The following is a 57,671-nucleotide window of genomic DNA, read 5'->3' on the forward strand; positions in this document are numbered from 1 at the left end:
ACTTGGTATCAGAATCTTGGGCGTGAAGCCGTTGAAGCACACTTACACCAACTGCAACAGCAGGCTTACCAAGCGATCTCGCAAATCGATGAAATTCGCGTGCTCGGTTATCAACCCAAGGCCAGTGTACTGAGCTTAGTGATGGATGGTGTCCATCATCAAGATCTCGCCACCTTGCTTGATCAACAAGGAATTGCCGTTCGTGCCGGTCACCACTGTGCTCATCCTTTGATGGATGCGTTTGGCGTAAAAGGGACGGTGCGAATTTCTTTCGGAGTGTACAACACCGCAGAAGAGGTGGAACGCTTGATCGCCGCCATCCATAAAGCGGTCGATTTGCTGTAAACATCGGCAGCCCATATAGCAAAAGAGCCTCATGACTATGAGGCTCTTTTGATTGGAAAAAGTATGTCGTTAGTTATGTGCCTTGCCCTGAATCGTCGCGACAATCGCTTGCAAGCCATTACCGCGTGATGGGCTTAAATGCGCCAGCAAACCAAGCTGGGCAAAATAGTCATCCATAGAAAACGCGCTAATTTCTGCAGAAGTTTTGCCATTCAGCGCAGCCAGCACAATCGCAATCAAACCGCGTACAATCCGTGCATCGGAATCCGCGCAGAAAAACCACTGCTCACCTTGCTGCTCTGCCACTAGCCACACTTCGCTTTCACAGCCTGAGACAAGAACTTGCTCACTTTTCAGCACTTCTGGCATCACAGGCAGCAGCTTACCCCATTGAATGATTTGGCGATAACGGTCTTCCCAACCGTGCAGAGTTTGCATGGTCTCTAAGATGGTTTGTGCATTAATTTCATCACCAAAGGGATGAGCTGGAAATTGACTCATCATGCCCTTACGCCTTCACTTTATGCTTTTGAATCAGTTTATCGACTATACGCGCCACCGCGACAAAACCAAAAGTAGCGGTCACTACCGTAGCTGCACCAAATCCGCTGGCGCAATCCATACGTTTTGGCCCTTCCGCGGTTGATTTGGTGGCGCATACCGAGCCATCCGCTTGTGGGTATTTGAGTTGCTCGGTCGAGAACACACAATCAATACCAAATTTACGCGCTGGATTGGTTGGGAAGTTGTGGTGCTGACGCAGACGATCTTTGAGCTTTTTCGCCAGTGGGTCTTGAATCGTCTTGGTTAAATCCGCAACAGTAATTTGAGTGGGATCGGTTTGTCCACCCGCACCACCTACAGTGATCACTTTGATTTTATTGCTGCGACAATACGCGAGCAGAGAAGCTTTGGCTTTCAAGCTATCAATCGCATCTAACACGTAATCAAACGATTTGCTGAGATAAAGATGCTGATTATCCGGCGTGATGAAATCATCCACCAAATTGACTTTGCACTCTGGATTGATGAGCTTAACCCGCTCCGCCATCACTTCGATTTTGCTTTTGCCAATCGTGCCAGCCATGGCATGGATTTGACGGTTGATGTTAGTGACACACACATCATCCATATCGATAAGGGTCAACTCGCCAATGCCAGTTCGAGCCAGAGCTTCAACGGCCCATGAACCCACACCACCAATCCCAATCACACACACGTGCGCGGCACGTAAAATGTCGACTTCGTTATAACCATACAGACGGCGCGTACCACCAAAACGTTGGTTGTAACTGTCGGAGGCAGGAGTATCGAGTTCACGCATAACCACATTTCCACTCTAGCTGAAAAATAAAGAGTGCGATTTATACGCACTCTTCACAAGAATGTCCAGTTTGCCACCCACTCAATAGCGGCAAAACTATTTTTGTTTTTCCGGCGGCAATGCCCACGGTGCTTGGGTGGGCGAATTTTCTAACCCGAGCTTCCACACACGACCAAAGTGCTTATAGTGCCCCGCCTCTAACCCAGCACGTGGTCCTATGCCGTGGTACAAGTCGAGATGGTTTTGTTTTACCGCACCACCCGTATCGAGCACGATCAACAAACGCAGTTGATGTGCACCAGACCAAGAACCGTCCGCATTCAGTAGTGGCACTTCAGCCAAAATAGGCGTACCCATTGGGAAAATCGAACGATCACCCGCAACCGATGCCATCGGCAATAACTGAATCCCTGCACTTCCGGTGACGGGAGCGGCTGCACGTGGTTTGAAGAATACAAAAGAAGGGTTCTGCTCAAGCAGTTCACGTACCGTTTCTTCATCGTTAGCAAGCACCCAATCTTTGATCGCTTTGAGCGACATTTTCTCACGCTCAACCAAACCGCGCTCAATCAGCACTTTACCAATGCTGACGTAAGCCTTGTTATTTTTACCGGCGTAAGCGAAGTATTCCAAAGTATCGTCATCACCAAAATGCACAAAACCACTGCCCTGCACTTCCATGATAAACGGATCAATCAAGTTGGCTGCATAACCCAATTCCAAGCCTTTACCTTCCAGCGCGCCTTGATAAATCTCACTGCGGGTTGGGCAGTCTTTATTGCACTTTGGCAATCCATAAACAGGGTATTTGAATTCACTATCTGGCTGATGTCTCAGTTCCATAACAGGCGAAAAATAGCCAGTGAACAGCACATTGCCTTGCTTATCACCGCCACCCAACTGAGCGGCTTGAATACCAAATTGAGCCAGTGTTGCAGGGTCGCCACTTTGTAGTACCCACTCATTCAACTGCTCATACAGAGGCTGATAAAGTTTAGCCAACGAAGCTGAGCCTTGTACCACCAAGTCACTTTGTTTGCTGAATTCGGTATAGTCACGTGGCTTATTCGATTCAACCACATCGGCACGGTTGAGAATTTGCGGGAAAGTTTGCTGTTGATATTGCTGAGCGCGATCCGTGGGTTGAGCACAACCAAATAACAGCGCCAAGCTGACAAGAGAAAGAAGACGTTTACTCACAAAAGAGATCCATGGTTTGAGTTTGCCAAGAGGATGACAAACTCAACGTAACAGTGCAATTGAGGTTTTGTTAATAACGGTTATTTTTTACGTTTTCTGACAATTGGTAGACAGCTTGATAATTTGATGATGAATGTTGCTTCATGATTTTCTTCTCTAACTGGATGTCGAATTCATACTTCTGGTCATTAACCATAAATTCCAGCAGATTCCCATTGTACTCAAAGTGAGTAGTTACCAACCTTCCATTCATTACCACGCCTTGTGAGCTGATCGTTATCTTCTGTGCGGTGTATGGGGCAACATTTTGTTCTATCCACAAACCATACAGCTCCGATTTCGGAAACCACTGATCCTGCAATCGTCCAAAAATATTGCTGTACAGCATAAAAACGTAAACCGTACCCAATAGAGCAATTAACAGCAGTAAGCGCTCTTTACTTAAGCCGACATTTTTTCGGCTCGCTTGATGTTTTGCTTTCACCATGTTGGCTCATCTCGACAACTCAGCCATTACGACTCATCACAGTTCACGGTTTTGTCATGCCGCTGTTTTGCATCCGTTCTAATCTGCATGAACAGGATTTGAAATGGGTTGATTTCTCATCCGGTCATATAAAAAACCGCTTGCTCAAAAAAGAATAAAAAGTCATTATTTGCGCATATTTAAACACCAAGGATGTTCAGCCGTGAAAATTCGCAGTACTGCTCTCGTCAAAGGATTTCGCCAGTCAGCGCCCTACGTTAACGCCCACCGTGGAAAAACCATGGTCGTCATGCTGGGAGGAGAAGCAATTGCCGATAAAAACTTCCCCAACATCATTAGCGATATCGCTTTGCTGCACAGCCTTGGCGTAAAAATCGTACTGGTGCACGGCGCTCGTCCACAAATCAATCAAATCCTTGAGAGAAATCAGCGAGATACGCCTTACCATAAAGGGGTTCGGATTACTGACGAATCTTCACTCGGTTTAGTAATGCAAGCCGCAGGACAACTGCAACACGCGATCACCGCGCGTCTTTCTATGAGTCTGAACAATACGCCGATGGCCGGCACTCAGCTCAACGTGGTCAGTGGCAATTTCATCATCTCTCAACCACTAGGTATAGATGATGGTGTCGATTACTGCCACAGCGGACGCATTCGCCGGATTGATGTAGAAGGCATCAACCGCATGTTGGATTTAGGTTCGATTGTTCTGCTTGGCCCGATTGCCAGCTCTGTCACAGGTGAGTGTTTCAATCTACTTTCCGAAGAAGTGGCTACGCAGGTTGCGATTAAACTTAAAGCCGACAAGCTGATAGGGTTTTGCCCGCAACAAGGGATCATCGATGCCAAAGGCAACGCGATTGCCGAACTCTTCCCGAGCGATGTTGAACGCCTCGTCAAAAGCATGGAGCAAGAGTGCGCACCAGATGATGAAGAATGCTTCAGCACCATGCGTTTTTTACGTGCCGCTTTGAAAGCATGCCGTGCGGGGGTACCGCGCAGCCACTTGGTCAGTTACAAAGAAGATGGTGCGTTGATCCAAGAACTCTTTTCATTTGATGGTATTGGCACCCAGATCGTGATGGCCAGTGCAGAGCAGATCCGCGAAGCTACGATTGATGATATCGGCGGTATTTTTGATTTGATTCGCCCACTGGAAGAGCAAGGCATTCTGGTACGTCGCTCTCGTGAGCAACTGGAGCAAGAGATCCACAAGTTCACCATTATCGACAAAGATGGTTTAGTGATTGGTTGCTCGGCACTCTACCCTTACCCAGAGGAACGGATGGCAGAGATGGCTTGTGTGGCCATTCATCCTGAATATCGTGACGGTCACCGCGGTCTGCATTTATTGGTACACACTAAGCATCAAGCGAAGCAGATGGGCATTCGTCACCTATTTGTGCTTACTACTCACAGCACGCACTGGTTCCGCGAACAAGGCTTTATTGAAGCGGATGTGGAAGCGCTGCCAATGGCCAAAAAGAGCCTATATAACTACCAACGCCGCTCAAAAATTTTGATGTTGCAGCTTTAAATTCAAAGGCTTGATACACATGTGAAAAGAAGTGAAAAAAAGATGCAAGTTGTTGCATCTTTTTTGTGCGATTTTCGCTTTTATTTTGTGATAGAGATCGGTAGAATGCGCGCGTTTTGATTAAATGTTGTTCAATAATATTGTCAGGATTTGACGCTTGAGACCTTTCTCAATTTACGCATGGATTGCTTTTACTACTAAGTTCATCAGTATCTAAGAGCAAATCGTCTATGAAAACCGTTATATGTAACTCTCTACAAAGCTTCTGGGATATGGCTGATGCTGATTTTCTCTCCGGAGTCGATGTGCACTGTGTATTCCCTGCCAGTGACAATCTAAAAACGTTCCTACTTCAATCTTGTGAACGTTACCGGATCCGCAGCATCACTTTTACTAAAGCTTTTGCGAACGCCTAATGCCGTACCGCCATGGATTGGCGGAGCATTTACTGCTCCAACCTTGCCACTAAACCACTTGCCCTTTGCGTTTTCACTTTAATTGCCCGCTGCAATACCTTGTTATCGCAATACAATTTGAGCTGTTTTTTCGCCCTAGTAATGCCGGTGTAAACTAGCTCACGAGTCAAAATCGGGCTGTAATCCGGCGGTAAAATCAGCAAAGTTAAATCAAATTCACTGCCTTGCGATTTATGTATGGTCATGGCATACGCCGTTTCATGTTGCGGCACTCGGCTCGGTAACACGGCTTTGATGCTGCCATCCGGCAACTCAAAATAGACTTTCAGTCTCCCCTGTTCATCTTCGCGATCGCGCATACACAAGCCAATATCGCCATTGTATAACCCTAGACCATGATCGTTGCGCGTGACCATGATCGGCCGTCCGTGATACCAGATCTCTTCTTGGGTTTTAATCAGCTTATGAGCATTCAACGCCCGTTCAATACGAGTGTTCAGCCCCATTACCCCAAAATCGCCTTCACGCAGCGCACAGAGCAATCGGCAGCGACTGAACGCATCAAGTGCTGATTTGGCAAGTGTGAGCATGGTTTGCTTTGTCGACTCAAATTGCTCAGTCGATTGATTGAGCAAATTCAGATAAGGACGATAAGCCTGCACTAAGGTTTGCAGCAGTTGCTGATAATGCTCGCCACTAAGGGCAAAATGTTCAATATCGCTGAACGATTGCTGCCACACAGTTTCAACGCGCGCCGGAGATCCACTGTTGATCGCTTTTGCCAGTTGACCAATGCCAGAGCGCGCATCAAAACGGTAGCTTTTTTGCAGCATACATAAGCAATCCGCCACCGGATTCACCGCTTTACTGGCAGTTTGGCGCAAAGAGGCAAACCCCGTCAGTTCAGCCAACTGCGTGCCCTGCTCATTGCCGTAACCTTGGTTCAGGAAGGTACAAATATCACCGAGCACCGCCCCCGCTTCCACCGAAGCCAATTGATCTTTATCGCCAAGCAAAATCAACCGAGCGTGCTTGGGCAGCGCTTCGACCAGTTTCACCATCAAAGGCAAATCAACCATGGACGCTTCATCGACCACCAACAGATCAAGATGGAGTGGATTACGTGCGTGATGACGAAACTCAGCGCTGCCCGGAATCGCGCCAAGCAAACGGTGAATCGTGCTGGAAGTGCTCGGGATCGCCGCAGCGATCTCAGGCTCTATCGCCAGCTGACTCACCGCTTTACCCATCGATTCGGTTAACCGTGCCGCGGCTTTGCCGGTTGGGGCAATCAATTTGATCTCTGGCACTTTACCTTGCGCCATACTTTGACTAATCAGTGCCGCCAAAAGCTTGGTGACTGTGGTGGTTTTGCCGGTTCCCGGCCCACCGGAAATCACCGCAAAACGGCGGGTGAGCGCGACGGCTGCCGCCACTTTTTGCCAGTTTAAGCAGTGAGTAAGCGGAATAAGCTGCTCTAAAGGTTGCAAATCCGCGGCGCGCTGCGCTTTTTCGACCACGGCTTCAATCGCAGGCCAATCCAGCGCATCCGACTCCACCACATCCAATCGATCATTCAGCAGTTGAATCCGCTCGACCGAACTTAGCGGCTTTTGCTGTAGTGCCTGCCACAAGCCTAAATAGTCGCGGGCAAATAAGGTATTCAGGCGTTCACGCAAGTTAGCCAGTTCAACAGGGCTTAAACGTTGGGGTGCAGCTAATTCAGTCAATCGTGCCGCCAGTTGCTTTTCATAATGCCAGTAGCGATGCAGATAGAGCCTTGCGCCATCAAACATTAACGGCACCGCTTCACCTTGTTGCCCCACCAACGGCGAAGCTTGCAGTAAGGCTTGCCAGTCTACCGCTAACCAACGCTCACAGTGCTGCAAACTCGCTTCGCCATAAAGGCCAATCAGCGCCGCCAGATCGCAGCGATTACCGTGTGCATCCCACAGTGGCAAACAGATGTGTCCACGCCCAAGTTCTGCACTGAGCGCCGCGCTCAGTACACTCAACAGCTCACTTTCTGCAGCGTTGTGCCCTGCCAATGCGGCTTGTTTACCAATAAAGCGGGCAAACTGCACATCCAAAGGACGCAGCGCGCCTTGTGCCGGCAGACGTTTCGCTACTTCACTATCCCAAAACATCATAAATCAAGCTCCATCTGCCCAGCTTTACCCGCTCTTTGTGCCAGCTCGCGCCCTGCAATCAATCCATCCAACTCATCTAACAAGGCCAAGCTTGGCTTGGTGTGGAACACGCCTTGATCGGTGCGCCCATCCATCCCGCGTAAAAAGAGATAAAACACGCCGCCGAAATGCTGCTCGTAGTCGTAATGGGCTAAACGGCTGCGCAAAAAGCGATGCAGCGCTAACGCGTAAATTTGGTATTGCAGATCGTAGCGGTGATCGGCCATCGCACTGCCCAAACGCTGTGGATGATACGCCGCTGGATCGTCACCTAAATGGTTGGATTTCCAGTCCAGCACGTAATAGCGCCCCTGATATTGAAACACCAGATCGATAAAACCTTTGAGCATGCCTTGCACCGAGTGAAAACCGAGATCACCCGCGTGTGCCGAGAGCGGATCATGGCGCTGGGTAATGCGATTCAGGGTTGGCGCATCCAACACTTCGATTGGCAGTAAAAACTCCAACTCGGTCAGACGCTGGGCGGCCATAATCTGTTGTAAGCGCAGCGCTTTACCATCCAGTGGCGTGCTCAATACGGTGTCGACCAAGTGTTGCAACACCGGCAGCCACTCAGTTTCAATCTGCTCACTTTCCATCAAATCAAGGATGATTTTAGTATTGGGTTCACTGTGTGCCGATTGCTGGAAATCCACCTCTTCAAACAGCGAATGCAAGAAAGTGCCGGGGCGTGCACCACGCGGGAAATTGAAAATCGAGCGCTCGACAGATTCCAGCGCCGCTCCATCACGCTCTTGCGCACTATCAAGATCAAAACCGCCCACTTCAAGCAAGGGGATGTCTTGCAAAGGATCATGGCGAGCATGACTCGATTGCATCACCAAGCCTGAGTAACTGGTCACTCGCCAGCGGCGATCAATCGCTTGGCTTAACTCACGGGCAGTCAGCTCTCGCTCGTCCAATTGGGGTGGCTGATACGCTTGCTCAAAACGCTTCGGTGGTGGGCATTGCGCGACATCTGGCAAGTTTTCACACTGTTTGAGCAGAGCTTGCTGCAGATCCGCAATACCGCCCTCTTGACCATCTTGCAGCAGGAAACCGATCGCACTGCGATGCGCCGAGGTCGGCTCTTGGCTCGAATTGCCGTTACGCAGCGGTGCAATGCCGATAAAACAGCCATACACAGCGCGAGTGAGCGCCACATACAGCAAGCGTAAATCTTCTGCCAAACGTTCTTGATCGGCTTTGGCTAACGCCTCTTCATTGCCGGTTAAATCGACCCAAGTAGTGGCCGATTCAGCATCGTAATATTTGCCTTCGCTGCTCTCGCGATAGCTCATCACAAACGGCAAAAATACCAGCGGGTACTCAAGCCCTTTTGATTTGTGAATGGTGACGATCTGCACCAAACGCCGCTCAGATTCGAGGCGCTGGATCTGCTCATCACTGCCACCGAGCCCTTGCGCAGCATCCGCCATCGCCTGAGTCAGAAAACGCAGTAAGCCCTGATCGCTATCGATCTCACGTGTCGCTTGCTGCAAGAGTTCGCTGATGTGCAGATAGTCGGTGAGCCAGCGCTCGCCTTCACTTTCCGCCAGCCAACGCTCGGCAATGTGGCGCTGAGTTAACACCGCGCGCAGCATCGGTAGTACGCCGCGCTCACTCCACAAGCGGCGATATTGACGAAATTCGGCAATCAACTGTTCCCATTCGTTTTCATCGTTATTCAGCGCATCCAGCTCGCTGGCGGTTAACGCAAACAGATTCGAGGCGATGGCCGCACGGAGCAAGCGTTCATCTTCTGGCTGCCACACGGCGAGCAGCAAGCGTTCAATATCTTGTGCCACATCGCTGGCAAACACGCTGTCACGGTTGGAAAGATACACACTGGCTATGCCCTGCTGACTGAGCGCATCACGCACCATGCGCGCTTCATTACCGGTGCGCACCAGCACCGCCAGATCGCCCGCTTCAATCGCCTCGCCGCGATGAAAGAATGCCGCGCCAGAGGCCGAAGCAGTCAAAACATGCTGAATTTGCGCCGCACACGCCTCGGCCATTTGCGCGTAGTAATCGGTTTTGCTTTGTGGTTTATCAAGATCTTCCGGCCACCAATAGGTCAAGGCTGGTTGTACTTGCCCCTCCAGTGACCAATGGCGTTTATCAGCACCAGGGCTTGCTGCAACAGGCTGAAAGGGAATGTCATTACTGTAAATAAACGGATGAGTCGCAGAGCTGAACACTTGGTTCACGGCCGCCACCATCGCCGCGCTGGAGCGCCAGTTCGTGCCCAAGGTGTAGTGAGCGCTCACCTGATTGCGCGCTTTGATGTAAGTGAAAATATCGGCGCCACGGAAGGCGTAAATCGCCTGTTTCGGGTCGCCGATCATGAGCAATCCACACTGCGGATGATCAAGATACAGCCGACTAAAAATGCTGTACTGCAGCGGATCGGTATCTTGGAATTCGTCAATCATCGCCACCGGATACAGCGTGCGAATCCGCTCGCCCAATAGCCCTTGCTCATCATTATCCAGCGCAGCGCTGAGTTGAGTGAGTAAGTCATCAAACGAGAGCCAATGATGGGTGGATTTGGCTTTCGCCAACCAGTGACGACAGTGATGAATCGCATGCACCAAAAGCGGTGTTTTGAGTGACACAGTCTCAGCAAGAAATGCTTCTATTCGTTCAAACAGCGCTAATTGTGGCGGATTGCCTTTCTTTGATTTGGCAAGCAACCCGCTTTGGGTGAACTCTTCAAGCTCTGACGGCACGTGCAGATCGTGCGTTTCACTTTGCGCCCAAGTATCCAGAATCGGTAAGCGGCGCAGCAGCGCATTTTGGCTATTTTTGTGCAGGTCAGAGCCAGTTACGGCAGGCTCAATCTCCTCTCGCTCCGCTAACCAGTGCTGCTTAATCTCGGAAATGCGCGCTATCTGTGCTTGTTGCAGCGCGGCCAAATCCCCTTCCATTAAAGGTGTGGTCAGTTTGACTGGCGGCCCAGAAAGATAACCGGCAATCTCAGCCAACAGCGCAGAGGGCGCCGGCCATAAGCGGCGCACTTCGCTCGCGAGGGCAATGGGCAAAGGATAGAACTGTCTGCGCCAATAATCGGCCACCACTTGGGCTTTGAGGCGACTTTCATCAGTGACGAATTCATTTTCAAAGCGACTGCCCGATTCAAACGCATTTTGCGTCAGCATGCGTTGGCAAAAACCGTGGATGGTGAAAATGGCCGCTTCATCCATCTGTCGCTCGGCACTCAGCAACAAAGAGACGGCTAAGTTGTGATCGGTAAATTCAGCCAGCAGCGAGCGAAGCAGTGGATCGTCACTTGCACCGCGGGCAAAGGCGAGGCGCGCATCGTGCAAGCGGCGACGAATACGGTCACGCAGCTCAGCGGTGGCCGCTTCGGTAAAAGTCACCACCAGAATTTGATCAACGCTTAGCGGATGCGCGTGGCGAGTTTCCACGCAGCCATGCCCAAGCACCAGACGCAAATAGAGTCCGGCAATGGTGTAGGTTTTTCCGGTGCCTGCCGAAGCTTCAATCAGCCGCGCTCCATGCAAGGGAAAGCGCAACGTATCGAGCGTAACAGCGAGCTTATTTGAATCGGCACTCATCAGCCTTAATCCTTCTATCTACAGAGATGTGATACAAGACGAATATTTCTCTGCATTAAACTAAAAACCGTGATTGAGTATGGGCTTATGGGATCCACTTCACGGCACAAGCCAAGGCAGCGCTTTACACTGCGCGCACGTTAACAAATTCATTTGTTACACAAGAATTTAGGTCCCTCTGACCTGTGGCCGTACAGCGAACGCCCTACACCAATAATGATTTTCTGGCGGCCACCTACTTCCCACGCTTCTCTCATTTCCAATCCATTCATGGTTAGGCCTGTTCGGCATCTTGCACTTGTAAACGCGGTGTTTGCAGCACTGTGATGGCCAATTGGCGCAGCGTTTTTGCCAGTTCATCACTCCACTGCGGCCAAATACGCGCGATGTAGCGATTACCGCCTTCACCCTTGATGTAAAAGCTATCGTTGAAGGTGTCCGCCATTTTCTTGTAGGACTTCTCTTCATCTTCCTGCCATTTGCCACGGGAAAATCCGGCCTCAACGCAAACCAACGCCGTTTTCGGGAAATAAGCCAAAGGCTGGTTCATGCCTTGGCAAAACAGCGCCACCAGTTCACTCAGTAGCGCCTTGGCTTGCTGCGCGTCATTAAGTGGCGGCAGCATTTGGTGCTGCACTCCTTCTTTGCGTTCATAACCAATCAAATGGGTCGTGACGGCTTTGCCGCTCGCCGCCAAGCAGAGATGATCAATCCATGCGGCTAATAAATCTTCCGAGCGAATCGCGCCACTGCGCGCACGCACCAAGCCAGATTGATAACGCTTCACGAGCCAACCACGTAGTAAAACCTCTCGGCCATCGTCAAAGGGCTGTAAGCGTAGATCAATCTCTTCATCGTCCAGTGGTTGGTGACACAAAAAGCCAATTTTTTCCGCCAGCGCCAAAGCTTGTTGCGCACTTTGCGCCAATTCAAGATCGCCAAACGCCGCCACCGGCAACTTGCCTTGCGCTCGTTGCTGCTTAGCAAACTGCGCCACCACTTGGTCACGCTCTGCGCCATCGCGGCAAGCGAGCAGATTTTCCACCAACTCATCACGCAGCTGATACGCGCTCAATCCATCCAAAGCAAACGGCTCATCATCTTCCAGCACGGCAAGCGGCGGCTCAAAGCTCACTTTCAAACGGCGTTTGAAGAAATACTCCACTGGCAGACGCCAAAAACGTTGCAACTCGACCAGATCCAACTCCATCGGCCAACTCACTTCGAGCAGATAATCACTGAGTGGCGTGAGAAAATCGGCACTGCTCTGCCCTTGGCGACGAGCGGCAGGTAGCCATTCACGGGCAAAACTGCCAGCGATAAACGCCTGCGGGCTGAACGGCACCATAGGATACTGGGTGGTTAAGTGCTCAACCAAGCGACGTCCGGAGTCATCACTTTCTAGATTTTCATCGCCTGCCAAGCAGTAGTTCTGCTCGCAATATTCCAAAAGCTCGCTGACCAGCACTGAAGGCACGCGCTCGCTGTTATCTTGAATCGAGCGGCCTACATAGCTGATATACAGCTGTTCTTTGGCTGACAACAAGGCTTCGAGGAACAGGTAGCGCGACTCTTCACGCCGTGAACGGTCGCCAACTCGGCGCTGCACATTACGCAGGTCAAACCCTTCCACCATTTCATTGGGTGGATAAACCCCATCATTCATGCCGAGCAGACACACTCTGCGAAACGGGATCGAACGCATCGGCATCAGGGTACAGAAGTTCACTTGTCCCGCTAAAAAGCGTTGGCTAATCCGAGTTCCGGAGAGTTTATTGGTTAGCACTTGGCGAATGATGGCCGGCGAAATCGCTTGTTGGTAGCCCGCGTCGGCCAACTGCTGTTTTAGGTTCACCAAGCTATCGCGGATGGTTTTCAGCGCCAGCTCACCTTGTAAATCGACACTAAAACAGCGCTCCAACAGTTCGTTGAGCCAATAACGCCACTGTTCCATGCTTTGGGTTTGTGCAAGCTGGCTACGCAGCTCGCTGAGCGTTTGTACAAAGTGTGCGAGCTTACCCGCCAACTCAGCGCTCATACCTTGCACTTGGTTATAGGGTGCAAGCCACTGGCCGCCACCAAGCTCATACAACCCCGCTTCAGCCGGCATAGCGTAACCCAGTAACATACGTTCAATGCCAAACTGCCACGTATTTTGTTCACTGGCGGGCAGTTCAAACTCCGCACCCGTGTCGCTATTCAGCCCCCAACGAATGCCGGCTTCTTCGACCCAACATTTGGCAGTGGCAAACTCTTCTTCATCAATCGCAAACCTTGCCATAATCGCCGGGGTTTCAAGTAGCTCAAGCAGTTCTGACGCCAGACAACGCGATTGCGGCAGTGCTAACAACTGCAAGAAGGCGGTTAAAATCGGGCTTTCCTGATCAGCGCTGCGATCAGAAATCGAAAACGGAATAAAACGCTCACCGGGCGCGTTGCCAAACACCGCCTGAATGTAAGGTGCATAGGCGTTAATGTCCGGCACCATCACAATCACATCGCGCGGTTTTAGGCTGGGATCGCGCTCAAACTCAGCCAGCAGTCGGTCGTGCAGCACTTCCACTTCACGAATCGGGCTGTGACACAAGGCAATCTGCAGGGAATCATCCTGCTCGGCAATGCTGGGTTTATGGCCGCTGCTGGCAAACTTGGCATCGTCTTGATGCTCTTGCAGATGCAAAATATCCGCTTGGATGTGATGCAGCAGCGAGTCGCGTTGAATGTCAATAAACAGCTCTAATTCGGACTGATCGTTTTGTGCCAGAAGATAGAGATTATCGCGCCCCATTTTGCCCATCGAGGCCAGTAAGCTATTGCCCACCGCGTGACTCAGGTGCATCGACTCTTGCAGATAGTTTTCCACATCGCCTTTGAGCGGCGAGACTTCACTGCCGACGGTGACTTGCTCACCGTTAATGTGCAGCAGTTTGCGTTTTTGCGCTGCCACTCGCGCCAGATATTTACGGTCACGAATGTCGCCCCAATAGTGCTGACAAGGGTTGGTCAGCATCAGGTGCACGTCGATATGCTCACCCATCGCGCGCAGCGCATCAATATAACGGGGCGGCAGCGCGGAAATACCGAAGATGAACAACCGCTTAGGCCATGTGCTGCGATCAAAGTTGCCACTGGCCAACTGCTCAATAAAACGCTGATATAGGTTGGCACGGTGATAAATCGAATGTCCTTGCTCACGAGTGTAAGCATAGAGTTCACGCCACAAAATCGGCTGCCACGGGTGTTGGTCAGCGATTTCCGCCACTTCTTCACCCGCTTCCCAACTTAAAATCCAGTCGGGGCGATACACCAAGTAACCATCAAAAATATCAGCAATTTTTTCCGCTAATTGGAAGCGCTTAGAATCATCTTCATCGTCTTGTAAATAGCGTTGTAGCGGTTGGAATTCTTCACGGTCAAGCAGCTTTGGCAGTAGCTCCATCAAACGCCAGCTCATTGCTTCTTTATTGAATGCACTGCGCTGCGGCACATCAGGCAACACTTGAGTAAACATCTGCCAGATAAACGTTGCCGGTAGAGGAAACTCAAGGTTCGCCGCCACCCCTAATTCACTGGCCAGTGCCATTTTAAGCCACTGCGACATACCGGGGCTTTGCACTAAAATGCTCTCAGGAATAAAGGGATCGTCCAACGGTTCATTTTTGATTAAATGAACCAACAGGATCTTCAGCGTTTCAACTTGGTTGGAGTGGTAGACAGTAAACACAATGCACTCATGCTGCTCGACTCATCATGAGCTGAGAGTAGCATAAGTGCATGTCGGGAAGGATAAAAAAGCTCTGGGCAGGATCTCAATTGGTTAACGAGAACGCACCAAGACTTTATGTGGTTGATAAAACGCCAGATAGCGAATCGCAACGTAGCTCACCACTATGGTGGCCACAATCAGCTCAAGGCTCGCTAACCAGTGCACTTGCGCTACATAACGCTCAGCCACGCCGATGTTTTCCATCCAGTGCGCCATTTTAAACAGTGCCGTCGCACCAATCACCATCGGGAAAGTGAATGCCGCATAGCCCGGACTAAATGGCAGACGCAATAAGCGCGTGAACGCCAAGTAGATGATAGCTGTCATCAGTACTGCAATACCAAACAACAGCGCCACAATCACAGGTGAAGGATCTGCCACGACTGTCAGATAACCCGCCAGAGAGAGGCTGGCAGGCGCGGCCATGATCGCCAACGTTGGCTTCGCAGCATCTGGGATCTCTTGAGTGAAGATAAAACGATAGATCATCATTGGCAGCATCACGGCGTAAGCCAACATACCAAACACCAAACAAGCATAAGCAATCGTCGTCAGTTCAGGGTTTCCTGAGAAAGACACATCCGCCACAATGATACCCACAGGTGGCACAAACCAGCTTGGCACCATGTGGTGCAGTTCAAATGCTTGGGCGCGGTGATACAAAAAACTCACCAAAAATAGGATGTGTAAGCCCACGGCAAACAGCCACAAGGCATCACCCGCCATAGGATAAAAATGGCCAAGCGAAGCCGACACCACCATGGTCGCCATCGCAAACGTCGGGACCACACTGCCCACCACAGGGTGAGCCAAATCTTGACGCAACAAATGACCGTGCCACAAGAATTTAAACGCCAATACAATCAACAAAATGCTGGCAATCGCTGCGCCAGTCCACTGCGCGATACCCTGTGCAGGTACCATGTTTTCCCAACTCCATCCCAAGCTCGCAATCCCTAGCGCGAGGCCGGCCATTGGGGTCGGCGCTCCCATCACTTTCGCTTTTGCTGCTCGAATCATACTGTCTCTCTATTGATGGTTATCGGTTAATACGCGCATCTTACGCTTGCACTTTGTTATCAACTATCTAATTATTCCTAACACATGTTCAATAAAACTAAACGTTCGCCATGGCTAGCCATATTTCGCTCAAACAATTACGTGTTTTCACCACCATCATTCAACACAAAAGTTTGACTGTCGCCGCAGAAGTGCTGTGCCTCTCCAAAGCCGCGGTCAGTGTCGCGCTGTCAGAGTTAGAAAAACAGCTCGGCCATGCGCTGTTTGATCGGGTCAATAACCGCTTGGTGCTTAACCAAGAAGGGCAAAAACTGCTGCCGCTGGCGGATGAACTATTGCAACGCGCAAAAGATATCGACCGTTTGTTTGATGAACAGCAAGTCCTCACCGGCAAACTGCGGATTGGGGCCAGTGATACCGTGGGCAACCAAGTCGCGCCCTATTTGATTAGCGCCTTTCGCCAGTTGCATCCGCATCCTTCGCAAAGCCTATTTATTTCCAACTCGGCACAGGTGTGCCAAAAATTGGTCGATTACGAACTCGACATCGGTTTGATCGAAGGCAAGACGCTACATCCAGAACTCATTTCTACTCAGTTTAGCCAAGATGAAATGTGCATTATCTGTGCGCCCGACCATCCACTGACTCAGCGTGAACGTTTGGTGATGAGTGACTTTGAACACAGCGATTGGGTGCTGCGAGAAGCGGGATCAGGCTCACGCGAGTTTTTCTTACGTGTGATTGCACCGCGCATTGAACACTGGATTGAAGCGTTTGAACTGAATACCACCGAAGCGCTGATTAATAGTGTCTCTTCCGGTTTAGGGCTAGGCTGCTTATCCCGATTAGCGGCCAAAACCCCGCTGCTGGATGGGCGCGTGGTGATGCTTAATGTTCCACTGGACATGAGACGTCGTTACTGGATGCTGGTACACAAAGAGAAATACCAAAACCCTCTGCTGCGTCAGTTCATTGAATTTTGCCCACAATGGGCAAGCCAAAGTCCCCTGCTACAACTTGATTAATCATCAAATAAAGGGATATGACTCAGCGCGCATTTTAGTGGTCGCAACTGGACTTTACTGACTAAAAACTGTATAAACAGCCAGTTATTTTTAGCGACAAACTAGAGGATTAACCATGGCTGTTATCGTGAAGTACGTGGTGGAGCGCAACGGAGAAGAGAAAATGACTTTTACCTCGAAAGCCGAAGCTGACGCTTATGACAAAATGCTGGATATGGCAGACGAGCTTTTCGAGCTGCTGGGTAAAAGTGCTCTGATCGAAGATGAAGCCAAGCAAGAAGAACTGGCAATGTTCTTGGCTCAAAACAAAGAAGACGTACTGTGTGCACTGGGAGCCAAGCGTAAACCTGCTCCAGCAACAGGCAAAAAGCCTAAAGCAGTTGCAGACAGTGATGAAGATGAGTCTGTCGACGACGCTGCATAATCAAGAAAACCGCTGCTCAACCCAGCGGTTTTTTTATTTGCTCAGGATATACCGTAAGCAACAAACTGCGTCCGACGAACGGAATTCTTTTTAACGCAATATCTCTTTAAAAAGACAAAAGGTATTCTTCTACAGACGGATTGCCTCTGCGGTCTTTTATCCTGCTCATCCACTCTTTATGATGATGGACAACCTATCGGTTGAGTTGTGGATGCTCAACTCAATGCCTTTGCTGCTGCAAAGCACAATATCCCCAAACTACTTGGAGTTGCAGGTAGGCGGCAAGTGAGAGAATCCCCATGAGCATAGACAAACTATGTGATTGGGGTGAACGAACGTAGCCAACACCGCTGCGGCTTCAAGTAGGAAGGGGATGGCAAACAGCTCAACCCACATTTGATGATGGAGAATAAACATGGCGTACTTTGCTTTAGGTCTAGCAACCGCGACCAAAAACCGTGATGGAAAAATTATTGAAGCTTTCTTCCCAACCCCAATTCTGGCACCAAGCGAAGCTTTGGTTGCGGCATTGGCACCGATCGCAGGTTACCAAGAAGGCAATCAAGCGCTAGAAATCACCGCAGCACAAAGCGCTGAATTAGCCGCGGTTTTCGCAGCTCATCAACAAGCCGCAAGCGCAGCATTTGCCGATAAAGCAGCGAATGCCAATCAGCCTCTCGTGCTAGTTATTCTGGCAAGTGATGACAAGCCGCAAAGCGTGGCTGAAGGCTATCTCAAGCTACAACTGATTTCTCACCGTCTGGTTAAACCACACGGTACTGTGCTGGATGGCATTTTCGGTCTGCTGCACAACATCGCATGGACTAACGAAGGCCCAATTGATCTGCCAGAACTGGCGGATCGCCAAATCGAAGCGCGTTTGGCTGGCCGTGTGCTGACTGTCGATTGCGTCGACAAATTCCCGAAAATGGTGGATTACGTGGTACCTGCAGGCATTCGTATCGCAGATACTTCTCGCGTACGTCTTGGCGCTCATGTGGGTGAAGGCACCACGGTAATGCACGAAGGCTTCATCAACTTCAATGCGGGAACCACTGGCGTGAGCATGGTTGAAGGCCGTATCTCTGCTGGTGTTGTCGTGGGCAATGGCTCAGACATCGGTGGTGGTGCATCTATCATGGGTACGCTGTCTGGCGGCGGCAAAGTGGTGGTATCGATTGGTGAAAACTCTCTGCTTGGTGCAAACGCTGGTTTGGGCTTCCCACTAGGCGATCGCTGTACTGTGGAATCAGGCTTGTACGTGACTGCAGGCACCAAAGTGCGCACACTGGATAAAGATGGCAACCAAGTCGATATCGTTAAAGCGCGCGATCTGGCTGGCGTTTCTGATCTGCTGTTCCGTCGTAACTCACTGACTGGACAAATTGAGTGTCTGGCCAACAAATCTGCCGTGGAACTCAACAGCGAACTGCACAAGAACAACTGATCTTGATAAGTAAGGCGTTATGAAAGAAAAATGGCTTGGATTTCCAAGCCATTTTTTATCTCAATTTTTGCATTTCAATACGCTTAACCGGGATGACCATCCACTCTTGGCTTGAGCAACATAGCGCCAAAGCGCAGCACAAACAGCGCAAACGCAATAACCCATAACGCAGCACTCAGGTTCACCCAAATCAGCAACTGCTGTGGCAGTAGACCCACACCCAAACCACGCACGACTGCGGCAAGCAACAAAGCGATAAATGCCCATTGCATGTTAGGGCCTTGATAAATCGCTCGCCCCGTGTGCCCCATAGTTACGCGAGCAATCATGCTTAAAATCAAGCCAGAGAGCGCACCAATCGCAAATAAGTGCAACAAGCTGTGATTCAGCCAAGCGTTATTCACTAGCCCACGCAGCAGCAAACTCAGCGGGATACACAGATAGGCAGCATGCAGTGACCACACCAAAGGCTCACTCAAAGTACGCCAAGGCTGCCAACGTAAAAACCGAATCAGTTGCGCGACGCCTGCCACCAACATCAAAGGCTGGCCGAGTTGTGCCATGGTCAGTGGGAAGAAACTGAGAATAAACAGAGCCAGTAAGCTACCGTTAGCGATCACATCCAAAGCCAAAATCGGCTCAGCTTTCGTAAACTGGAAACGTCTTGCGGTGAAAAACGGAATCACTCGCCCGCCCATCACCGAAAGCAGCAACATAAACCACCACAGCATGGCTTGCCACACCGCATTGCTCGGGAATGGAGGCATACCTTTAATGGTGGCGTAGCTGGCAAAGTTAGCCGCAATCGCCAAGAAAAACAGAGGGATAAAAAATAGGTTGCGCCAGCCTTTAGCTTTCACCACACGTAAACCCACTTCATACGCCACCGCCAATAGAAATAACGCTTCAATGCTTGAGGTTAACCAAAGTGGTATAGGCATCCAAAACAATACACGCACCATTAACCACAAGGCCACAATGAAAGCTAAACGGTGGCTTTTCGTGCCGTTAATGCCAGTCCAGTTTTGTACGGCAGTCAGCAGGAATCCAGCCACAATTGCCATCGCAAAACCAAACAGCATCTCATGTACATGCCACCACAGCGCGGGAACTTGCAATAGTTGCGGCTGCCCTGCTTGAAACATCCAAACCCAAGCGAGGATGGCAATCACGGCATAAACACTGCCTAACAAAAAGAAAGGACGAAAACCCAACCGCAGAATGGCAGGGATACGCTCTTCGACGCGTTTATCGATAATGTTGATCACTTTGGCTCCTTAGCCCAACCCATCACTGACCAAACCATCAACTAAGCATAAAGCACGCCAAATAAGTAACACTTGTAAAATCAATAGGCTAGAAATAAGAAAAGTCATAATGACACTCATAAAGAGAGTCACTATGACTTAAAGGAGTAAGTTTAACTTAATGCTAATTTACGAGGTGTGATTACCACACAAGCGATCTGTTTCTGCTTACCAAACCCAATGATTTGCGATAACGCTGCTTTCCCCACCGGAATATAACCGGAACCAACCACATGCTCTTCCGACTCTGCATGCGGATCATGGAAAAAGAAGAACTTATCACTCAAGCCACTGAGCACAATCCAGTGTGGCTCTTTCTTGCCATCAAAACGATAAGTGCTGATCAGCAGCAGCACACAAGCCCCCTGCTTTACCCACGCTTCTAACTGTGCTTGCGACGGTGGCGCGTCAATCATAGTCACATCTTGGTTGGTCAGTTGCTGGCAAAAATCTTGATGTACCAATTCGATGATCTGTTTTTTATTCGGGTCACGCACACTATCAATAAAAGGCGTCGACTTAGACTGGTTCCACAGCTCAACATGATAACCACGCCTTGCCGCAGCCAGCGCCAAACCTTGGCCACTGCACCCACCGTGCCCTGCGGCCATAAAAATAGTGGTCGCTTCGCGCCACAGTTGCATCTCTTGCATGCGGCTTGGCTCAAAATTCTCATCCAAACAGGAAAAACTCATCAATAAGCAAGCTGCGCCACAAGTAAAAGGTGTGGTTTGCACGTACAGAGGCATCGGCAGCAAGACTTTGGATTCTTTCGGAGTTAACCGTTTTTGCATTCTGCGACCATCGCACAGGTCATCATAGTAATGGATGAGCAACTTCAAGGTTTTATAGCCCATCTTTTCATATAATTTTAACGCGGCGGTATTGTCTTCACGCACTTCCAGCCGTAATGTAGTTGAGCCTTGATCAAGAGCAGCACGCTCGCATTGTTCAACTAAACTCTGAGCAATCCTCCGTCCTCTGAATTCAGGTTTTACGGCAATCGAATACAACCTTGATAGCTGTGTACCTTGATGAAATAGAAGCAATGCATATCCCGCCAACTGGTCGTCGGCTTCCGCCACAAACAAAGCAGCATGGTCGGAGTGTATAAAACGCTTCATTTGGCGAGGAGAGATTCTATCCCCGTCAAAAAGCTGTTGTTCTAACGCATTGAGCGCATTGAGATCAGCGCTGTTGGCACGACGAATGTCCATTCAACATCCTTAATAATGAGTGGATTGACGAGATTGCGACTCAAATAATAGACCTATTGCAATAGGAAGAATATACCGATGGCTAACCTTTTAATCGTGACCGACCAAGCCAGTGACTGGCAACAATATTTCCCTTCAGAACAAGTCGTTAGTGTCGATCAATATCTTGATACTGACTGGAAATTCAATCACCGCAGTGTGCAGGTGGTCAACCTGTGTCGCGATTACGGCTACATGAGTAGTGGTTACTATGTTTCACTGATGGCCGAAGCCCGCGGCCACCGAGTGATTCCACGCGTGATGGCGATTAATGACATCAATCAGCCGTTTTTCCTTTCTTCCGGCCTGATCAAGATGCACAAACTGAGCAGTGGCACTGACGTGCTCAGCACTAAGATTTACTTTGGCCGCACTCCGCAAAAAGGCTTAGATAAACTGGCACGTCGCCTGTTTGAACAGTTCATGGTGCCGGTGATTGAACTGGAAATGCACAAATACCAAGGGCAGTGGCAAATCATCAAAATCGCGCCATTCCCATTCCAAGACTTGGAAGATCAAGAGCAAGATTTCTTTATTGAATCACTGGAAATGTTCTCGACCAAAGTGTGGCGTCGTCCAAAACAAGAGAAGAAATACCGTTACGACATCGCGATGTTGGTTGATCCAGAAGAGAAGATGCCGCCTTCTGATGCTTCAGCGCTCAAACGTTTCCACCGCGCTGCCAACCGCTTAGGTATGAACTTGGAGACCATTTCACCGGATGATCTGTCTCGTTTGGGTGAATTTGATGGCCTGTTCATTCGTGCGACCACCAACATCAGTAACTACACCTATCGCTTTGCCAAAACGGCAGAAAAGATGGGCTTGGTGGTGATGGATGACTCCGAATCGATCATGAAATGCACCAACAAGGTGTTTTTGACTGAGCTTTTGGAAACCAACAAAGTTCCTGCACCGAAGAGCGTGATCATCCGCAGTTTTGACCCAGAGTGGAAAACGGGCCTGATGGAGCAGTTGGATTTCCCAATGGTGCTGAAGATTCCTGATGGTGCTTTCTCGCGCGGTGTGGTGAAAGTGCGCAATGAGCAAGAGCTTGAAAAAGAAGCCGGCACGCTATTTGAAAAAAGCGCGCTGATTCTCGCCCAAGCCTTTATGCCAACCGACTTTGACTGGCGTATCGGTGTCATGAACCGTCAAGCGATCTTTGCCTGTAAATACATGATGAGTCGTGGCCACTGGCAGATTTATCAGCACCACAATAGCGGCCGTGTGACTGCAGGTGGCTTTGAAACGCTCGATCTAAAACAAGTGCCGAAGAATGTCGTCGATGTAGCGGTGAAAGCAGCCAACCTCATTGGTGGTGGCCTCTACGGGGTGGATCTCAAAGAGATTGATGGCCAAGTGTACGTGATTGAAGTGAACGATAACCCAAGTATCGACCACCATGTGGAAGACGCGTTCTTGGGCGATTTACTCTACGATCGCATCATGACCGAGTTCTTACGCCGTATTCAGATGCGTGGTTTCTAAAGCGTTTTTACCCTTCTAAACTAAGCCCGGAGATATTCCGGGCTTTGACTCTTTATCGCTCCATTGTTACCTTCTTGCCATCATTGGCTAACAAAAGAGATTAACCATGGAGTTTCTCATCGATCACTGGCGTTTTGGCGATTCCGCCCCACAACGCCACGCCGCTCAATTACAAAAGCTACAAGCGGGTGATTGGTATCACTGCCAACGCGATGCCAAAGGCCTTCGCGAGTGGTTACTCGACCAGAATGTTCCCTCTTCGGTGATCGACAGTTTGTTGGCCGAAGACACTCGTCCTCTATTTGAACAATACGATGAGCGTAATTTTTTGCTGATCCTGCGTGGAGTGAATCTTAATGACAACGCCGACCCAGCAGACATGCTCAGTGTACGTATTCTCTATTATCACGGCGCGTTGATCTCAACTCGTAAAACACCTTCGAAAGCGATCAGTACCGTACGTGCAGCACTCGAAGAAGGCCAAGGCCCATCGAGTTTGGCAGAGCTTATCGTCCGTGTTGTCGATGAGCTTAATAAAAACATCGACGTCTATCTCGACCAGATCGAAGAGAAAATCGCTCAGTTTGATGAAGAGTTAGAACTGAGCAGCGAGCTGATGGAAACCCATAAATCCCTGCTCAAACTCAAACGCTTTATTAAGCCACAGCAATACGCCTTAGATGATTACCTCAATTCGGAAGTTGCCCTCGCACAGAGCCAACATTTGCGTTTACGCCACAGCGTCAACACTGTGACTCGTATTAATGAAACGCTGGACTTTTTCTTGAGTGAACTGGAAATCATCAAAGGTGAGTTGCGCCAATATCATGCCGAGAAGATGAACCAAAACACTTACTTGTTTTCGGTGATCGCGGCAATTTTCCTGCCGACCAGCTTCTTAACTGGCTTGCTAGGCGTGAACGTCGGTGGCATTCCGGGGACTGAATCCCCCATTGCGTTTGGGCTGTTTTGCGCAGGACTCGGACTGATTTTCGGCTTAGAGTTTTGGATTTTGCGCCGCCTGCGCTTTTTTGATAATCAATCGTAAATCGGTACAGGAACTCATCATGTATATCTTTGGCTATGGAAGCCTGATTAATTCTGCCTCACGTCGTTTAACTGGCCAGACAGGGCGCGCCATTCCGGCGAGCGCAACGGGATTGGTACGTTACTTTGGCAAAATCGATGACAGTTATATTCTCTCACCTTTGGTCGTGCACCAGGGTGACGGGAAGATTAATGGAGTGTTGTTAGAAATTGATGATGTGGCTTTAGCGGAATTTGATCGCCGTGAGCGCGGTTATCAGCGCATCGCTTTAACTGCCGATCGTATTCACGCAGAAGACCATTTTGATGCTGAAAGGCCGATTTGGATTTACGTCACTGAGCAGCACCTTGTGCCATGCTCGCAAAGCCCGATTGTGCAAACCTATGTGGATACGGTACTCAGTGGCTGCCTTGAGTTTTCTGAAGCATTCGCACGGCAATTTGTTGAACAAACCTTAGGTTGGCAGCATCCGTTAGACAATGACCGCCATTCTCCCAAATATGGCAACTTGGCGGGTGTGAATCCCGACCATCATTCGCTGATTGATCAATTGGTTGCCGCCGTACGTTAAACAATTCTCACCCCACTGGCTATTGCTCGCTGTGGGGTGAGTAACACACTTTCATCCCCATCTTGGGTTTCTGCACACAGCAACATGCATTGTGATAATACCCCCGCAACTAAGCTCGGTTTGAGATTACACAACACAACAACCTGCTGGTTCAGCAATGCTTCCGTGGAATAATAGGGTGCTAACGCTGTCACGGCCTGCAGAGTTTGTTCGCCCACTTCAATCTGCACAATGTAATTGCGTGTTGAGCGTGTATGAGGCTTCACCTCAACAATCGTTCCAATGCGCAAATCCAGCCGCGCAAAATCATCGTACCCTACCGTTAAGAACGCTGAGTCCATAGCTTCACCCTCTTATCATTAAAAACGTTTACACTTTACGCCAATGCCTGTTGAACAAGCGTGATAGCTCACAATTCACTCTTATGTACTCAGTTACAATTGCGCTGTTTTCACAGAGAGCGCTACTATTGCGCCTGTGATAGAAAAGGAATCTTATGGCAACCATAAAAGACGTAGCTCGTGAAGCAGGTGTATCTGTGGCAACGGTTTCACGCGTCATCAACAAATCTCCCAAAGCCAGCCAAGCATCGATTGATGCGGTCAGCCTTGCCATGCACAAGCTCGGTTATCGCCCCAACGCAGCAGCGCGTGCTTTAGTCAATCAAAGTACCAACACAATTGGGGTATTGGTCAGTGATGTTTCCGATCCCTTCTTTGGAACTTTAGTCAAAGCCGTCGATACTGTCGCCCATCGCGAAGGAAAACATTTGCTGATCGGCAACGGTTATCACCGTGCAGAAGAAGAACGCCGCGCATTGGAACTATTGATCAACAGTCGCTGTGACGCCTTAGTCATCCATTCCAAAGCCTTGTCCGATGAAGAGCTGATTGAATACGCCAATGAAGTGAAAACGCTGGTGTTGATCAATCGCCATATTCCACAGTTGGCGGATCGCTGTATTTCACTCGACAACCAGAAAGGGGCTTACTTAGCGACCGACTTCCTCATCCGTCAAGGACACAGGAACATTGCTTGTATCAGCTCATCCCACCAGATTGAGGATGCCGATCAGCGCATTGCGGGCTATCAACAAGCGTTGGATGAACATGGAATCTCACTAAGTAGCAGCTACATTGAAAAAGCCAGCCCAGACAGTGAGGGCGGTGAACAAGCCATGACTAACCTTCTAGTCAAATCGCTACCCTTTACCGCGGTTGTCGCTTACAACGACAATATGGCGGCCGGTGCTCTGTTGGTGCTTGAAGAAAATGGTCATTCCGTGCCTGAGCAAGTGTCGGTGATCGGTTTTGACGATGCGCTGATTTCGCGCTACTTGTGCCCACGCTTAACCACAGTGCGTTACCCAATTCAATTGATGGCAGAAAAAGCCACTCAATTGGCACTCGCCTTGGCAACGGATGCGCCGCGCGAAAATGATCCGATGATCTTTTCGCCTACCATAGTCCGCCGCGACAGCGTGGCACAAAAAAGAGAGCCTTAAGGCTCTCTTTTGCTTATGCTTTGACACGTAACGTGAGCTGATATTGATAGCGCTGCTGGGTGAGCAAAAACTCGGGGTGAACGCTTTGGCTCCATGAGTCATCGCCTCCCACGCCCATATGCTGCGCATCCAGATTGAGATACAACTTATCGCCCGCCACCAACTCATTGGTGTGTTTCGCTTTATCCAACATCGCTTGTGAATAACGACTGAGCGCAAAATGAAAATGGCCTTCCACCTCCAGAGCACCGACTTGTAGCTGACGAGTATCACAACGCAAGCCATTTTCGGTAGGGAAAATGTAAGGCGTATGCAGCTCATCAATACTGGCGGTGTAATGGCCAACATAAGCGGATTGCAGACGATCGGGATAGTTCTCATGCGGACCACGGCCAAACCAGTGCACATCCTTTTCTGCACTTGGCAACACCAAGGTTAAGCCTACTCTTGGTAGCGGCGGTAAATCAGAACACAGCATAACCTCAACATTCAGATCTACTCGCGCATCACCGAATATTTGGTAACACCAAAAGCTGCGCAGTACCAAATCGTGTTGATGATAATGAGCAAAATCGACCTTCACTTCGACACACTCGCTCAGCGTTGTAACTCGGAGATCTTCACATTCCACTCGCAGCTTATCTAAGCCCGCCGAGTGCCAGCGCGCAATCCAACTGTTCGGGTCAAGATGCTGCGCTTCACTGGTGCCAATATCGTTATCCAACACCGCGCGGTAAAAGTTATCGCGCAGCGGTTCGCTTAAAACAGGCTGGCTGTTCTGCCACCACTGCTCTAATCCCCCTGTTTGGAGGTTAAACTGCCATTCATGATTGTCCGCCTCGACGCAGATCTTATCTCCATCTTGCTGCCATTGAGGCACTGGAGCGTGTGTGATTTTAGGCAACGTGATTCTTCGTGGCTGCAAACACCACTGCTCACTAGCGATGCAGTGCCCCGCCTTAGACCAAGGCTGATCTTCACTGCACAATAAAGCCACATTGAGGTGATATTCGTACTCTGGCTGCATGTGCTGTGGCTCTAAATCGAGTGTGATTGTGCCTTGCGGCGCAATATCGAACGGTTGACGATGCTGATACACCTCTTGCCCATCTCGGCACACACTCATCACCAACTCGAGTGACAGCGCGGCAAACAAGCGTTCATTGTGGATGGTGAGCTTGGGATAGCTCAGCGAGAACTGATACGGCTGTTGGACTTTCTTCACTTCATGCAATGTTGGATGCGGCGTGCGATCTGGAAACAGCAAACCGTTAATGCAGAATTGGCGATCGTTTATCACATCACCAAAATCACCGCCATAACCCCAATAGTGGCGTCCCTCGGCATCCCATTTAGATATGCCTTGATCAACCCAATCCCAAATAAACCCACCTTGCAAACGAGGAAACTCACGAAACGCCTGCCAGTATTTATAAAACGCACCCAGGCTGTTACCCATCGCATGAGCATATTCACACAAGATCAGCGGACGCGTTTCCTCCGGCAAACTGATCCAATTTTTCAACGCATACTTAGGAACGGCTGGATGCGGCTGGTGCTGATCGACCCTCGCGTACATTGGGCAAATAATATCAGTCGCCGCCGTATTGGCACCACCACCTTCATACTGCACAGGGCGAGAAGGATCGCGCTGTTTAGTCCATTGATACATGGCGTGATGATTGGTACCAATCCCCGATTCATTCCCCAATGACCAAATGATCACGCAAGGGTGGTTTTTATCGCGTTCCACCATGCCAATCATGCGTTGCAAATAGGCATTGACCCATTGTGGATCATTGGAAAGTCGGCTCATTGGGAATTGGCCGTGGGTTTCGAGATTCGCCTCATCCACCACATACAAACCGTATTCATCACACAGTTCATACCAACGCGGATGATTGGGGTAATGGGCGGTGCGCACCGCATTGAAATTGTTCTGTTTCATCAATTCAATGTCGCGACGCATGTTCGCTTCATCCATTACATGCCCGAGTTCTGGGTGATGTTCATGACGATTCACCCCGCGGATCAACAAAGGCTGACCATTCAACTTTAGCAGCCCTTGGTCAATTTCTACTTTGCGAAAACCCACTGCCGCACTTTCAAACTCAATCGGCGCGCCATGCTCGTCAAGCAAACTGATCACGCAGCGGTAAAGGTAAGGCGCTTCATCACTCCACAATGTCGGAGAACAAACCGTTAAGCTGTGCTCGGTTTTATCGTGCCATGCCCCTTTTTCATCCACCACACGCTGGCCTGTATGCAAGGCTTGAGAGCGCGCTACACACTCACCTTGTGCATCGAATAAGACAATTTGTACTTGATGATGACGAGTCACTTGGTTTAAACGAGTTTCTACTCGTAATTCAGCGTGTTGATAAAGGACATCCAGTTCAGTGCGAATAAAGAAATCTTCAATCGCGAGGTGTGGCTTATGGTAAAGATACACATCGCGAAAGATGCCACTCAGCCACCACATATCTTGGTCTTCTAAGTAAGAGCCATCAGACCAACGCAGCACCATAGCGACCAACAGGTTTTCACCTTCCTGCAGATAAGGCGTTAACTCAAACTCGGCAGGCAAACGGCTATCTTGCGAATAGCCGACCCATTGGCCATTGCACCAAAGATGAAATACCGAATTCACGCCATCAAACACGATTCGAGTGGATTCACTTAACGCCTGTTCTTCCAACGTAAAACGATGACGATAACAACCAGTTGGATTGTCTTGCGGCACGTAAGGCGGGCGATCGGAAAAAGGATATTGGATGTTAGTGTAAATCGGCTTATCAAAGCCTTGTAGCTGCCAGTTACTCGGTACAGGGATGTGCGCCCAACCGCTATCATCAAAATCCGCGTCTATCACCGCAGGTTCAACCGCTTCTGGCCGCTCAAACAAAGCAAATCGCCATTTACCGTTTAGCGAGCAACGGGTTCCCCCTATTGCTAAACGAGCCTCTTGCTCATTACGATAACTGTGCAAAGGGACATGGGGAGTGCGGCAGTGCCATTTAACGATGTGGGGATTTTGCCAATCTTGGCTGAGAAGAATATCGGAGAAGTTGCGCATAAGATCCTCTTCCATACGCTGAGCAACAAGCCAATGGCTCCTTTCCTATACGGCGTACATCCATCAAACCGTTTGAGTAAAAGAGTCATTCAATAAGATTCGCAGCGTTGAATAGGAATGATGAAATGCTGCTGATGTGAAAAAGTCTAGCAAACTTTCAAGCGCAGATTCTGTGAACAACTCGCCAAATGTGTAAACGTTTCCATAGATTTATCCGAGTCTATTTTGACTCAATTTTTCTACTCAAGAATCGATTCATACGGCTGTCATCATAATTGTGTAATTTCTTACATATTCTGAGTTGTTCTATACCTTGACTCCCCCTAACTTATGACCCAACAGAATTCTCGTAATTATCTCGGATCGCTATGCTGACGATTTTTAAAACTTTTTTTGCATTAGGGTGGATGAGCTTCGGCGGCCCAGCGGCACATATCGGCTATTTTCGCCATACTTTCGTTGAGAAATTAGGCTGGCTCAGCGAGCAGGAATACGCGCAGTTTGTGGCTCTGAGTCAGTTTTTGCCGGGTCCGGGCTCAAGCCAAGTTGGCTTTGCCATTGGTTATCATCGTGGTGGTCTGGCTGGCGGTTGGGCGGCGTTTCTCGGTTTTACTCTCCCTTCCGTCCTTATCATGTTGCTGCTGGCAGGGCTAAGTAGCCATCTGTTACAAACCCCGCTGTTTGAACAAGTCATTCATGGCTTGAAGCTACTCGCCATCATAGTGGTGGCAGATGCCTGTTTAACCATGTATCGCAATTTTTGTCAGCAACGCCTCACTGCAGCTCTATGTGTTTTAACTGCGGTTGCCATCACGCTGGCACCCGGTTTATTAACCCAATTTGCGGTATTACTGCTTGCCGCATTGGTCGGTCAGGCTCGCTTGGCACCACAGCAGTCACCTTCGACAACCACATTCAGCCCATCTTGGCTTTCACTCTTGCTCTTTGCAGGCTTATTGGTTGGGCTCCCCCTATTAGCCACAAGCTCTCCATTGGTTGAGTTGTTTGGTCATTTCTTCCAAGCGGGTAGCTTAGTGTTTGGTGGTGGCCATGTAGTTCTCCCCTTACTGCAAAATGCGTTAGGAGATAGCCTCTCTACCGATCAATTCCTCACTGGCTATGCAGCGGCACAAGCCGTTCCGGGGCCAATGTTTACACTCGCAACTTACCTTGGTTATGTGCTAACGCCGGAAATGCCAGTAGTTGGCGCTTTAATCGCTACCTTTGCTGTGTTTCTACCCGGCTTTTTATTGCTACTAGGCGTGTTAAAAAACTGGGCTGCATTAGCTCAACGCCCCAAAATTGCGGGGGCAATGCAAGGCGTGAATGCTTGCGTGGTGGGTTTATTGCTGGCGGCATTGTACCAACCCGTGTGGAATAGCACGGTGCACGCACCATTAGATTGGGCAGCACTTTTAGTGGGATTCTTCCTGTTTAAAATCATTCGCATACCACTTGTGGGCATGGTCGCCAGTGCCTTGTTGTTTGGTTTTATCAGCGGCTTGATCTAAAGCATAGAAAAGCACCGCCCTAATGCGGCAATACGCAAAACCTTGTCTAAACTTAATAAGTAATTAGCAAGGAAGGGCGGTGATATGCAAATGCAACCCAAAGTCGGTCAGTTTCGCTATTATCCATCGGTGGGTTCGTTAAATACTTACTTTGTGAGTATGCATGAGAAAATTCGCGTGGAATTTCCCGATATCCAGCGGATTTCCTTCGCGTTGTACGATGAGAAAAGCAATTCAATCAAAACCTACGCAGACAGCTCTCCTATTAGCCATGATTTCGTGCATTACGAATTTAAACTTGCAGACTTACCTTCTTTGCAGCAAGTAAAAGATTCCGGTTCGGTACGTATCATTCACGACATGCCAAGCCAACTGAAAAACAAAAGCCGCCACAATCGCTGGTTACTCGAACACCAATACCGATCCTCTTACGTTAAACCCGTTTTTAACCAGCAAGAGTTTGTCGGATTTCTTTTCTTTAACTCTTCAACTGGGCACTATTTCTCACCCAACGTAGTTCAACAGTTACAACCTTACCTTGCTTTGCTTCAGCAAGCTGTTTGTGGTGAATACTCATTGATTCATCACCTCATTCAAGATGTGGAGGATATGGAAGCACAATCTCCCGAACACTGGCTACAAATCAAACAGCACAAAGAACGAATTAGCCGTTATGCACGAATCATCGCCGTCGATATTGCTGAACAATACGCACTTGATGACGAACTGATTGAAAACATCAGCCAATTTGCCACTTGTCATGACATAGGCAAGCTATCTCTGCCCGCCAATCTTTTGCAAAAAAGCACCTCTTTAGCCAGCGATGAACGGGAGCAAATCCATAGCCATATTGAATCAGGTGTTAACCTACTCAATGACTTGATTGAAAAATTAGGAACTCCTCATCACCCTTGCCTTGCTGTACTTAGAGAGATAGTCGCTTATCACCATGAGTTTTTGGATGGCACAGGGTACCCTTTTGGCCTCATCAGCGAACAGATCCCAATCCCAGCTCGGATTATCGCTGTCGCCAATATTTTTGACGCTTTAACAACGCATCGGCCATACAAGCAAGCCCAATCCATCCCTCACGCCCTGTTGGAGCTTGAGAAAATGGTGTGTGAAGGCAAGTTGGATCGTCACTGTGTGAATGCTTTGCGTGAAAACCAAGAAGATTTAAAAGTAATCGTCGAACGCTTTCCCGAGTTGGATCCTAAAGACAGTGGAGTAACGCACTGATCGAATTAGAGTTCGTGTTTGATCTCGGCAACAGATTTACAAGATTTACAATTCTCCTATGCAAAAAGGTTCGATGAGCTCGACCGCTCATGCTATCGTTCACAACAAATTAACATAAAAACAACATATCAGGAGTTTGAGAATGATCCAGCCGAATCAGTTCAATCACCCTCCTTGTGCTCTCCCTCCTCCCAATGAAATGTTACTGCGTTGGGTTCAAGAGCGCCCGAATGAGGTGTACTTAAAACAAATCATTAACCGCCAATTTGTTGAGTTTACCTATGCGGAAGTAGCAGATCAGGCGTTACGGCTGGTCTCTGCTCTACGTGCACTAGGAGCAGAACCCGGTGATAAAATCGCCTTAATTTCAAAGAATTGTGCCGAATGGTTTATCTGTGATTTAGCCTTAATGTTAGGTGATTATGTCAGCGTCCCCATTTTTCCGACGGCTGGCAGCGAGACTATCGATTACTGCTTAGAGCACAGCGAAAGCAAAATTCTGATTGTTGGGAAATTGGATGACAACAAAGCGACAGCACAAGTATTAGCGGCACGTCCAAACATCATCAGCATCTCACTAGCCTACTCTTCAGCCGCGCCATGCCAGTATCAATATCAGTCGCTCATCAAACAATATGAGCCCAGCGAAGAACGCCCTACACACTATGACGAAAAACTCATGTCATTGGTTTATACCTCGGGTACTTCTGGCCTACCTAAGGGAGCCATGCTCACTTATGGGGCATTTACATGGTCGGTACAGCAGTTAGTCAATCACATTGGGATTCAAGAGGGTGATCGACTCTTCTCGTATCTGCCTCTCGCTCATATTACTGAGCGTGTCTACATCTTTGGTTCTTCAATTTTAGGCGGGGTACCAACGGCTTTTCCGGAATCACTCGATACCTTTATCGAAGATGTCAAAATGCAGCGTCCAACTCTGTTCATTTCTGTACCTCGTTTATGGACTCTGTTTCAGCAACGAATCCAAGATAAGTTGCCGCAGAAAAAGCTCAATATTCTGCTCAAAATTCCCTTTATTAATTCCTTGATCAAACGAAAATTGGCTGATGGTTTAGGCTTAGATCAAGCTCGTGTATTAGGTTGCGGCTCAGCGCCTGTTTCACCAGCCTTGCTGGAGTGGTATCGCAGTATTGGGCTAAATGTGACTGAAGCATGGGGAATGACCGAATCCTTCGCCTACAGCACCATCAACTACCCATTCCGAGCCGATAAAATTGGTACCGTAGGCAATGCAGGCCCGGGAATCGAGCTGAAGATTGCTGACGATGAAGAAATCATGGTGCGCAGCAAAGGCTTATTTGCAGGTTACTACAAAAACGATGCCGCAACAGCAGAGAGTTTTGATAACCAAGGCTGGTTGCACACTGGCGATATTGGATCTATTGACAGTGATGGCTACCTGACCATTCAAGGTCGGAAGAAGGACACATTCAAAACCGCCAAAGGCAAATTTGTTGCCCCAGTTCCGATTGAGAAAAAGCTTTTTGAATACAGTCGAGTAGAGATGATGTGTTTGATAGGTTCGGGCCTACCAGCCCCTATTCTGCTCGCCATACCTCATAACTTCCCGAATTTTGATCGCGCCCGTTATGAGCGAACCACGCAAAAAGTGATTGCACGCATTAATAATGAGCTCGAATCTCATGAACAGATCAAAGGGGTTTTGATGATTAAAGAGCCGTGGAGTATTGATAACGGGATCTTAACACCGACACTGAAAATTAAGCGTCATGTCTTAGAGAAGAAATACCACGATACAGGACAAAATTGGCCCAAAGGCCAATTGATCGTGTGGGAAGAGTAATTCTGGCCGCACAGCGATGACTACAAAACACAGGCTCAATGTTTAGCTCATTAGAGCCTGTGTTTTTCTTAATATCACCAAAACTAATCCCGCCAATTAATACCAATGTCTATTTTTCGCTTCAGGCTCAAGCCCAAGATCTTTACGCATATGCTCAGATAATTCTGGTAACTGCTGTTCGACTTGCTTATTCGTCTTGTTACGAACGATTTCAGTGAAGAATTTATGAATCATCTTAAACAATGCTTTTGTGTTGGATGATTGATATTGAGTACTGGATTCCATAACCACACCTCGATTAGTCAGCTTTCTGGTACTCATTTTCAGTCGGTAGTGATAATGTCTCAAACGATATAAATCGACACTGAGTTAAGGATTACTTAAGTGAAAGAAAGAATGCCACCGCTGCAAGGTTTGTATTATTTTTATGTCGCATGCCAACAAGGTAGTTTCAAAGCAGCAGCTGAACACCTGTTTGTTTCACCAGCGGCTATTAGCCAACAGATACGACAGTTAGAAGAATGGCTAAACGTTGAACTCTTTTTGCGCCAGCACAGAAGGGTAAAGCTGACCCAAGAAGGTGAACACCTTTCCCAATACACCCAAAAAGGCTTTGCACATCTTCAAGAAGGTATTCGTTTACTGAACTCCGATCCGAATCCCCATCAGTTATCCATTTCAACGCTTCCCTCTTTTGCGCAGCATTGGCTGGTTCCAAGGCTCACTGGCTTCAAAAGCCGTCATAACGATATTGCACTGTTACTAGAACCCACGAATCAATTGATCACTTTTGACCATTCAAAAATCGATTTATGTATTCGCTACGGTCTTGGGGACTACCCAAATATTGAGAGCCAATGGTTAATGGATGATGTTTTATATCCGGCTTGTCATCCGATCTATCTACAGCAACACAACATCAAAACGATGGAAGATATTAGCCGAGTAGATCTTATCGAAGACACTTGGCCAGACATGGACTGGGCCTCATTTACTCAAACTTTGGGACTAAAAAGTAGCCAATCGACAATTAAATATGAGGGTTCACATTTTGTGTTAGAGGGAGCTTTGGCTGTGCAAGGTGTGGCGTTAGTCAGGCATTCACTTGCAGCGCGCTACATCAAGGAAGGAAAACTGGTTCGTATTGGTAACACGGCACTTAAACCGAAATACCGCTACTACCTGTGCGCTCCATCAGGATATTTTAAACGAGAAAAAGTCCAGTTTTTCCGGCATTGGTTGTTAGATGAGATTGAGGAATTTCATCGTACTTATCCTCTCCGTGACCTTAATGTTATCAGCAACAATGGATAACTAAACAAATACAAATTTCACGTCATACTATGGGGTGTTCTTATCTCAAAAACACCTTAGTGAAAATACTGAGACTAAATTCCACGCAAATAAAAACCCGCAGTCGCCTGCGGGTTTTTTTTGTTTAAGAGCTTATTTAAAGAAATTACTTCTTCGCGTTACGCTCTTTAACTTCAGCAATTACTTGCTCTGCTACGTTGTTTGGACATGGTGAGTAGTGAGAGAACTCCATAGAGAACTGACCACGACCAGAAGTCATTGTACGTAGAGTACCGATGTAACCGAACATCTCAGATAGTGGAACGTCAGCTTTAACGCGTACGCCTGTCAGACCCATTTCTTGGTCTTTGATCATGCCACGACGACGGTTCAAGTCACCGATAACGTCACCAACGTGATCTTCAGGAGTGAACACGTCCACTTTCATGATTGGTTCAAGAAGCTGAGGAGCCGCTTTTGGAATTGACTGACGGAATGCACCTTTCGCTGCGATTTCAAATGCGATTGCAGATGAGTCAACTGCGTGGAAGCCACCGTCAAACAGTTCAACTTCAACGTCAAGTACAGGGAAGCCAGCTAGAGTACCGGTGTCCATCATAGACTTGAAGCCTTTCTCAACTGCTGGCCAGAATTCCTTAGGAACGTTACCACCAACTACAGTTGACTTGAAGGTGAAACCAGAGTTTTGCTCTCCTGGCTTGATACGGTAATCGATCTTACCGAACTGGCCTGAACCACCAGACTGTTTCTTATGCGTGTAGCTGTCTTCAACTGCTTTAGTGATAGTTTCACGGTAAGCAACTTGAGGGGCACCTACTTCAAGCTCAACGCCGTAAGTACGCTTAAGGATATCTACTTTGATGTCTAGGTGAAGTTCGCCCATACCTTTAAGGATGGTTTCGCCTGAATCTTCGTCAGTCTCAACTTGGAATGATGGATCTTCTGCAACCATCTTACCAATCGCGATACCCATTTTCTCAGAACCGTTTTTATCTTTAGGCTTAACAGCGATAGAGATAACTGGTGTTGGGAAAATCATAGGCTCAAGAGTACATTCGTGCTTAGGATCACATAGAGTGTGACCAGTTTGAACGTTCTTCATACCAACGATAGCAATGATGTCACCCGCTTGTGCAGATTCCAGTTCATTACGGTCGTTTGCGTGCATCTCAACCATACGGCCAACACGCTCAGTTTTACCTGTTGCGCTGTTAAGAATGGTATCACCCTTCTTAATTTTGCCTGAGTAGATACGAACGAAGGTCAGAGCACCGAAACGGTCATCCATGATCTTGAACGCTAGCGCTTTTAGAGGCGCATCAACAGATACTGTTGCTACTTCGCCAGTTGGTTCACCAGTCGCTGGATCAGTCAGTGGTTGAGGCTCTACTTCTGTTGGAGAAGGTAGGTAATCAACAACTGCGTCTAGTACAAGCTGCATACCTTTGTTTTTGAATGCAGAACCACAGAAAGTTGGGAAGAATGCTAGATCACGAGTACCTTTACGGATACATGCTTTGATTTGCTCGATAGTTGGCTCTTCGCCTTCCATGTAAGCCATCATCAGCTCGTCATCTTGTTCAACAGCAGTTTCGATCATCATTTCACGGTATTCTTCTACCTGATCAACCATGTCTGCTGGAACTTCTTTGATTTCGAAGTTTTCTGGAATACCTGAGTCATCCCATACGAACGCTTGGCGAGTTAGTACATCAACAACACCAACGAATTCATCTTCACGGCCGATAGGTAGAGTCATAACCAGTGGGTTTGCGCCAAGAACTTTCTTCACTTGTCCAACAACACGGAAGAAGTCAGCACCCATACGGTCTAATTTGTTTACGAAGATCAGACGAGATACTTCTGATTCGTTCGCGTAACGCCAGTTAGTTTCTGACTGAGGTTCAACACCGCCAGAACCACAGAATACACCGATACCACCGTCAAGAACTTTCAGAGAACGGTAAACTTCAACTGTGAAGTCAACGTGTCCCGGGGTGTCGATTACGTTAAAACGGTGACCTTTCCAGAAACAGGTAGTCGCAGCAGACTGGATAGTGATACCACGCTCAGCTTCTTGTTCCATGAAGTCCATCGTTGAAGCGCCGTCATGTACTTCGCCCAGACGGTGGATTTTACCAGTCAGCTTCAGGATACGCTCAGTGGTAGTGGTTTTACCCGCGTCAACGTGCGCGAAGATACCAATGTTTCTGTATAATGATAAATCTGCCATTGTCTTACTCTGTTAATAAGGTATAAAGTGCGCGCAGAGTATATCACAATCTGTCAAGACTGATACCCCTGCATGCATTTGCTGAAAAAAAAATATACCCGAGCTACTTGGCGTTGCAGCCAACACTGCCACAGCCTCAAGTAGAAAGGGAGTAGTTAAGAAGTCCTATCGCTGAGAAACTATAGGCGATCCTCAAACAGCTCGCGAGGCGCAAAAATGATTTTTTTACGTTTCGCTTTTGGGTTAAATCTGCACAAAAAAATCAGTGAGCATTACAACTCATCAAACGCCGCAATCGCGTCAGAGAGTTTTTTCACACCATGAATCTGCATTCCCTCAATACCGCCCTTCGGCATATTGGCAATAGGTACAATCGCCTTTTTAAAGCCGTGTTTGAAAGCTTCATTGAGGCGCTCTTGGCCACTTGGAACCGGACGAATTTCACCAGCCAATCCCACTTCACCAAAAATCACTACATCTTTTGGCAGCGGACGATCACGAAAGCTCGATAACAGCGCCATCAGCAAAGCCAAATCGGCACTGGTTTCCGTCACTTTCACGCCACCGACTACGTTCACGAACACATCCTGATCGGCCATTTGCAAACCACCGTGTTTGTGCAATACCGCAAGAAGTAGAGAGAGGCGATTTTGTTCTAAGCCAACAGCTACTCGTCGTGGGTTAGCGAGTTGTGAATAGTCAACCAAAGCTTGAATTTCCACCAACAGTGGACGAGTCCCTTCCCACACAACCATGACCGAGCTACCCGATGTCGCCTCTTCACCCCGAGAAAGGAAAATCGCAGACGGGTTACTCACTTCGCGCATGCCTTGCCCTGTCATAGCAAACACGCCGAGTTCATTCACCGCACCAAAACGGTTTTTATGGCTACGTAGAGTCCGAAAGCGGCTGTCCGTATCGCCATCAAGCAAAATCGAACAGTCAATGATGTGTTCAAGCACTTTCGGCCCTGCCAATGTACCATCTTTAGTAACATGACCAACGATGAAAACCGCGACATTATTTTGTTTGGCATAACGCGTGAGTGCTGTAGCAGATTCACGCACTTGCGCCACACTACCAGGCGAAGATTGCACATCAGCCACATGCATGACCTGAATCGAGTCGATCACCATGATCCGTGGTTTCTCTTGCTCGGCGATTTGGCAAATGCGATCCACATTGGTTTCCGAGAGCATTTTCAGATGCTGTTTCGGTAGCCCAAGGCGTGAAGCACGCATCGCGACCTGTTGTAGCGATTCTTCACCCGTGACGTACAGTGTCGGCATTTGCGCTGAAAGTAAGCACATGGTTTGCAGTAGCAAGGTGGATTTACCTGCGCCCGGATTACCACCAATCAAAATCGCCGCACCCGGCACAATACCACCACCCAGAACGCGATCTAGTTCTTTAAAGCCACTGGTGAATCGAGGCACTTCTTGTAAATCAATATCAGCCAAAGTTTGCACTTTCGCTTCAAGGGCTCCCGCGTAACCTGCCAGTCGTTCATTACGCGCCACTTGCGGTGAGGCCGCTAGCCGAACTTCAGAAATCGAATTCCACGAACCACAGGCGTTACACTGCCCTTGCCAGCGCGGAAAATCCGCTCCACATTCGTTACATACATAGGCGCGTTTTGCTTTCACAATCAATCCTCGAACTTGCTCTCACTTATCAGGCGTAATACTTTAAGAAAAAGTGGAACGGCTGCAACATATCGCTAAAGATTAGTATGTTGATGCCGATGCATCAGAATGGAAGACACTCTAACAGAAAAGTATGCAGCAAACCGAAATTCTCTCTCTGGTTGAAAGGCTTATCCCAGCTTACCGTTCAAGTGACCTAGACTACCTTTTGTCGCAAATGACCGAGGGGCAGCCGCCTTCAGCCAAATTATTAGTCAAAATGGAGCTTAATCGCTTAATGGCACCTTGCAGTAAAAGCATTGATTTGCGTGGCAAGGTGCAAGGAGAGTGTCGGGAATACAATTTCGACGGTCGCCAACACTGGCTTGATGACGTCGCTTTCAACTCTTACCACAAAAGCATAAAAAAATTTGGTGGCTATACCGAAGGTGTTTGGGAAGCCGTCAATAACACGCGCAATAACTTTCGGGTCATGAAACAGCAAGGCAAGCTGGCTCCGAAGACTGAGCAAACCAGAGATACAAGCTTCGAAGTTGAACCTATCAAACTGGGCTACGATCTCAAACGACAAGAAAATCGCTTAAAAATCTCAAGCCAGATAGAAATTCATCTGAAAAATGAACAGTTGATCCATGGCTTAAGTGTGGATCTCTCCCCTTCTGGCGCGAAATTGAAAGTACCCGCGGCTTTTGATTACAAGCTAGGCGAAGTCATCCAAGTCTATTTCGCGGAATTGAATAAGACCTCGAATGTCATAGGACTGCACCGGAACATTGAATATCGCATTCTAGGTGTTGATGAATCTTATGACAGTGATGCGATTAAATTTCTGCGTGTGCTGAAACTCAGTGATAGCGATGTGATTGAAAAAGTCATTGAAGAAGCGATTCAAACCAATACTCAAAAAGCGCGCCACGATAATCAGGATAAAATCATCCGTGCTCGTACCCGCGGTTATGAGCACATGTATCTTAAGCACACCTGTAACTTGCCGCTGTTTTTTAGTGGCAATGAACTGAAGCTCGCGCTTCTGACCGAGAACAACCGCCCAATTTGGCAATATTGGCACGACGAACGCAACCAACAAGCGCTGGGCACCTTATTCAAACCAGAACGAATGGCGCACCTGACGGCCCCCGGTGTTCGTGGCAGCAATAATGTGTTGTATTCGTTTAAGCATGATCACCAACACAAAACCCTGTTTTTTTCGATGCTGATGCCGGAAGCAACCCAAGAACAACGCAAGCTGTTTTGGCACATCGGCGCTAAGCGTGACACTTGGAAAGCGTTTCGGCTGTTTGTGTTTGAGTTGTCTGAGGAAGAACGCCAAGCCCTTGCCCAGCATTCCCGAGAGTTGGCAGAACAATCAAACTCATTAACTCACTGTGGCGTTTTGCAAGAGATCTGCGATACCGAAGCAGCTCACGATTATCTGCTGGTTGATAAACCGAATCTACCGAGTAGTGCCCTGAATGATTTTCGTCATCCGCGTCAGGTTGTCGGTAGCCCGATGGGCGTTTATTTTGATGCACGTTCACGGCGTAAAGAACCGCGTTACCGGTTTAGAACACCGATACAAATAAGCAAAGATGACGCAAAAGCCACAGGGATGACGATCGACCTGTCTAAACGTGGTTTGAGCTTAATTTTAGATACCCCACTGGATGTCAAAGCGAACGATCAAGTTTGGATCGATTTTCTCGAGCTCAAGTTGTACGACAAGAACCTTCCTTTAGGGAATGCACCTTACAAAGTGGTTCGGATTGGCCCTGAAGGTCGCCAATTACAACTGATGATCGAAGAGAGCACTCAAACCATCAAAACGATCGCTTTCTTCAATAGCATTATTGAAAACAACCAAGACAAGCTACTGAAAAAGGAAGAGATCCTACCAAGTAACGAGTTACTTGAAAGCTTGCACAATATTTTGCTCGATAAAATGGTGAGCACGCCCATATTTGTTGAAAAAGTAGGTAGTAACCTTAAGCCTAAAGTGATTGGTGTGAACTATCCGTTACCTCCTCATCTTGCTCTGCTCGCTAAACTAGGCAGTGAGAATCGCATTACTCTTCAGCCAATTTTTAAAGGCCACACTAACTCCCTGCTAGCAACACCGATGAAGCGGATTGAAGGTGCAGAACCGCAATATCATGAAGTCTACTTGAGCGCGGTGAAGTACGGCACGCGAATTCAGTCAATTGAGTCACGTTTGCTCAGCGATTTTACTGATACGCGTGATCGCATTCGCTTTATACGCCAAGGGCAACAAATGGGGGAGTTTTACGCGCTACGTGTCAGTGGGGTTCCGGTTTTTGCACCGATTACCAATCTGCTGCGTAGCGATCTTACAGAACTGGCAGCCATTAGCCTCATCATGCTAAGAGTTTAGAAAAAGAGATGTTGTCGCAAGTGGGTTATGGCGAATTGGTAGATATCACCGAAGAAGTACTGATCCGCCTTGAATTGACCAATTAAACAGATCACTTCATTGATAAAACGAAGAAGCCACGCAACTGCGTGGCTTCTCTCTTTCATGTTCAGCTTAAGGTTTGGTCTTCCAACTTATCTTCTGCTGACGAATCAAAGCCGCAGAAAGAATACACACCACGCCACCTAATCCTGCAAAACGAACGGCCGTTTGCGCTTTAGCTTCAACTTTGGGCTTGGCATGATAAGCCACCCCTAATCCTGCCGCCGCCATCATCACCAGATCATTAGCACCATCACCCACAGCGACCGTGTTGTGGATTTCGACATCGTATTGCTGCGCGAGCGATCTCAGAATATCAGCTTTGGTTTGGGCAGAAACCACTTCACCCAGCACTTGCCCTGTGAGTTTGCCATCCACAATTTCCAGCGTGTTCGACTGAGCATAATCCAGAGATAACATGTTTTTGAGATGGTCAGAAAAATAGGTAAACCCGCCCGAGGCAATCGCCACTTTCCAACCAAAAGAATGAAGTGTGGCAACCAACTGAGGCAACTCCGGCATTAGCGGCAAGTTTTCACGTACTTGGCTTAAAATTCCTTCTGGTGCATCTTTTAGCTTGCTAACACGTAAACGCAGACTCTGTTCAAAGTCGAGCTCACCTTGCATGGCGCGCTCTGTCACCTCAGCGACTTCCTCACCCACTCCAGCTAATTTTGCGATCTCATCAATGCATTCGATTTGAATCGCGGTGGAATCCATATCTAATACAATCAATCCCGGCTTAGTAAGATCAGGCACATCTTGAATTCTTGCGTAATCTAGCTCTAACGCTTTTAGGATGGTTTCATGTTGGGCTGTCAGTTCCCCATCCATTAAAGCCACCTCATACCCCCCCACTTTCCACACATCCAAAATGGCGTTAAATCGGTCAGTGAAGAAATCCATATCCTCAAATTGTGCTGGCGTCAGTTGATGACCAAACACAATCCAACTACCACGATTTTTCACTAATTGAGTGACAAAGCGAGTTTCTGGGAAACGGTTGCGCAGCGTTGTGTGTTTTTTGATCGGTAAAGTTGTTAAAGCATCCATGTCCACTTTCCTTATTCGGTATAGCCAGACGTTACCCTATTGCAATTTAAAAACGCAAGTCTCAATATGAGCGCAGTTGGTTTTTTGCAGGTTTCCTTCGACATGGATGGCTCACTTTTTTCATTCCGAGTAGTGGTACGCGTTGCAACTGTGCTAGCAGTTGCGGTGATGTTTTTTATCACGATTCAAAATAGCGTGGTGATCAGTAAAGGTAACGAGCGTATTCAAGCTAACCAACTTGAAACCTTAACCAAAGTGCTGATCACTCAAGCAGCAATGTCTGCAGGCAGTATGATCGCCGATCAAGATCAGGAACGTTTGTTAGCACTAACTAACCAACTCGCGACCGATCGGCTGGTATTTGATGCTTCAATCTATGACTCTGAGGGCGTACTGCTGGCAGCGAGCGAGTCTGCATTAAGTGTTCGTGAAGTGTTAGGGTTGGATACACCACTGCACACCGCAAGTATTGGGCGTCAGCAATTAGTAGAACCTGTGGTTCATGACGGCAGTTTGATTGGTTTTGTACGCATCACGTTTGAAACAGGCAAAGTGACGGCAATTTCTGACCACCATTATCGTAAAAGCGATCACAACATGTATTGGATGCTACTGATGAGCTTTGTCAGTGGTGTTTTACTGACTCTTTTGCTGCGACGCAGACCGAAAAAACCTACAGGCGAGAATTTGTTACTCAAACAGGCCGAACAATCTTTGAATGACTGATTTGATACATTCTTCAGTGATAAAAAACCTCAGCACAGGCTGAGGTTTTTTATTCAGGGATAACACTAATACAGAGATTAGTAACCTGCTTGATCGCCGATCAGTACAGAGTCCAGTGCGATTTCAATCATCTCGTTGAAGGTGTTTTGACGCTCTTCAGAGGTGGTTTGCTCGCCCGTTTTGATGTGGTCAGAAACAGTACAAATCGCTAGTGCTTTCGCGCCATATTCAGCTGCAACACCGTAAATACCCGCAGCTTCCATTTCAACGCCGACGATGCCGTATTTGTCCATCACATCGAACATTGAAGGATCTGGCGTGTAGAACAGTTCTGCAGAGAACAGGTTGCCCACTTTAACGTCAATACCACGCGCTTTCGCTGCTTCTTCCGCGGCTTTCACCATTTTGTAGTCAGCAATTGCTGCAAAATCATGATCTTTAAAGCGAATACGGTTCACTTTAGAGTCTGTACATGCGCCCATACCGATCACAACATCACGTACTTTGATGCCTTCATTCACTGCACCACAGCTACCTACGCGGATGATCTTCTTCACGCCGTAATCTTTGATCAGTTCAGTGACATAGATTGAGCAAGATGGGATACCCATACCATGACCCATCACAGAGATCTTGCGGCCTTTGTAAGTGCCTGTGTAGCCGAACATATTGCGCACATCACATACTTGAACTGCGTTATCGAGGAAGTTTTCTGCGATGTATTTCGCGCGCAGCGGATCACCCGGCATCAGTACAACGTCAGCGAAATCACCCATTTGCGCATTAATATGTGGAGTTGCCATGTTTTCGTTCCTTTGGTTTGTTGGCTCAATCGCATCATTCAACAAAACCCTAAGACTGAAGCTAGCCTTAGGGTATGCGTATTATAAAAAGTTCTTACCGTAATCCATTGGCGAAGTGCCAAAGTAGCTTGCCAGAGTTTGCCCGATATCTGCAAAGGTGTCACGACGACCTAATGAGCCCGGTGCCACTTTCTTGCCATAAACCAGTACCGGAATGTGTTCACGAGTATGATCGGTACCCGGCCATGTTGGGTCACAGCCGTGGTCGGCAGTTAAAATCAGAATGTCATCTTCCTGCATCAGCGCTAGAACTTCAGGTAAACGCTTATCGAAATACTCCAATGCCGCCGCATAACCCGCGACATCACGGCGGTGGCCATAAGCTGAGTCAAAATCCACGAAGTTAGTGAACACGATGGTGTTATCACCGGCTTGTTTAATCTGCTTCAAGGTTGCTTCAAACAGATCAGGAATGCCCGTCGCTTTGACTTTGTCGGTAATGCCGCAGTACGCGTAGATATCGGCAATTTTACCGATAGACACCACTCGGCCTTGCTTCTCTTCCACCAGTTTTTGCAACACAGTCGCTGAAGGTGGCTCAACCGACAAGTCACGGCGATTACCGGTACGAGCAAATTGGCCTTTGCCCGGGCCAACGAATGGACGCGCAATGACGCGACCGATGTTGTAATCCGCCAGCTCTTCACGAGCAATCTGGCACAGCTCCAGTAGACGATCTAAGCCAAATGTCTCTTCATGGCAGGCAATTTGAAATACAGAGTCCGCCGAGGTGTAGAAAATCGGCTTACCCGTACGCATGTGCTCTTCACCTAAGTCATCAAGCACTTGAGTACCAGAGGCGTGGCAGTTGCCTAAGAATCCATCCAGACCCGCACGCGCTAAAATGCGATCGGTCAGCTCTTTCGGGAAACTATTTTGCTTATCGCTAAAGTAGCCCCATTCAAACAGCACAGGTACCCCAGCAATTTCCCAGTGACCTGACGGGGTATCTTTGCCTGATGACAATTCTGCCGCATGAGCATAAGCACCAATAATGTCTGCACGCTCATCCAGCCCCGGAGCAAAACGTCCGGTAGACTCTTTATGTGCCATCGCCAAACCCAATTTGGAAAGGTTAGGCAGTTGCAATGCGCCTTTACGCTCTGCGTTATCTGCCAGACCTTGCGCACATTGATCTGCAATATGGCCAAGGGTATCAGAACCCACATCACCAAAGGCTTCTGCATCGGCTGTCGCGCCAATTCCAAACGAGTCTAAAACTAAAATAAATGCTCTTTTCATTGCTCACTCCCCAGGTATTACACGTCTTGAGCTCGAATTTGACGGTAAACATCCGGTGTTGGTACATAGTCACCGCCCACTTTAATCGCACTTTGTAGTGCATTGGCAGCTTGTTGCCACTGCTCTTCATTGCGGGCATGAATCATTGCTAAAGGTTTATTGCTGTCGGCGATTTCACCCAGACGGATGAAATGATCAAAGCCCACAGCGTAATCAATGCGATCAGTCGCGACACGGCGACCACCGCCCATTCCCACCACAGCCATACCAATGGCACGGGTATCCATCGCGGAAATGATGCCGGATTGCTGCGCGTAAACTGGGCGAACAATCTCAGCTTTCGCCAGATACTTGTCGTAGTTTTCAACAAAATCCGTTGGGCCGCCAAGGCCTGCTACCATTTTACCGAAGCGCTCTGCCGCTTGGCCGTTATCCAGCACTGCTTGCAGTTTCTCGCGCGCTTGAGCGGTATCTTTCGCTAACTTGCCAAGTACCAGCATTTCCGCACAGGAAGCCATCGTCACTTCAAGCAGACGCGGATTACGGTATTCACCCGTGAGGAAGCGTACCGCTTCGCGCACTTCAACCGCGTTACCCGCGGAAGAAGCCAGCACTTGGTTCATATCCGTTAAGATCGCCGTAGTGTTGGTGCCTGCGCCGTTGGCAACCGCAACGATGGATTTCGCGAGTTCTTCAGACGCTTCATAAGTTGGCATGAAAGCACCTGATCCTACTTTCACATCCATAACCAACGATTCAAGACCTGCCGCCAGTTTCTTGGAAAGAATTGAAGCGGTGATCAGCGAGATGTTATCCACGGTCGCGGTAATATCACGCGTTGCATACACACGCTTGTCAGCCGGTGCCAGATCGCCAGTTTGACCGATGATTGCCACACCCGCTTGTTTGGTCACTTGACCAAACACTTCGTTGGTTGGAGTAATGTTGTAACCGGGGATCGCTTCAAGTTTATCGAGCGTACCGCCCGTGTGGCCTAAACCACGGCCAGAAATCATAGGGACGTAGCCACCACATGCTGCCACCATAGGACCAAGCATCAGTGAAGTCACGTCACCCACTCCACCCGTGGAGTGTTTATCGACCACTGGACCGTCAAAATTCATATGGCTCCAATCAATTACCATACCGGAATCACGCATCGCACAAGTCAGTGCAATACGCTCAGGCATCGTCATTTCACGGAAAAAAATCGCCATCGCAAAGGCAGCAATTTGACCTTCAGAGACGGTGTTATTCGCCACGCCCTGAATAAAGAAGTTAATTTCATCGCTGGTGAGAACTTCACCATCACGTTTTCTGCGGATAATTTCTTGAGGTAAATACATAGGTGCCTCCCAGTTCCCAAAAGAACTGCGTAGTGTAAAGAGGTTAAGCAGCGCGAAGGCTCGCGCTGCCATCAGACACAATTGATATTAGTAAGCGGCAGGATCTGCCTTTTGGTCTGTCACTTCTAATGTATTCAGAAGGTTGGTCAGTAGGCTTGATGCACCAAAGCGGTAATGACGGCTGTCCGCCCAATCACCACCTAGGATTTCATCGGCCATTGCCAGATATTGTTGTGCATCTTCAGCAGTACGTACACCACCCGCTGGTTTGAAACCAACAGTTTTGGCTACGCCCATATCGCGGATCACTTCCAGCATCATACGTGCGTATTCTGGTGTCGCATTCACAGGCACTTTACCCGTTGAGGTTTTGATGAAGTCTGCACCAGCTTCAATACAAATTTGAGAGGCTTTTTTGATCAGCGCTTCTTCTTTCAGCTCACCGGTTTCGATGATCACTTTGAGTAGCACATTGTCGCCACAAGCGGCTTTACACTGTTTCACCAGATCAAAGCCGACTTGCTCGTTGCCTGCGATCAGAGCGCGATATGGGAATACCACATCCACTTCATCTGCGCCGTAAGCAACCGCAGCTTTAGTTTCAGCAACAGCGATCTCAATATCGTCATTACCGTGAGGGAAATTGGTTACCGTAGCAATACGGATTTCCGGTGTTCCTTGCTCGCGAAGTGTCTTCTTAGCAATAGGAATAAAGCGAGGGTAAATACAGATGGCAGCGGTGTTGCCTACTGGACTTTTTGCGTCATGACAAAGTTGGATCACTTTCGCATCCGTATCGTTGTCGTTCAGCGTAGTCAGATCCATAAGTTTTAGTGCACGTAGAGCTGCTGCTTTTAATTCGCTCATTTCTATCTCCGATCAATATAGTCATATAGTTCACTGCTCAGCCGATTCTCTTCTCTACTGAGCAGCCACAAATGAACGGACTTGGTTCCTTGAAGACTCGGTGCTAACGCACCAATTGCTATCCTTGTCACCGCACAGTACCAGTTGGGTCAATGGCACAACAATCTGCGTTTGCGGTATCTTACTGCATACAGGCAATGCGATTGCCTCCGGCGCTCATCATACTCCTTGTCATGTTGAGAGCCAGCGAAAACTCATCCATATTCCACTGGATAAGCCCGCCATCTGAGCCTCAGCTCAGTTGGTTGAAGCGATTTATCCATCATTCACTGTTAGATAAACCCGTTTTCTATCCATGGCTACAGTATAGATATTTGTCGCAAAACGGTAGCGCAGTGCTAAGAGCAAACGGTTTGTATCTCAAAAAAACTGGTTAGATTTTGAGGGTTATCCCTTGCCATTCAAGGCTTCAGCCATGCAATCCATTACAAAATTTTACTTAAGGTGAGCGTGTTCATCACCACCAATCCAAAAGCAAAACACCCCGCAGCAATCACTTGCTACGGGGTGAATTTAAACGGCGTCTATACTAGAACCGATTCCAACTAGAGTGCTGCAAGGCTAAGGAAGAAGCCAGCGATAGTTGCAGCCATCAGGTTAGATAGAGTACCTGCGATAACCGCTTTGATACCCATGCGAGCGATATCGCCACGACGCTTAGGCGCCAAGCTACCCAGACCACCCAGCAGGATTGCGATAGAAGAAAGGTTCGCAAAACCACACAGAGCGAAAGAGATGATCGCTTTAGTCTTCTCAGACAGAGCAACTGGAGCCGCTTCCGTCAGGTAAGGTGCAAACTGAGAGTAGGCTACGAATTCGTTCGCAACGGTTTTCAGACCGATGAACTCACCCGCTACTGTCGCTTCGTTCCAAGGAACACCGATCAGGAAGGCTAGAGGCGCGAATACCCAACCCAGCAGCATTTCCAGTTTAAGTTCAGGCATGCCGAACCAACCGCCAATACCACCCAACATACCGTTGATCAGAGCGATCAGACCGATAAATGCAATCAGCATTGCACCTACGTTCAGAGCCAGTTGCAGACCAGCAGAAGCACCGCCCGCAGCTGCGTCGATCACGTTAGCTGGTTTGTCATCACCACCGTCAATAGCGATTTCTTCGCCTTCTTGTGGTTTTTCAGTTTCTGGCATGATCAGTTTTGCGAACAGCAGACCACCTGGTGCCGCCATGAATGACGCAGCAACGAGGTATTCGATCTTAACGCCCATAGAAGCGTAGCCCGCTAACACACCACCAGCGATAGAAGCCAAGCCACCACACATTACCGCAAACAGCTCAGATTGAGTCATTTTTGGAACGAATGGACGAACGACTAATGGTGCTTCTGTTTGACCAACGAAAATGTTTGCTGCTGCAGACATAGATTCAGCACGTGAAGTACCCAGAGCTTTTTGCAGGCCACCGCCAAGAATGCGGATAACCCATTGCATAACACCCAAGTAGTACAGTACAGAAATCAGCGCAGAGAAGAAGATCAGAGTTGGTAATACGCGGAATGCGAAAATAAAGCCGCCGCCGCCAAACACTTCAAACATCTTGCCTGATACCAGTCCACCGAAGAGGAACGAAGTACCATCGTTACCGTAGTTAATTACGTTAGATACTGCATCCGAAAAGCCACGTAGTAGCTCTTGGCCCCAAGGTACATACAGAATAAATGCACCCAGTGAAAATTGGATAGCAAATGCGCCACCCACGGTTCTTAATTTGATAGCTTTACGGTTACTTGACAGAAGTACTGCGATTCCCAGCAGAACTGCCATGCCGATGAGGCTCATAAACAGGCTCATAGTTTATGACTTCCTTATTAGTTTAATGTTGGCGTGTTACAAAATGGAGCGATTAAGCGGGGGCAATTATACTCATGGGCACAAGGAGAAAGTAATGCAGGATTCACACTTTCGGATAAGATTCATCACGCATTCACTAATATATGTGACAGCTCTCAACTTTTAGTGACAGATGAGTCATTAACGCTACATCTTGTTCTGGTTTTGTTTACACAAGCCAAACACGGTTTGACTGGTCTGCCAAAGGATTGGAGCAAGAGATTCCACCGAAATATCTTTAAGTTGAGCGAGCGTTTCTAACACCTTAGTTAATTGAGCCGGGTGATTCGCTTGTCCTTGAAAACCATTGAGCGGCATATCTGGCGCATCGGTTTCTAATACCAAATGTTCGGTAGCTAACGCTGCTATCGCTTGACGTGTTTTGTTCGCTCTTGGGTAGGTGATAACGCCTCCCACCCCAATTTTAAAACCTAGATCGACAAACTGATGTGCTTCCTGAAGACTCCCAGAGAAGGCATGCAATACGCCGCCTTGCTGAAAACGTTGCTGTTTCAATAACTGCAACAAGCGATTGTGCGTACGGCGACTATGTAAGATGACAGGCAATCTGGCCTGTGAAGCTAAGACTAACTGCGCAATGAGCATTTGCTCTTGCAACTGAGCATCCACATTAATCATGCCATCTAAGCCACATTCTCCTACTGCCACACAAGCGTGTTCGGCTTTCATCAGTGCCTTTTCTAACTCAGGTAAATGTGCAGGAGAAGAGGAATCTAAATAGAGAGGATGAAAGCCTAACGCATAGTAAATCGTTGATGGAAAACGCTGAGCAAGCTCAGCCACTGCTTGCCAGTCTTGTGGTCCTACCGAAGGAATAAGTAAACGCTTTACCCCTTGTTCTGCCGCTCGTTGTAACTCAAGCTCTGGTTCGGCAGTAAAAGGGGCAAAATCAAAGTGACAATGAGTGTCGAACAACGACACTTCAAGCAGACTTTGAGTCATCTCGCTCATTTGCAGGATCTTTACGATAAGGAACACAACTGCGCTTCTGCCCCGGGGCAAGCCCCATGCTCAGGCACCAAGCATCGTATTTCGCTATCCAGCCTTTTAACCATTGCCACATTGCGTTTTCCTTCTCTTAGCTTCTACTTACTATTGCTCTTCGCGTTTAAACACCAACTCCGTTGGTGTCGATTCTTCGGCAACAAAATAGTAGCCAGCCGTGTTAAAGCCTTCCAAATCCTTAACAGAATCAATTCGGTTTTCAATAATGTAACGAGCCATCATGCCACGCGCCTTCTTAGCGAAGAAGCTGATGATTTTATATTGCCCGTTTTTGGCATCTTTGAAGATCGGTGTAATGATTTGAGCATCCAATCGCTTCGGATTGACAGCTTTGAAATACTCGTTAGAAGCCAGATTCACCAGCACATTATCGCCTTGCGCTTGGATCGCTTCATTGAGTTTTTCGGTAATGATGTTGCCCCAGAATTGGTACAAGTTAGCACCGCGTTCATTCGCGAGCTTGGTTCCCATTTCCAGACGATAAGGTTGCATCAGATCAAGCGGACGCAGCACACCATACAAACCAGAGAGCATGCGCAAATGTTGCTGGGCAAACTCTAACTCAGTTTCAGACAGCGTTTCCGCTTCAAGCCCTGTATAAACATCGCCTTTAAAAGCAAAAATGGCCTGACGAGCGTTCTCGAGGGTGAAGGTTTCACTCCATTCAGAGAAACGTGCCACGTTGAGTCCTGCGATCTTATCGCTGACACTCATCAATTCCGAGATATCGCTAGGCGATAGAGTGCGGCAGACTTTGATCAGTTCCGCCGAATGCGCCGTCAATTCAGGCTGCGTAAAGTTTGATGTTGAAACGGGAGATTCATAATCCAGCGTTTTCGCAGGTGAAACGACAATCAGCATAATAATTCCTATTTTTTGTTGAGCTTATCCCTTTCCTACTCGAAGCTGCGATGTTAGCAAGCATTTCAAGTGGTTTAGGTTTTTATAAGGTGACGGAACCTAGGGTACAAAAAAAAGCCATGCGGTGTCTGCATGGCTTTTTCAATTTCTGGCATCGGTACTTTCTATGACGCCTTGTTGCTATCCCAAATCCCATCTTCGAGTTGAGATTTCAGCTCTGGATAATCGTTCGCATCGAAGGTCGGTACTTTGCCGGCATCCAATTGGCGGTTGTAATCTTTAGCAAGCTTAATCACGATGCCAGAGAGTAGCAAAATCGCCACTAGGTTAACAATCGCCATCAAGCCCATCGACACATCTGCCATCGCCCATACGGTTGGCAGTGTCGCCAACGAGCCAAACATCACCATACTCAAGAACACTAAACGGAACAGCACTAGGCCTTTCTTGTTGTTGTGCTCAAGGAAAATCAGGTTAGTTTCTGCATACGAGTAGTTAGCAATAATTGAGGTAAAGGCGAAGAAGAAGATCGCGAAGGCAATAAAGATACCGCCCCAATCACCCACTTGTGAACTCAATGCACGCTGAGTCAACTCAATACCTGTCAGCTCGCCGTGAGGCACGTACTCACCAGACATCAGGATGATGGCAACGGTTGCGGTACAGATAACGATTGTATCGATAAATACACCCAACATTTGCACGTAACCCTGTGAAGCAGGATGTGGCGGGTAAGGTGTTGCAGAAGCCGCAGCATTAGGTGCAGAACCCATACCCGCTTCGTTAGAGAATAGACCACGTTTCACGCCGTTGATCATCGCTTGCGCAATCGCATAACCTAAACCACCAGCCGCGGCTTCTTCTAAACCGAAAGCACTTTTGAAAATCAGGCTAATTGCGTCTGGCACCTTTTCATAGTTCATCACGACAACAAATAGGGCAATCGCTAGATAAGCAAACGCCATAAAAGGCACGATAAGTTCCGCAGTACGTGCAATCTTGCGAATACCGCCGAAGATAACAAACGCCGTCAGCAAGACTATAGCAATCCCAATAAACATAGGCTCAAAACCGAAGGCGGTTTTCATTGCGTTAGTGATGGAGTTAGCTTGAACGGCGTTGAACACCAAACCAAAAGCGATGATCAGGAAGATAGAGAACAGTACCCCCATCCAACGCATGCCAAGGCCTTTTTCCATGTAGTACGCAGGGCCGCCACGGTAGTTACCATCTTTATCACGGGTTTTGTACAGCTGTGCCAGCGTACTTTCCGCGAAAGAAGTAGCCATACCTAGCATCGCAATCAACCACATCCAGAAAATGGCACCCGGTCCACCGGCGGTCAATGCCACCGCAACACCTGCCATGTTACCGGTACCGACACGTGCAGCAAGGCTGGTACACAAAGCTTGGAAAGAAGAAATGCCAGCATTATCGGCTTTACGGCTATTCTTGAGAACGGTGAAAGTATGAGTGAAATGACGGAATTGGATAAAACCCAATCGCAAAGTGAAGTAGATACCGACCCCAACTAATAGGTATACCAAGATGGAACCCCATAGTAGGTCGTTCATTAAGTTAATTAAGTCTGTCACAGGAACCTCTCATAGAGTGATGAGCTGCTCTTACCCCGATGAGTAAGAGTTTCTGTTACACGGATACGGTATTGAAATTATCTTTTTGCCGTGTATGTCTTGGTGCGATAGAGCAGGAAACGGCCTCTAAAAGCACCCAGCCTATTTTTTTGACGGGCGGATAATGCAATCTCACCACGCAAAAATCAATATGAGAACAATTGCATTAAAATGTTATTTTTCACCTTAAAGTTACGCTTTATTAACATCTAAAAAAGCAAATTAACCACAAACGCAAAACAATACACAAACAAATCAGAAACAAACCAGCTCATTTATTCACCACAAACTCTTTATTGCATAAATGAAATCTCACCCTTTGGGAATCGCAGCGTGCCTGTTTATTTCAGTGATTTTTGTCAGCATAACGTCATATTTTGCGATCGTTCGAACAAAAAACAACCACAACAGATAATGACATCTTAAAAAACAACATTTACGCAACACAACAAAAGACAACATTTAATCGTTTGCCTCAAATTTTTGTTCGGTTTCTCATCGATAACAACAGGTCAAAAATGTGAAATTCCATTCAAAAGCTCATTAAAGCTTCATTAAAACGAAACAAATGAGAAACAAATCATAGTTACGCTTCCTCAAGGTGTGCTATTTAGAGAGCACTCAAGGAATGATGACAACAATAATGAGGCTACTTATGGACGAACTGCACTTTGATGAGCTGTTGGAAATGGAAATCTCCAAAATTCGTAATAGTCGTTCAAAACCAGTAAAACGGATGTGGCGGGAAATCGAAGCGATTCGAGATCGCAAACGGCTAGAAAAAGAGTTGTTGGACATGGATGTATGTCTTGATTTAGACAACATCAAAATGTAGAGAATTAAACAACAAAGGCACGAGATAACGTGCCTTTGTTGTTTTTAAACCTTAAGCCTAAAAGCATTCGCCACTTCTTTGCTTAGGTATATTCGCTTTCACTTTTACGCACTCGGCGAGCCAAATGAGCATAGCGCTCCGCAATGGTTTCACCAAAGACTGGATCATCCTCATTTTCCTGCCATTGGGCTTCAACACACTGCCAATCTTCCAATGAGAATGTTTGATTGATCATCGGTAAGATCGATTGTTCTTCCAACTCCAGATGTTGTTTCTGCCCTTGAATAAAAGCTTCTAGTTGCTCAATAAACACATCTTGTGGAACAACGGCATCATTGAGGATCATCTCCATGACTTCTAGAAACTGGTGTGTGGTTTGAGCCAGCGCCTGATGCTCTTGTTCCAAATTGACCACTTGCTGCTCATCACCATAACGCGCCATATAATGGCGATACAGAATATCTTCTTTAGGGTGATGCACTTTCTCCGAATGGCTGGCTAGGTAGTCAATAATCTCTTTCAATAGACTGTAGTTTATGGGCTGCTCGTTTTTCACCATCTCTAGTTTCTGGCGTAAAATCGACAACAGACGCACCATATAACTGTGCTCGCGGCGGATTCGTTCCATCATCATCATATCTATCTCCATACTGTACTAACTTAAAGTGTACATAAGGATTGATAGAGCGGCTTTGAAATTGGTCGAAAAATCACCAATTGAATTAATTTTCGAGCTGTGGTTGCCAATCTATCGGCGCAAGGCCTTGTTCTTGAAGTACTTGATTGGTTTTAGAAAAATGCTGGCACCCTAAGAAGCCTCGATGTGCAGAAAGCGGGGATGGGTGTGGAGCCATTAATACATGATGACGCTGGCGATCGATCATCCGCCCTTTCTTCTGAGCATGAGAACCCCAGAGTAAAAAGACTAAACCAGTACGATGCTGGTTTAGAGCATCAATCACTCGGTCGGTAAATGTTTCCCAGCCCGTATTGGCATGCGAGTGTGCCATTCCTTGCTCAACGGTCAGCACAGTATTTAATAACAACACGCCCTGCTGTGCCCAACTTTGCAAGTAACCATGTTGAGGAATTTGAAACCCGGGAATATCTTGTGCCAGCTCTTTGTAGATGTTGACTAAAGACGGCGGCGTTTTCACGCCTGGTAAAACAGAGAAGCAAAGGCCATGAGCCTGATTCGGGCCATGATAAGGGTCTTGCCCCAGAATCACCACTTTGACATCACCGAATTCAGTAAAACGAAAAGCGTTAAACACATCTTTTGCTGGTGGATAAATGACTTTTCCAGCCTGACGCTGACTTTCAACAAATTGCATGGTTTGTTGAAAGTAATCCTGCTGCTTTTCATTACCAATGACATCGTGCCAAGTCAGTGATTCAGACATATCAATACCTAAAAATTATGATTAACGGCAGCATTGTATACCCAAACCACATGAAGTTGCAGGTAAGTGATGAGCGAGTTCGTTTCAAGCAACATACAAAGAGGTATAGAAAGTAGGCTCCATAAGCCTACCAACTTCCTGAAACAAATGACGATGACAACTCACTTACCCCGCAGTCTACGAAACGCTCAGTGAGACTTTTGTGGTTGTGGTGCGCGATGATGGCCTTGCCCGTTGACATGTCGATTAGGTACAGGACGACGAGCGGCAGGTCTGGAACTAGGAGAAGCTGAGTTGGCAAATGAGTTCATAGCGGCATCCTTCTTACAACGCTGGCAATGAGCATGATGAAAAAAAGATGCCAAATCTGTGAAACTCGCCGATTATTTTTACTTTTGCTCTGAGAATTTGCGCAATGTTGCGATCTCTGTCGCCCATATTTCTGGATCAATCGTTTCTAAAATCAGAGGGATACCGTTAAATCGGGCATCTTGTGCGATATATTCAAAACACTCCCAACCGATCTCCCCCATCCCTAACGAATGGTGACGGTCAACCCGGCTAGCCAATTTGCCTTTTGAATCATTGATGTGCATTGCGCGCAAATAGTGCATACCAACCACACGTTCGAATTCAGCAAATGTTTCATCACACGCAGCTTTAGTGCGTAAATCATAACCTGCGGCAAAAGTGTGGCAGGTATCAATACACACCCCAACACGTTCTTTGTCGTCAACTCGGTCAATAATTGCCGCTAAGTGTTCAAAGTGCCAGCCCAAGTTACTTCCCTGCCCTGCAGTATTTTCTATCACTGCAATCACATTCGGCACAGCTTTGTGTGCCAAGTTGATCGATTCGGCAATCGTCGCTAAACACTCATCTTCCGATACCAACTGCAAATGACTGCCCGGATGGAAGTTAAGCAAAGTCAGCCCTAACTGATCACAACGCATCATTTCATCAACAAAAGCAGCACGTGATTTGTCTAACTTCTCAGGCTCTGGAGCCCCTAAATTAATCAGGTAAGAGTCGTGAGGTAAAATCGCCTCACTGGTGAAACCCCATTTTTTGCAGTTTGCTTTGAAAGCACGAATGCTGCTTGCTTCAAGTGGTTTAGCTGCCCATTGGCGCTGGTTTTTAGTAAACAGAGCAAACGCATTCGCCCCGATTTCATGCGCTCGAACAGGCGCAAGCTCAACACCACCGGAGGCAGAAACATGCGCTCCAATTAACTTCTCATACATAACACGACTTCTTATTGTTGCTAAATCACTTCGGACTTTCAGTTCACAGCACTAACTTTCTGATTTTATCTGACACGGGTCAAGTACGATTACAAAAGTGTAGTAAATTAACAACAAAGTAATGCTTAACTATTTTTGATTTATTAAAATTAATTTAATCACCATTGTTTTTAAAGCATTTATTGATACAAATCAAAAATCAAACCTTAGTTTAAAAATGGTTTTTTGTTGTTATTTGACTTAAATCAATATTGGAAGTGTGGATATTTGCTATATAATAGCCAGCTCAACAAGATCTGAAAATTAACACCAATAACGCCACTTGATGTGGACTAGGAGATAGTAATGATCCAAGGTATCCAAATCACTAAAGCAGCTAACGACGACCTACTGAACTCTATTTGGTTGCTTGACAGCGAAAAGAACGAAGCGCGTTGTGTTGCGGCACTGAAAGGCTTTGAAGCTGATCAAGTGGTTAGCATCAACGATTTAGGTGAATACGAAAGCCGCGAAGTGGCTATCGAAACTGCACCACGTATTGAAGGTGGCCAACACCTGAACGTGAACGTGCTCAAGCGTGAAACACTAGAAGATGCAGTAGCTCACCCAGAGAAATACCCACAGCTGACTATTCGTGTTTCTGGTTACGCAGTGCGTTTCAACTCTCTGACTACAGAACAGCAACGCGACGTTATCGCGCGTACTTTCACTGAATCTCTGTAATCGTCAGTAAAGAATCCAGACTAAAACGGTGCTCAATGAGCACCGTTTTTTATTGACTTCGATTTAGCAAATCGAGGGATTACTTCACACTCACCAGTAACACACGCAGAGCTGCGAAATCAGCATCCAACTCTTGAGAAAGCAACTCCATCGCAGCATGTTTAGCAAGCGGTGCAGGCAGTTCAATGTCGGTGCCTAAAATGTCATCCACCACTTCCTTAAATTTGGCTGGGTGTGCTGTACACAAGAAAAGCCCAGTTTCTTGTGGCTGACGCTGCTCTTCCAATACACGGTAAGCAATCGAACCATGCGGCTCACACAAATAGCCTAAATCATAAAGTTCTTGTACTGCTTGTGCACTTTCCTCGTCAGAGACTGCACCTTTACCCAAGGTTTCCAATCCCCATCCCAGACGCTGACAAAGCTCTTCGATACGCGGCCAGTTGTTAGGTTGGCTGACATCCATCGCATTTGAAGTGGTCGCAACAGTCGGTTTTGGTTCCCAACGTCCCGTTTCTAAGTAACGCGGAACGGTATCGTTGGCATTGGTTGCCGCAATAAAGCGTTTCACTGGCAAGCCGAGGGCTTTAGCCAACATACCCGCCGTTAGGTTACCGAAGTTACCGCTTGGTACTGAGATAACCAGATTTTCACGCTCTACTTTGCTCATTTGTGCT

The 57,671-nt window shown here is 47.8% G+C and carries 48 protein-coding genes and 1 pseudogene (2 of these 49 running past the window's edge); 19 read left to right on the top strand and 30 right to left on the bottom strand.

The genetic code is table 11. The features are described 5' to 3' along the window. A protein-coding gene (gene csdA / locus D908_RS16970) for a cysteine desulfurase CsdA (RefSeq protein WP_005522449.1) crosses the window boundary here: on the top strand, positions 1–345 show its final stretch. Its footprint begins 867 nt before the window's first position; 345 of the gene's 1,212 nt are visible here — the last part of the coding sequence; the start codon falls outside the window, past its left edge; it ends in the stop codon at positions 343–345. 69 nt (positions 346–414) lie between these two features. Here the strand turns inward: csdA and csdE are convergent, their stop codons facing one another. From csdE to D908_RS16950, 4 genes are all read right to left on the bottom strand, one after another. After that, a complete protein-coding gene (gene csdE, locus D908_RS16965; RefSeq protein ID WP_005522451.1) occupies positions 415–846 on the bottom strand; it encodes a cysteine desulfurase sulfur acceptor subunit CsdE in 432 nt (143 codons plus the stop codon). A 7-nt stretch (positions 847–853) separates the two neighbouring features. After that, on the bottom strand, positions 854–1,669 hold the full coding sequence (gene tcdA / locus D908_RS16960; RefSeq protein WP_005522453.1) for a tRNA cyclic N6-threonylcarbamoyladenosine(37) synthase TcdA: 816 nt from the start codon (positions 1,667–1,669) through the stop codon (positions 854–856). A gap of 96 nt (positions 1,670–1,765) precedes the next feature. Beyond that, the gene (gene mltA, locus D908_RS16955; protein ID WP_005522455.1) at positions 1,766–2,869 is read right to left on the bottom strand and encodes a murein transglycosylase A; all 1,104 of its coding nucleotides are present in this window, start codon (positions 2,867–2,869) and stop codon (positions 1,766–1,768) included. 70 nt (positions 2,870–2,939) lie between these two features. Beyond that, on the bottom strand, positions 2,940–3,356 hold the full coding sequence (locus tag D908_RS16950) for a DUF2850 domain-containing protein (protein ID WP_005522457.1): 417 nt from the start codon (positions 3,354–3,356) through the stop codon (positions 2,940–2,942). Between the two features lie 202 nt (positions 3,357–3,558). Between D908_RS16950 and argA the strand changes: the two genes are divergently transcribed. Beyond that, positions 3,559–4,896 carry an amino-acid N-acetyltransferase gene (gene argA / locus D908_RS16945; protein WP_000702675.1) on the top strand — a complete coding sequence of 446 codons (1,338 nt, stop codon included), beginning with the start codon at positions 3,559–3,561 and terminating at the stop codon, positions 4,894–4,896. Between the two features lie 230 nt (positions 4,897–5,126). Beyond that, positions 5,127–5,312: a hypothetical protein gene (locus D908_RS0118815; protein ID WP_032467499.1), complete on the top strand. Its 186-nt coding sequence runs from the start codon at positions 5,127–5,129 to the stop codon at positions 5,310–5,312. 29 nt (positions 5,313–5,341) lie between these two features. On the opposite strand, the gene recD is transcribed toward D908_RS0118815, so the two are convergent. From recD to D908_RS16925, 4 genes are all read right to left on the bottom strand, one after another. Then, positions 5,342–7,462: an exodeoxyribonuclease V subunit alpha gene (gene recD / locus D908_RS16940; protein WP_005522459.1), complete on the bottom strand. Its 2,121-nt coding sequence runs from the start codon at positions 7,460–7,462 to the stop codon at positions 5,342–5,344. Next, positions 7,459–11,085, bottom strand: coding sequence for an exodeoxyribonuclease V subunit beta (recB, locus tag D908_RS16935; RefSeq protein ID WP_005522461.1), 3,627 nt, complete (start codon positions 11,083–11,085; stop codon positions 7,459–7,461). Before recB ends, recD begins: the two co-directional genes overlap by 4 nt. 274 nt (positions 11,086–11,359) lie before the next feature. Then, positions 11,360–14,809 carry an exodeoxyribonuclease V subunit gamma gene (gene recC / locus D908_RS16930; RefSeq protein ID WP_005522462.1) on the bottom strand — a complete coding sequence of 1,150 codons (3,450 nt, stop codon included), beginning with the start codon at positions 14,807–14,809 and terminating at the stop codon, positions 11,360–11,362. 93 nt (positions 14,810–14,902) lie between these two features. Further along, on the bottom strand, positions 14,903–15,871 hold the full coding sequence (locus D908_RS16925) for a TDT family transporter (RefSeq protein WP_000617205.1): 969 nt from the start codon (positions 15,869–15,871) through the stop codon (positions 14,903–14,905). A gap of 110 nt (positions 15,872–15,981) precedes the next feature. Here D908_RS16925 and D908_RS16920 point away from each other — a divergent pair, with 110 nt between their 5' ends. The 3 genes from D908_RS16920 (at position 15,982) to dapD (ending at position 18,767) form a co-directional block, all read left to right on the top strand. Further along, on the top strand, positions 15,982–16,896 hold the full coding sequence (locus D908_RS16920) for a LysR family transcriptional regulator (RefSeq protein WP_000146403.1): 915 nt from the start codon (positions 15,982–15,984) through the stop codon (positions 16,894–16,896). A 115-nt stretch (positions 16,897–17,011) separates the two neighbouring features. Then, complete coding sequence (locus tag D908_RS16915; protein WP_000268538.1) at positions 17,012–17,320, top strand: YebG family protein; 309 nt, start codon at positions 17,012–17,014, stop codon at positions 17,318–17,320. 415 nt (positions 17,321–17,735) lie between these two features. Then, the gene (gene dapD / locus D908_RS16910) at positions 17,736–18,767 is read left to right on the top strand and encodes a 2,3,4,5-tetrahydropyridine-2,6-dicarboxylate N-succinyltransferase (protein ID WP_000312999.1); all 1,032 of its coding nucleotides are present in this window, start codon (positions 17,736–17,738) and stop codon (positions 18,765–18,767) included. Between the two features lie 83 nt (positions 18,768–18,850). On the opposite strand, the gene D908_RS16905 is transcribed toward dapD, so the two are convergent. Both D908_RS16905 and D908_RS16900 read right to left on the bottom strand, forming a co-directional pair. Beyond that, positions 18,851–20,035, bottom strand: coding sequence for an NnrS family protein (locus D908_RS16905; protein ID WP_005522463.1), 1,185 nt, complete (start codon positions 20,033–20,035; stop codon positions 18,851–18,853). Between the two features lie 152 nt (positions 20,036–20,187). Beyond that, on the bottom strand, positions 20,188–21,291 hold the full coding sequence (locus tag D908_RS16900; RefSeq protein WP_005522469.1) for a GNAT family N-acetyltransferase/peptidase C39 family protein: 1,104 nt from the start codon (positions 21,289–21,291) through the stop codon (positions 20,188–20,190). 78 nt (positions 21,292–21,369) lie between these two features. On the opposite strand from D908_RS16900, the gene D908_RS16895 reads away from it, so the two are divergent. The 3 genes from D908_RS16895 to D908_RS16885 all read left to right on the top strand — a co-directional run bounded on the left by D908_RS16895 (position 21,370) and on the right by D908_RS16885 (position 24,440). Next, the gene (locus tag D908_RS16895; protein ID WP_001285011.1) at positions 21,370–22,821 is read left to right on the top strand and encodes a RimK family protein; all 1,452 of its coding nucleotides are present in this window, start codon (positions 21,370–21,372) and stop codon (positions 22,819–22,821) included. A 106-nt stretch (positions 22,822–22,927) separates the two neighbouring features. Next, positions 22,928–23,869 (top strand): zinc transporter ZntB, encoded by a 942-nt coding sequence (locus tag D908_RS16890; RefSeq protein ID WP_000394854.1) that lies wholly within the window; start codon positions 22,928–22,930, stop codon positions 23,867–23,869. 19 nt (positions 23,870–23,888) lie between these two features. Then, positions 23,889–24,440 carry a gamma-glutamylcyclotransferase family protein gene (locus tag D908_RS16885; RefSeq protein ID WP_000275204.1) on the top strand — a complete coding sequence of 184 codons (552 nt, stop codon included), beginning with the start codon at positions 23,889–23,891 and terminating at the stop codon, positions 24,438–24,440. Here the strand turns inward: D908_RS16885 and D908_RS16880 are convergent. After that, positions 24,437–24,781 carry a tRNA-binding protein gene (locus D908_RS16880; RefSeq protein ID WP_000376460.1) on the bottom strand — a complete coding sequence of 115 codons (345 nt, stop codon included), beginning with the start codon at positions 24,779–24,781 and terminating at the stop codon, positions 24,437–24,439. The genes D908_RS16885 and D908_RS16880 overlap by 4 nt on opposite strands. Before the next feature lie 155 nt (positions 24,782–24,936). On the opposite strand from D908_RS16880, the gene D908_RS16875 reads away from it, so the two are divergent. Continuing rightward, a complete protein-coding gene (locus D908_RS16875) occupies positions 24,937–25,944 on the top strand; it encodes a substrate-binding domain-containing protein (protein ID WP_005522473.1) in 1,008 nt (335 codons plus the stop codon). A 13-nt stretch (positions 25,945–25,957) separates the two neighbouring features. Here D908_RS16875 and D908_RS16870 read toward each other — a convergent pair whose 3' ends face one another. Continuing rightward, the gene (locus D908_RS16870) at positions 25,958–29,020 is read right to left on the bottom strand and encodes a beta-galactosidase (protein ID WP_005522475.1); all 3,063 of its coding nucleotides are present in this window, start codon (positions 29,018–29,020) and stop codon (positions 25,958–25,960) included. A gap of 368 nt (positions 29,021–29,388) precedes the next feature. Here D908_RS16870 and chrA point away from each other — a divergent pair, with 368 nt between their 5' ends. From chrA to D908_RS16855, 3 genes are all read left to right on the top strand, one after another. Then, a complete protein-coding gene (chrA, locus tag D908_RS16865) occupies positions 29,389–30,531 on the top strand; it encodes a chromate efflux transporter (RefSeq protein WP_005522477.1) in 1,143 nt (380 codons plus the stop codon). 84 nt (positions 30,532–30,615) lie between these two features. After that, positions 30,616–31,770 carry an HD-GYP domain-containing protein gene (locus D908_RS16860; RefSeq protein WP_005522479.1) on the top strand — a complete coding sequence of 385 codons (1,155 nt, stop codon included), beginning with the start codon at positions 30,616–30,618 and terminating at the stop codon, positions 31,768–31,770. 142 nt (positions 31,771–31,912) lie between these two features. Then, positions 31,913–33,598: an AMP-binding protein gene (locus D908_RS16855; RefSeq protein WP_005522480.1), complete on the top strand. Its 1,686-nt coding sequence runs from the start codon at positions 31,913–31,915 to the stop codon at positions 33,596–33,598. A 96-nt stretch (positions 33,599–33,694) separates the two neighbouring features. Here D908_RS16855 and D908_RS16850 read toward each other — a convergent pair whose 3' ends face one another. Further along, a complete protein-coding gene (locus D908_RS16850; protein ID WP_005522481.1) occupies positions 33,695–33,883 on the bottom strand; it encodes a hypothetical protein in 189 nt (62 codons plus the stop codon). 99 nt (positions 33,884–33,982) lie between these two features. Between D908_RS16850 and D908_RS16845 the strand changes: the two genes are divergently transcribed. Next, the gene (locus tag D908_RS16845; protein WP_005522483.1) at positions 33,983–34,912 is read left to right on the top strand and encodes a LysR substrate-binding domain-containing protein; all 930 of its coding nucleotides are present in this window, start codon (positions 33,983–33,985) and stop codon (positions 34,910–34,912) included. A gap of 145 nt (positions 34,913–35,057) precedes the next feature. Here D908_RS16845 and fusA read toward each other — a convergent pair whose 3' ends face one another. Together fusA and radA are read right to left on the bottom strand one after the other, a co-directional pair. Continuing rightward, positions 35,058–37,145, bottom strand: coding sequence for an elongation factor G (gene fusA / locus D908_RS16840; RefSeq protein ID WP_000774536.1), 2,088 nt, complete (start codon positions 37,143–37,145; stop codon positions 35,058–35,060). Between the two features lie 272 nt (positions 37,146–37,417). Next, positions 37,418–38,794 carry a DNA repair protein RadA gene (radA, locus tag D908_RS16835; RefSeq protein WP_032467506.1) on the bottom strand — a complete coding sequence of 459 codons (1,377 nt, stop codon included), beginning with the start codon at positions 38,792–38,794 and terminating at the stop codon, positions 37,418–37,420. A 130-nt stretch (positions 38,795–38,924) separates the two neighbouring features. On the opposite strand from radA, the pseudogene D908_RS0118820 reads away from it, so the two are divergent. Next, positions 38,925–41,266: pseudogene (locus tag D908_RS0118820) on the top strand (PilZ domain-containing protein). Positions 41,267–41,333: 67 nt separating this feature from the next. Here D908_RS0118820 and serB read toward each other — a convergent pair. Then, a complete protein-coding gene (gene serB, locus D908_RS16830) occupies positions 41,334–42,314 on the bottom strand; it encodes a phosphoserine phosphatase (protein WP_005522484.1) in 981 nt (326 codons plus the stop codon). A gap of 102 nt (positions 42,315–42,416) precedes the next feature. On the opposite strand from serB, the gene D908_RS16825 reads away from it, so the two are divergent. Beyond that, complete coding sequence (locus D908_RS16825) at positions 42,417–43,040, top strand: YtjB family periplasmic protein (RefSeq protein ID WP_005522485.1); 624 nt, start codon at positions 42,417–42,419, stop codon at positions 43,038–43,040. Between the two features lie 77 nt (positions 43,041–43,117). Here the strand turns inward: D908_RS16825 and deoD are convergent, their stop codons facing one another. The 4 genes from deoD to deoC all read right to left on the bottom strand — a co-directional run bounded on the left by deoD (position 43,118) and on the right by deoC (position 47,358). Beyond that, entirely contained in the window at positions 43,118–43,843 is a 726-nt protein-coding gene (gene deoD / locus D908_RS16820; RefSeq protein ID WP_000224887.1) for a purine-nucleoside phosphorylase, read from the bottom strand. Positions 43,844–43,924: 81 nt separating this feature from the next. Then, positions 43,925–45,145 carry a phosphopentomutase gene (gene deoB, locus D908_RS16815; protein WP_005522486.1) on the bottom strand — a complete coding sequence of 407 codons (1,221 nt, stop codon included), beginning with the start codon at positions 45,143–45,145 and terminating at the stop codon, positions 43,925–43,927. 17 nt (positions 45,146–45,162) lie between these two features. Then, a complete protein-coding gene (deoA, locus tag D908_RS16810) occupies positions 45,163–46,491 on the bottom strand; it encodes a thymidine phosphorylase (protein ID WP_000281237.1) in 1,329 nt (442 codons plus the stop codon). A gap of 87 nt (positions 46,492–46,578) precedes the next feature. After that, complete coding sequence (gene deoC, locus D908_RS16805) at positions 46,579–47,358, bottom strand: deoxyribose-phosphate aldolase (protein ID WP_001292365.1); 780 nt, start codon at positions 47,356–47,358, stop codon at positions 46,579–46,581. A 100-nt stretch (positions 47,359–47,458) separates the two neighbouring features. Between deoC and D908_RS0118825 the strand changes: the two genes are divergently transcribed. Then, positions 47,459–47,647, top strand: a complete 189-nt coding sequence (locus D908_RS0118825) for a hypothetical protein (protein ID WP_032467500.1) — start codon at positions 47,459–47,461, stop codon at positions 47,645–47,647. 316 nt (positions 47,648–47,963) lie between these two features. On the opposite strand, the gene D908_RS16800 is transcribed toward D908_RS0118825, so the two are convergent. The 5 genes from D908_RS16800 to D908_RS16785 all read right to left on the bottom strand — a co-directional run bounded on the left by D908_RS16800 (position 47,964) and on the right by D908_RS16785 (position 52,750). After that, entirely contained in the window at positions 47,964–49,229 is a 1,266-nt protein-coding gene (locus D908_RS16800) for a NupC/NupG family nucleoside CNT transporter (RefSeq protein WP_000051827.1), read from the bottom strand. Between the two features lie 186 nt (positions 49,230–49,415). Beyond that, positions 49,416–50,231: a TatD family hydrolase gene (locus D908_RS16795; RefSeq protein ID WP_005522489.1), complete on the bottom strand. Its 816-nt coding sequence runs from the start codon at positions 50,229–50,231 to the stop codon at positions 49,416–49,418. Continuing rightward, positions 50,212–50,352 (bottom strand): DUF5363 family protein, encoded by a 141-nt coding sequence (locus D908_RS22280; protein ID WP_000267906.1) that lies wholly within the window; start codon positions 50,350–50,352, stop codon positions 50,212–50,214. Before D908_RS22280 ends, D908_RS16795 begins: the two co-directional genes overlap by 20 nt. A gap of 29 nt (positions 50,353–50,381) precedes the next feature. Next, on the bottom strand, positions 50,382–51,155 hold the full coding sequence (gene yaaA / locus D908_RS16790; protein WP_000909765.1) for a peroxide stress protein YaaA: 774 nt from the start codon (positions 51,153–51,155) through the stop codon (positions 50,382–50,384). A gap of 164 nt (positions 51,156–51,319) precedes the next feature. Continuing rightward, positions 51,320–52,750 carry an alanine/glycine:cation symporter family protein gene (locus D908_RS16785; protein ID WP_005522491.1) on the bottom strand — a complete coding sequence of 477 codons (1,431 nt, stop codon included), beginning with the start codon at positions 52,748–52,750 and terminating at the stop codon, positions 51,320–51,322. Between the two features lie 694 nt (positions 52,751–53,444). On the opposite strand from D908_RS16785, the gene D908_RS16780 reads away from it, so the two are divergent. After that, complete coding sequence (locus D908_RS16780; protein ID WP_000343853.1) at positions 53,445–53,624, top strand: DUF3545 family protein; 180 nt, start codon at positions 53,445–53,447, stop codon at positions 53,622–53,624. Positions 53,625–53,706: 82 nt separating this feature from the next. Here D908_RS16780 and D908_RS16775 read toward each other — a convergent pair whose 3' ends face one another. The 4 genes from D908_RS16775 to nfo all read right to left on the bottom strand — a co-directional run bounded on the left by D908_RS16775 (position 53,707) and on the right by nfo (position 56,271). Continuing rightward, positions 53,707–54,258, bottom strand: a complete 552-nt coding sequence (locus D908_RS16775; protein WP_005522496.1) for a hemerythrin domain-containing protein — start codon at positions 54,256–54,258, stop codon at positions 53,707–53,709. Between the two features lie 88 nt (positions 54,259–54,346). Next, complete coding sequence (ung, locus tag D908_RS16770) at positions 54,347–55,027, bottom strand: uracil-DNA glycosylase (protein ID WP_000004499.1); 681 nt, start codon at positions 55,025–55,027, stop codon at positions 54,347–54,349. A gap of 188 nt (positions 55,028–55,215) precedes the next feature. Continuing rightward, positions 55,216–55,338, bottom strand: coding sequence for a hypothetical protein (locus D908_RS22920; protein WP_100068110.1), 123 nt, complete (start codon positions 55,336–55,338; stop codon positions 55,216–55,218). Positions 55,339–55,416: 78 nt separating this feature from the next. Beyond that, a complete protein-coding gene (nfo, locus tag D908_RS16765) occupies positions 55,417–56,271 on the bottom strand; it encodes a deoxyribonuclease IV (protein WP_000273046.1) in 855 nt (284 codons plus the stop codon). 345 nt (positions 56,272–56,616) lie between these two features. Between nfo and grcA the strand changes: the two genes are divergently transcribed. Next, positions 56,617–56,994, top strand: a complete 378-nt coding sequence (grcA, locus tag D908_RS16760; protein WP_000614135.1) for an autonomous glycyl radical cofactor GrcA — start codon at positions 56,617–56,619, stop codon at positions 56,992–56,994. 79 nt (positions 56,995–57,073) lie between these two features. Here grcA and thrC read toward each other — a convergent pair whose 3' ends face one another. Then, a protein-coding gene (gene thrC / locus D908_RS16755; RefSeq protein WP_005522503.1) for a threonine synthase crosses the window boundary here: on the bottom strand, positions 57,074–57,671 show its 3' end. Its footprint extends 683 nt past the window's final position; only the last 598 of its 1,281 coding nucleotides appear in the window; its start codon lies off the right edge, out of view — the gene reads right to left on this strand; its stop codon occupies positions 57,074–57,076.

It is taken from the genome of Vibrio mimicus CAIM 602 (assembly GCF_000338875.1).
GTDB classification, from domain to species: domain Bacteria; phylum Pseudomonadota; class Gammaproteobacteria; order Enterobacterales; family Vibrionaceae; genus Vibrio; species Vibrio mimicus.

Bases quoted from the DNA above. Each gene is read 5' to 3' on its own strand.
- csdE (WP_005522451.1), bottom strand. From the start codon at position 846: ATGAGTCAATTTCCAGCTCATCCCTTTGGTGATGAAATTAATGCACAA.
- tcdA (WP_005522453.1), bottom strand. From the start codon at position 1,669: ATGCGTGAACTCGATACTCCTGCCTCCGACAGTTACAACCAACGTTTT.
- D908_RS16950 (WP_005522457.1), bottom strand. From the start codon at position 3,356: ATGGTGAAAGCAAAACATCAAGCGAGCCGAAAAAATGTCGGCTTAAGT.
- D908_RS0118815 (WP_032467499.1), top strand. From the start codon at position 5,127: ATGAAAACCGTTATATGTAACTCTCTACAAAGCTTCTGGGATATGGCT.
- recD (WP_005522459.1), bottom strand. From the start codon at position 7,462: ATGATGTTTTGGGATAGTGAAGTAGCGAAACGTCTGCCGGCACAAGGC.
- recB (WP_005522461.1), bottom strand. From the start codon at position 11,085: ATGAGTGCCGATTCAAATAAGCTCGCTGTTACGCTCGATACGTTGCGC.
- D908_RS16925 (WP_000617205.1), bottom strand. From the start codon at position 15,871: ATGATTCGAGCAGCAAAAGCGAAAGTGATGGGAGCGCCGACCCCAATG.
- D908_RS16920 (WP_000146403.1), top strand. From the start codon at position 15,982: ATGGCTAGCCATATTTCGCTCAAACAATTACGTGTTTTCACCACCATC.
- D908_RS16915 (WP_000268538.1), top strand. From the start codon at position 17,012: ATGGCTGTTATCGTGAAGTACGTGGTGGAGCGCAACGGAGAAGAGAAA.
- dapD (WP_000312999.1), top strand. From the start codon at position 17,736: ATGGCGTACTTTGCTTTAGGTCTAGCAACCGCGACCAAAAACCGTGAT.
- D908_RS16900 (WP_005522469.1), bottom strand. From the start codon at position 21,291: ATGGACATTCGTCGTGCCAACAGCGCTGATCTCAATGCGCTCAATGCG.
- D908_RS16895 (WP_001285011.1), top strand. From the start codon at position 21,370: ATGGCTAACCTTTTAATCGTGACCGACCAAGCCAGTGACTGGCAACAA.
- D908_RS16890 (WP_000394854.1), top strand. From the start codon at position 22,928: ATGGAGTTTCTCATCGATCACTGGCGTTTTGGCGATTCCGCCCCACAA.
- D908_RS16885 (WP_000275204.1), top strand. From the start codon at position 23,889: ATGTATATCTTTGGCTATGGAAGCCTGATTAATTCTGCCTCACGTCGT.
- D908_RS16880 (WP_000376460.1), bottom strand. From the start codon at position 24,781: ATGGACTCAGCGTTCTTAACGGTAGGGTACGATGATTTTGCGCGGCTG.
- D908_RS16875 (WP_005522473.1), top strand. From the start codon at position 24,937: ATGGCAACCATAAAAGACGTAGCTCGTGAAGCAGGTGTATCTGTGGCA.
- D908_RS16870 (WP_005522475.1), bottom strand. From the start codon at position 29,020: ATGCGCAACTTCTCCGATATTCTTCTCAGCCAAGATTGGCAAAATCCC.
- chrA (WP_005522477.1), top strand. From the start codon at position 29,389: ATGCTGACGATTTTTAAAACTTTTTTTGCATTAGGGTGGATGAGCTTC.
- D908_RS16860 (WP_005522479.1), top strand. From the start codon at position 30,616: ATGCAAATGCAACCCAAAGTCGGTCAGTTTCGCTATTATCCATCGGTG.
- D908_RS16855 (WP_005522480.1), top strand. From the start codon at position 31,913: ATGATCCAGCCGAATCAGTTCAATCACCCTCCTTGTGCTCTCCCTCCT.
- D908_RS16850 (WP_005522481.1), bottom strand. From the start codon at position 33,883: ATGGAATCCAGTACTCAATATCAATCATCCAACACAAAAGCATTGTTT.
- fusA (WP_000774536.1), bottom strand. From the start codon at position 37,145: ATGGCAGATTTATCATTATACAGAAACATTGGTATCTTCGCGCACGTT.
- serB (WP_005522484.1), bottom strand. From the start codon at position 42,314: ATGGATGCTTTAACAACTTTACCGATCAAAAAACACACAACGCTGCGC.
- D908_RS16825 (WP_005522485.1), top strand. From the start codon at position 42,417: ATGGATGGCTCACTTTTTTCATTCCGAGTAGTGGTACGCGTTGCAACT.
- deoD (WP_000224887.1), bottom strand. From the start codon at position 43,843: ATGGCAACTCCACATATTAATGCGCAAATGGGTGATTTCGCTGACGTT.
- deoB (WP_005522486.1), bottom strand. From the start codon at position 45,145: ATGAAAAGAGCATTTATTTTAGTTTTAGACTCGTTTGGAATTGGCGCG.
- deoA (WP_000281237.1), bottom strand. From the start codon at position 46,491: ATGTATTTACCTCAAGAAATTATCCGCAGAAAACGTGATGGTGAAGTT.
- deoC (WP_001292365.1), bottom strand. From the start codon at position 47,358: ATGAGCGAATTAAAAGCAGCAGCTCTACGTGCACTAAAACTTATGGAT.
- D908_RS16800 (WP_000051827.1), bottom strand. From the start codon at position 49,229: ATGAGCCTGTTTATGAGCCTCATCGGCATGGCAGTTCTGCTGGGAATC.
- D908_RS16795 (WP_005522489.1), bottom strand. From the start codon at position 50,231: ATGACTCAAAGTCTGCTTGAAGTGTCGTTGTTCGACACTCATTGTCAC.
- D908_RS22280 (WP_000267906.1), bottom strand. From the start codon at position 50,352: ATGTGGCAATGGTTAAAAGGCTGGATAGCGAAATACGATGCTTGGTGC.
- yaaA (WP_000909765.1), bottom strand. From the start codon at position 51,155: ATGCTGATTGTCGTTTCACCTGCGAAAACGCTGGATTATGAATCTCCC.
- D908_RS16780 (WP_000343853.1), top strand. From the start codon at position 53,445: ATGGACGAACTGCACTTTGATGAGCTGTTGGAAATGGAAATCTCCAAA.
- D908_RS16775 (WP_005522496.1), bottom strand. From the start codon at position 54,258: ATGATGATGGAACGAATCCGCCGCGAGCACAGTTATATGGTGCGTCTG.
- ung (WP_000004499.1), bottom strand. From the start codon at position 55,027: ATGTCTGAATCACTGACTTGGCACGATGTCATTGGTAATGAAAAGCAG.
- D908_RS22920 (WP_100068110.1), bottom strand. From the start codon at position 55,338: ATGAACTCATTTGCCAACTCAGCTTCTCCTAGTTCCAGACCTGCCGCT.
- nfo (WP_000273046.1), bottom strand. From the start codon at position 56,271: ATGTATGAGAAGTTAATTGGAGCGCATGTTTCTGCCTCCGGTGGTGTT.
- grcA (WP_000614135.1), top strand. From the start codon at position 56,617: ATGATCCAAGGTATCCAAATCACTAAAGCAGCTAACGACGACCTACTG.